Source organism: Pseudomonas sp. WS 5410 (assembly GCF_012985645.1).
GTDB classification, from domain to species: Bacteria; Pseudomonadota; Gammaproteobacteria; order Pseudomonadales; family Pseudomonadaceae; genus Aquipseudomonas; species Aquipseudomonas shahriarae.
The window spans coordinates 1-57,149 of the sequence record NZ_JAAQWS010000020.1 but is presented as its reverse complement, the minus strand read 5'-3'; the positions used below and the strand labels follow the sequence as shown (position 1 = coordinate 57,149).

Here is a 57,149-nt window from a genome sequence, read left to right as displayed (position 1 = left end):
GCACCTCGCTGTTGTCGCGCTCCTGCAACCAGGCGTACGGGTCCTGGCCTGAATCCTGGCGGGCAATTGGGGCGGCAGCGGCGTGGGTCGATGAAGGCATGGATCACTCTCTGTCTGGGGGTGGGCCGACGGCGTTGCAGCCGTGGCACTCAAAAGCCGTTATCATACGGGCCTGTTTGCCTACCTTGCCATGGACACCATGACCGAGAACGACTATCTGACCGCTTGGGGCCTCTACGCCTTCGCCGCTTTGGGCTGCCTGCTGGTGTGGTTTCGCCTGACCCGCTGGATCTGGCGCTGGCTGCGCGAACCGCTGCGGTTGCTGATGGCGGTGCTGCTGTTGAGCCCGACCATTGTCGACCCGGTCAAGGAGCAATTCGCCCCGGCCGTGGCCATCACCGCCCTGGATCTGTTGCTCAAAGTGGGCAATAACGCCTGGCGGGCGGTGTCCGACTTGCTGATGTACGCCATGATCGCCTTTGGCCTGTACCTGGTCTTTGTGCTGATCCGCTGGCCCATCGAACGTGCCGCCAAGGCCCGGCGTGAGCAGAAAGCCGCGGCTGCGGCAGCGGTTGCGGCCGAGCCTGAGGACGATGAACCCTATGGCCGTGCGCCGGCCCCCGTCAGTGGTATGCGGGTCGAACCGCGTCTTTAACGTTGTTTGCCCAGCATCGAGAGTCCTGGCATGTGTGAATTATTGGGCATGAGTGCCAACGTACCGACCGACATCGTGTTCAGCTTCACCGGGCTGATGCAGCGCGGTGGGCGCACCGGGCCGCACCGCGATGGCTGGGGCATTGCCTTCTACGAGGGCCGTGGCTTGCGGCTGTTCCAGGACCCGGCGGCCAGCAGCGAGTCGGAAGTGGCGCTGCTGGTGCAGCGTTATCCGATCAAGAGTGAAGTGGTGATTGGCCATATCCGCCAGGCCAACGTCGGCAAGGTGAGCCTGTCCAATACCCATCCGTTCGTCCGCGAGTTGTGGGGGCGCAATTGGTGTTTCGCCCATAACGGTCAACTCGCCGACTTCACGCCCCGGGCCACGTTCTACCGCCCGGTGGGCGATACCGACAGCGAAGCAGCCTTCTGCGACCTGCTCAACCGCATCCGTGAGGCGTTTCCCGAGCCCGTGGATATCGAGCAGGTGCTGCCGGACCTGATCGCCGCCTGCGCCGAATACCGCAGCAAGGGCGTGTTCAACTGCCTGCTCAGTGATGGTGATTGGCTGTTTTGCTACTGCTCGACCAAACTGGCGCAGATCACCCGCCGCGCACCCTTTGGCCCGGCACGCCTCAAAGATGTCGACGTGATCGTCGATTTTCAGGCCGAAACCACGCCAAACGATGTGGTGACAGTGATTGCCACCGAACCCTTGACCGAAAACGAGACCTGGACCCGCTACGAACCGGGCCAGTGGAGCCTGTGGCGGCGCGGCGAATGCGTCAGCCAGGGCACAACTGCATAAGGACGTTGATTATGTTGCTCAGCTATCTGCGCCTGGTGTTGTTTGCCATTGGCTTGTTGGTCGGGGTGCAAGTCCCGGGGTTTATCAGCGACTACGCCAAGCGGGTCGAGGCCCATTTGATCGAGGCCCAGACCGGCCTGCGCGGTTTTGAAAGCACTGCGCAGCAGTTCTTCAAAGGCGATTTACAGGCCCTGGTCGCCCATTACCGCGCCAGCGATGACCCGGTATTTCGCAGCGACGCCAACAGCCTCGGCAGTTTGCTCGATCGCCAGGTGGCGTTGGACAAGCAGTTCCAGGCCATGCAGGGACCGTGGTACATCCGCGCCTTGCAGGTGGCGGTGGCCGCCGACCCGGATATCCGCCGGGAAACCTGGAATGGCTACAGCTACCAGATCCTCCTGACCCCCGAGGCCATGGGCTGGGGTTTGGGCGGGGCGATGCTGCTGTCGTTCGGCCTGGAGTGCCTGTTCCGTTTGATTGACTGGGTGGTGCTGGGCGGCAAGCGTCTGCGCCAGAGCCGGCCGATTGAAGAGCGGGACCTCAAAGGCCTCTGAATACGCCACAGATCTCAAGGTTGGAGCCAGCTCCCACCGGGAGGAATGCAGCTTCACGCTCTGGCTCTGCTTTTGATCCGGCTTTTGATCTGGCTTTTGATCTTGATCTTAGGCGCCCCGTTAAACCACGATGGCCGCAGGCAGGTATTGCGCAGTGGGCACCCCGGCAGGGATGCCGGGGTAGCCGCGACACGGCCATGGATGGCTGATCGCGGCGGGCCCACGGAGCAATGCCTGACTGCGGGCATGCCGAGCCTAGGCGAGGCACCGAGTGGTGGGGCAAGAGCCCTTTTGGTTACTTTTGGGGCTCTTTTCCAAAAGTGACCCGCCGTAAGGGCGGAACCAATAGCCGCCGTTACCGCAGCAATGGATATGTACACATACCCAGAGGATAGCTGTGTAGATACCCATGCTGCGATAGCGTCACCGCGATGCAACTGATGTACCGAGGTGCTCGCATCGCAGGCAAGCCAGCTCCCACACAAGCCAGCTCCTACACAAACCAGCTCTCACACAAGCCCGCGCCTGCTAGGTTTAATCGGGTTTCTTCTGGTTGAGCACCATGCGCTCTTCACCCACTTCCTCGGCATACCGCGCCGCTACGCTTTGGCACAGCGCGACGATTTCCTCCACCAACTCCACCCCCACCCGCCACGACACCACCACCTGCAGGTTCGGCAAGCGCTGCGCCATGGGCAGCAATATCAACTCACCCCGCGCCAACTCTTCGCTGACCAGCACCGGCGGCAACGCGCCGATACCGAAGCCGTCGCGCAGCAGGCGGGTGATGGCCGACACCGAGTTCACGCAGTTCATGCGCGGCGCCGCGACGCCATGGGCTTGCATCAGGCTCAGCACATCCTGGTGCGGATGGGAGTTTTTCGAGTAGGTGATGATCCGTTCCTGGGCCAGTTCGGCCAGGGAGGTGTAATCACGGTTGTAGATCGAATGGCTGGCGACGATCCAGCCCATGGGGTGGCTGGCCAGCTCCAGGCTGCGCACCGATTCCTGGCGCAGCAGGTCGGTTTGCAGGATCAGGTCGAGAAAGCCTTTTTGCAGCTGATCGCAGAGGTTCAGCGCGGTATCGGCGACCAGCTCGATTTCCACCAGGGGGAAATGGTTCATCAACTCGGTCACCAAGGGGCTGAGCCAGGTATGAATCACCGTGTCCATCACGCCGATACGGATGCGTCCGACCTTGCTGCTGGTGGTTTCCAGCGACTGCTTGAGCCCCTGCATGGTGATCATCATCTGCTCGGCATACTCGAGCACCTTCACCCCATCCGGGGTCAGGCTCACGCCACGCGAGTCACGCAGGAACAGTTTCACCCCCAACTCGCTTTCCAGCACCGCAATGCGGCTGGAGATCGAGGCCTGGGTGGTGAACAGCTTCTCTGCCGTGAGCCGGAAGCTCTTGAGTCGGGCCACCCAGACGAAGGTTTCGAGGAACTTCAAATTCATGGGATCAACTTTTTCTTATGCATGGATCGGTTTTTATTAGTTGGACGCAACAGGGGCTGCGCGCCAAAAATCGGGCTGTCTCACGATAAGCGTCGTCGGGGCTCAGGACAACATCGTTGCGAGATCTTGGTAAAAGATCCCACACTACAAAAAAATAAAGCCTACAGGAGTCTTCACCGTGAGCCGCCTGCTATTGAACTGCGACATCGGCGAAAGTTTTGGCGCCTGGACCATGGGTCTGGATGCCGAGGTCATGCCATTCATTGATTGCGCCAATATCGCCTGCGGCTTCCACGCCGGCGACCCGAGCATCATGCGCAAGACCGTCGCCCTGGCGTTGCAGCATGGCGTGCAGATCGGTGCGCACCCGGCGTATCAGGACCTGGCAGGTTTTGGCCGGCGCTCCATGGCCTATACACCTCAGGAAATCCAGGACCTGCTGCATTACCAGATCGGTGCCCTCGATGGTATTTGCCGGGCCCAGGGTGGCCGGGTCAGCTACGTCAAACCCCATGGTGCGATGTACAACGACATGATGGCCAAGCCTGCGCAACTGCGTGCAGTGATCCAGGCCGTGGCGGCGTATGACGCCAGCCTGCCCTTGATGCTGATGGCCACCCGTAACAACAGCGCCGCCCAGGCCTTGGGGGATGAATACGGCGTGACCCTGTGGTTCGAAGCTTTCGCCGACCGCGCCTATGACAACGCCGGGCATCTGGTCTCGCGGCAGTTGCCGGGCGCGGTGCATCACGATGCGCAGGTCATTCTCGAGCAGGCCTTGACCATTGCCCGTGGCGAAACCCTGGTTGCCAGCGACGGCAGCCCCTTGCTGCTGCAGGCCAACACTCTCTGCGTGCATGGCGATAACGCCAGCTCGGTGGCGGCGGTGCAGCGTATTCGCCAGGCGTTGACGCCAGCATGAACCCAAGGATTGAAGTGGTAGCCATCGACTGCCTGATGGTGCGCCTGTTTGACGTGATCGCCGAAGACAACATGCCCTGGATGCTCGCTGCCACACGCCGCCTGCGCGAGGGATTTGGCACTGCGCTGGTGGACCTGGTGCCTTCCTACACGACCCTAATGGTGCATTACGACCTGCTGGCGCTGAGTCCGGCACAGGCGCGGGAACTGATCAATCAGGCCCTCACGGGCTTGCAGCCCCAGGCCCAGGGCAGCGGGCAGTGTCATATCTTGCCGGTGTGGTACGACCTCAGCGTCGGCCCTGAGCTGACCTTGCTCGCCCAGCGCAGCGGGCTTGCGGTCAACGAGGTGATTCGCCGCCACAGCCAGCATCAATACCAGGTCTTTGCCCTTGGTTTTGCCCCCGGTTTTGCCTTTATGGGGCTGGTGGAAGAGCAACTCGCGGCGCCGCGTCTGGGCACCCCGCGCAAACGGGTGGCGCCGGGCAGCGTCGGCATCGCCGAGCGCCAGACCGCAGCCTATCCGGTGGAATCCCCGGGTGGCTGGAACCTGATCGGGCGCACCCCGGCCAAATTGTTCGACCGCGAGCGCGACGGCTACAGCCTGATGCAGCCGGGCGACAGTGTGCGTTTCGAAGCCATCGGGCGTGCTGAATTTATCAACCTGGGTGGCGATGACACGCCCTTGGAGGCCCAGGTATGAGCCGCTTGTTGATCGAGGCCAGCACCGCGCTGTGCTTGTTGCAGGATGCCGGGCGTTTTGGTGTGCGGCATCTGGGCGTGACCCAGGGCGGCGCGCTGGATTGGGTGTCGATGTCCTGGGCCAACTGGCTGCTGGGCAATTCGCTGGATGCGCCGGTGGTGGAAATCACCCTGGGCGGTTTTACCGTGCAGGCCGAGGAGCTTTGCGTGCTGGCCCTGGCCGGCGCGGACCTGGGCGCGTACATCGACGAGCGCGCCATCAGCCCAGGCCGCAGTTTCATTCTGCAAAAAGGCCAGCGCTTGCGCTTCACCCAACCCCACCGCGGTGCACGGGCTTACCTGGCGGCGCCAGGCGGGTTTGACGCGCCCAAGGTGCTGGGCAGTTGTGCCAGTGTCGGGCGCGAAGCCCTGGGCGGGCTGGACGGTTTTGGCCGGGCCCTGGCTGAAGGTGGGTCCCTGGTGTATTCCGGTACCGGCAGTGAGTTGCGTGAGTTGCCGGTTGAGCGGTTGCAATCTACCGCGCCCCTGGACGTGATCCTCGGCGCGCAGGTCGGCCAGTTCAGTGGCCAGAGCCTGTTCGATGCCTTCAATACCGAATGGACCCTGGACAGCCGCGCCGACCGCATGGGCATGCGCTTGCTGGGCACGCCGTTGGCGTATCAGGGGCCGTCGCTGATCTCCGAAGGCATCCCGTTGGGTGCGATCCAGGTCCCGCCGGATGGGCAGCCGATTGTATTGCTCAATGATCGCCAGACCATTGGCGGCTACCCGCGATTGGGGGCGTTGACGCCATTGGCGTTGGCGCGCCTGGCCCAGTGTCTGCCGGGGGAGAAGGTGAGGCTGGCGCCGATGATGCAGGAGACGGCGCATCGCGAGCATCTGAGCTATTTGCAGCGATTTACGAATCGCTAAAGGCATCGCAGGCAAGCCAGCTCCCACATTTGGACTGCATTCACAAAGCAAAATATGTGAATGCATGCTGAATGTGGGAGCTGGCTTGCCTGCGATAGCGGCGGTGAATCCACCCCCTACTTGGAGAGAAACCGCATCCCCTCTTCAAGCCCGCGCAAGGTCAACGGATACATCTGGTCCTCAATCAAATCCCGCACGATATTGGTCGACGAGGTATAGCCCCAGGTGTCTTTCGGGTACGGATTAATCCAGATCAGCTTCTTGTACTTCTCCATGAAGCGCTGCATCCACACATACCCCGGCTCTTCGTTCCAGTGCTCCACGCTGCCACCGGCCTGGGTGATTTCGTAGGGGGCCATGGCCGCGTCGCCGATAAAGATCACCTTATAGTCGGCGCCGTACTTGTGCAGCAGGTCCTGGGTCGAGGTGCGCTCGGAAGTGCGGCGCATGTTGTTCTTCCACACCGATTCATAAATGAAGTTGTGGAAGTAGAAGTACTCCAGGTGCTTGAACTCGGTCTTGCAGGCCGAGAACAGCTCTTCGCAAGTCTTGACGTGGGCATCCATCGAACCGCCGATGTCGAACAGCAACAGCAGCTTGACCGTGTTGCGCCGTTCCGGGCGCATCTGGATATTCAGCAGGCCGGCGTCACGGGCGGTGTGGTCGATGGTGCCGTCGATATCCAGCTCTTCGGCTGCACCCTGGCGCGCAAACTTGCGCAGGCGGCGCAGGGCCACCTTGATATTGCGCGTGCCCAGTTCCACCGAGTCATCGAGGTTCTTGTACTCGCGCTGGTCCCAGACCTTGACCGCCTTGCCCTGGCGCTTGCCGGCATCGCCCACGCGAATGCCCTCGGGGTTGAAGCCGCCGGAACCGAACGGGCTGGTGCCGCCAGTACCGATCCACTTGTTGCCGCCGGCGTGGCGCTCCTTCTGTTCCTCCAGGCGTTTCTTGAACTCTTCGATCAGCTTGTCCAGGCCGCCCAGGGATTGAATCTGCGCGCGCTCTTCATCGCTCAGCGAACGCTCGAACTCCTTGCGCAACCAGTCTTCGGGAATCAATGCCTGCAAGTGGTCGTCGAGTTTCTCCAGGCCATTGAAGTAGGCGCCGAACGCCCGGTCGAACTTGTCGAAGTGGCGTTCGTCCTTCACCAGGATCGCCCGGGACAAGTAATAAAACTCGTCCATGTCAGCGAAGGTCACCCGTTGTTTCAGGGCGTTGATCAGGTCCAGCAGCTCACGTACCGAGACCGGCACCTTGGCTGCACGCATTTCATTGAACAGGTTGAGCAGCATGGCAAAAGCCCTTATCGAGTGCCGCGACGGCTCATGAACGCCAGGCGCTCAAGCAGTTGCACATCTTGCTCGTTTTTCACCAGGGCGCCGGCCAGGGGCGGGATGGCCTTGGTTGGATCACGCTCGCGCAGCACCGCCTCGCCGATGTTGTCGGCCATCAGCAGCTTGAGCCAGTCCACTAGCTCGGAGGTGGAGGGCTTTTTCTTCAGGCCGGGGACCTTGCGCACGTCGAAGAACACGTCCAGCGCTTCGCTGACCAGGTCTTTCTTGATGTCGGGGTAATGCACGTCGACGATTTTCTGCAGGGTGGTGCGGTCGGGGAAGGCGATGTAATGGAAGAAGCAGCGACGCAGGAAGGCGTCCGGCAGCTCTTTCTCGTTGTTGGAGGTAATGATGATGATCGGGCGCTTCTTGGCCTTGATGGTCTCGTCGATTTCGTAGACGTAGAACTCCATCTTGTCGAGTTCTTGCAGCAGGTCGTTGGGGAACTCGATATCGGCCTTGTCGATCTCGTCGATCAGCAGGATCACCCGCTCCTCGGACTCGAAAGCCTCCCACAGCTTGCCTTTCTTCAGGTAGTTGCGCACGTCGTGGACCTTGTCCACGCCCAGCTGCGAGTCGCGCAGGCGGCTGACCGCATCGTATTCATACAGGCCCTGGTGTGCCTTGGTGGTGGACTTGATGTGCCAGGTGATCAACCGCGCGCCAAACGATTCGGCCAGCTGTTCGGCAAGCATGGTCTTGCCGGTGCCCGGCTCGCCCTTGACCAGCAGCGGACGCTCCAGCGTGATGGCAGCGTTGACAGCCAGTTTCAGGTCATCGGTGGCAACGTAGGCCTGGGTGCCTTCGAACTTCATTTCTCAATCCTCGAACATGACGCCGGTAGTCAGCATGCCTGCGACTATAGCGCGCAGCCCCGGTGACTGTGAACGCAGACGGGTTATTCAGTCTCTGAATGACCAGTCACGCCAGGGTCACTCCGCACTGGGTTTGGGTTGTTCATAGCGGGCGTTGAACGCCTGGACGAAACCATTGCGCAAAATCTGCAAAAACGCCTGGAACGCGCTGATATCTTGCTGGTGAACGCTGCCGCTGAGTTCCACCCGGGTGGCGAACTGGTTTTTGCTCTGGTTCTTCAGCACGGTTTCGCTGGCACCGACCACGGCTTCCCAGATCGAGCGGAAAATCCCCTTGTCCTGGTTCTCCACGTCCTGTTGCCAGTCAAACACCTCCACATCCCGCAGCAGCGGTTTGATATAGCCGGTCAATTGGGCTTTTTCAGCCTGGGCTTCAATCACCACGTCGCCGGTGCCGGCATTGAAGTCGAACTTGCCGTAGGCCGAGGCGAAGTCGTTCATGCGCTTGAGCTGGATATCACGGGCGCGCAAGCGGAACTCGAAGTCTTCAAAATTGCTCAGCGGGTCGAAGGTCGCGCTGGCTTCCAGCGGCGCATGCCCTAGCAACAAGGCCTTGCCGTCAAAGCGCGCATCGCGCTTGCCTTCGACGTCCACCACGTTGGTCAGGTTGTAGAAGCTGGCATTGACCTGGGTGGCGCCCATATTGACCGGCGGCTTGGAGCTGAAGTTGTGGAAGGCGATCTTGCCGTCGTCGATCCGCACTTCGTTGAGGGTAATGGGCAGCAGCTTGCCCAGTTGGGCGCGCCAATCGGTGCCGCGACCGGTCTGGGACGCCTGTTTGTTGGCGCCGCCGTCGACGAAGTTGAGTTCCGGCTTGACGAATTGCACTTCGGCCACCACCGCGTGGTCGTACCATAAGGAATGCCAACTGACCGACAAGTCGATCACTGGCGCCTTGACGAACGGCACGGGCACCTTGCCATCGACCTTGACGATCTGCAGGCCATTGATCCGGTACGCGCCGCGCCACAGGGCCAGGTCGACATCGGTCACCTGGCCACGGTAGTCGCCCATGTCGGCGAGTTTTTCATTGAGGTAGTTGCGCACCAGGTAGGGCAGGGCGATATCCAGTGCCACCAGCACGACCACCAGCCCGGCGACCGTCCATATTGGCCAACTGTAGCGACGCTTCATAGGTTGTTCCTCCCTGTGTATAGGCGATTGACTACACAGGCAGCGTCAACGTTCCTCGACTGGACGCCTTGGAGTACGAGGCATACCCTTGTTGCCTTCCTGAAAACCGCCTAAAGGACCCCGCCATGAGCCGCATTTTTGCAGACAACGCGCACTCCATCGGTAACACGCCCCTGGTTCAGATCAACCGTATCGCGCCCCGTGGCGTGACCATCCTGGCCAAGATCGAAGGGCGTAACCCTGGGTATTCGGTGAAGTGCCGGATCGGCGCGAACATGATCTGGGACGCGGAAAGCAGCGGCAAACTCAAGCCGGGCATGACCATCGTCGAGCCGACCTCAGGCAACACCGGGATTGGCCTGGCCTTTGTCGCCGCGGCCCGTGGCTACAAATTGTTGCTGACCATGCCCGCGTCCATGAGTATCGAACGGCGCAAGGTGCTCAAGGCCCTGGGTGCCGAACTGGTGCTGACCGAGCCGGCCAAGGGCATGAAAGGCGCCATCGAGAAAGCCAGTGAAATCCTTGCCAGCGACCCGGCGACCTATTTCATGCCGGCCCAGTTCGACAACCCGGCCAACCCGGCCATCCACGAAAAAACCACCGGCCCGGAAATCTGGAACGACACCGATGGCGCGGTGGATGTGCTGGTGGCAGGCGTTGGCACGGGCGGGACCCTCACGGGCATATCGCGCTACATCAAGAACACTGCAGGCAAGCCGATCCTCTCGGTGGCGGTGGAGCCCATCAGCTCGCCGGTGATTACCCAGGCGTTGGCTGGCGAAGAGATCAAGCCCAGCCCCCACAAGATCCAGGGGATTGGCGCGGGTTTTGTGCCGAAGAACCTTGATCTGTCGATGGTGGACCGGGTTGAGCTGGTCAGTGACGACGAATCCAAGGCCATGGCCCTGCGGTTGATGCAGGAGGAAGGCATCCTGTGCGGGATTTCCTGTGGCGCGGCCATGGCGGTGGCGGTGCGTCTGGCCGAAAAACCGGAAATGCAGGGCAAGACCATCGTGGTGATCCTGCCGGACTCCGGTGAGCGCTACCTGTCGAGCATGCTGTTCAGCGATCTGTTCACCGATCAGGAAAACCAGGCCTGAGGTTGCAGGTGTCGGTGTACCGAAATCGGGTTGATCCATATCAGCCCGGTTTTATGCCTCATATGCATAATTGATTGCTCGCCGCGGGCCCCTTAAAACGGATTGTTGGATAACGCGGGTTTTTCCTCCGGCCCGGAGTGTTTATCATGGCCGGCTGCTATGTCTGGTTTCCCGCTGCCGGGAGGCTATTTCCAGGAGTTGCTGCATGACCTTTTCTTTGGCCGCCAAGCTGTCGGTGCTGTTGCTGTTTATCGGCAGTACGCTGTACGTGCATTTGCGCGGCAAGGCACGTTTGCCGGTGCTGCGCCAGTTCGTCAACCATTCGGCCTTGTTCGCCCCTTACAACGCCTTGATGTACATCTTCTCGGCGGTGCCGTCCAAGCCCTACCTGGACCGCAGCAAGTTCCCCGAGCTGGATGTGCTCAAGGACAACTGGGAAGTGATTCGCGACGAGGCCATGCACCTGTTCGACGAAGGCTATATCCGCGCCGCCGAGAAGAACAACGATGCCGGTTTTGGCTCGTTCTTCAAGAAAGGCTGGAAGCGCTTCTACCTCAAGTGGTACGACAAACCGCTGCCGTCGGCCGAGCTGCTGTGCCCGAAAACCGTGGCGCTGGTCAGCAGCATCCCCAACGTCAAGGGCGCCATGTTTGCGCTGTTGCCAGGTGGTAGCCACCTCAACCCCCATCGCGATCCGTTTGCCGGCTCCCTGCGCTATCACTTGGGGTTGTCGACACCCAATTCCGACGACTGCCGCATTTTCGTCGATGGCCAGATCTACGCCTGGCGTGATGGCGAAGACGTGATGTTCGACGAAACCTACGTGCACTGGGTAAAGAACGAAACCGAGAAGACCCGGGTGATTCTGTTCTGTGATATCGAGCGACCACTGAGCAACCGGCTGATGACCCGCATCAACCGTTGGGTCAGTGCCCAGCTGGGCCGTGCAACCGCGCCACAGAACCTGGATGACGAGCGCGTGGGCGGGATCAACCAGGCCTATGCCTGGAGCAAGAGCTTCAGCGATCGCTTCAGTGGGGTGGTCAAGCAGTGGAAGCGCAAGCATCCCAAAGCCTATCGCATCATGCGGCCGGTGTTGGCGGCGGTGGTGGTTGTGGCGTTGGTGTATTGGTTATTTGGCTGATGGGTTCAAAAAAACCGCTCGTATGAGCGGTTTTTTTATACGTTCTCCCATGCAGCCTCCACAATTGATCATTAATTGAACATGTTTTCGAAGCTATTCGTTCTCTACCGCTATCACAAGCCTGCCCGGTGAATCGAAGTCAAAGCCCAGGTTTTGATAGAGGGGAGATGCGTCGATGCAGTAGCAAGGCGTAAGGCTTTGGATCGGTAGAGCTGGTATCGCAAGGCGCCGCGTGTTTTTGGCATTGGCGGTCATGAGTCGAAAGTCTCCTTAAGTGGAGTGCGTTGGTTTTTCCCAAGGCTAGAGGTGGCTTCTCAACGTGTCCTTACTGGCCTTTTGGCAAAGCCATTGCAAAGCGTGTCGCCGGCTGGTTATAGTCGGCGCCAGGTGTTTCGCAGCACCTTTCATCCCTTCAAAAAAGATCAGCCCATGCCTGCATCCCCACGCATAGCGGTAGTCGATTCAGCGGTCAACGCTGCGGTCGTGCCGTGCGGGAATCAGCAGCCTGTGCAGATCAGTCATTACCCCCTACCTGTCAGTAGCACGCCGGTGTACGCAGTCGTATCACCGCCGGGCGTTGGCGTTTCGGGCTGATCAGCAAACTGCTGTTCCCCGTTGCCCGCCTGTACCGAACCTACTGAATTTCAGCCTTGGCTGAGTTGGCTTTTTGCCTGACTACAGGTGTTCTTATGTCTGTTATTTCGAAACAATCCGTGGCCGCGGCGGCCTCGACGAGCCTGTTTGTCCTGCTGTGGAGCAGCGGGGCGATTTTCTCCAAGTTGGGCCTGGCCCATGCGTCACCCTTTGCCTTCCTGTTGATTCGCTTTGCCATTGCCCTGGCGGGCCTGGTGCTGCTGGTGCCGATCCTCAAGCTGCAGTTGCCGCGCGCGGGCAAACCGCTGTGGTATGCGGCGGCCACCGGGCTGGTGCTACTGGGGGCCTATCAGATTTTTTATCTGCTGGCCCTGGACCTGAAGGTCACCCCCGGCGTGATGGCGACCATCATGGGTGTGCAACCGATCCTCACCGTGGTGCTGATGGAGCGCCAGCGTTCATGGCGCCGGATGTGCGGCCTGGCGTTGGGCCTGGCGGGCCTGATCATGGTGGTGTACCAGGGCATCGGTCTGGCCGGCATGTCCCTGGCCGGCATGCTGTTTGGTTTGCTGGCGCTGGCGAGCATGACCCTGGGCTCGATCATGCAAAAGCGCATCACCGATAACCCATTGGGCACCTTGCCGGTGCAGTACCTGGCGGGCTTGTTGTTGTGCGCAGTGTTCGTGCCGTTCCAGCCCTTTGCTTTCGAGCACAACAGCGGCTTCTACCTGCCGGTGCTGTGGATGGGGCTGGTGGTGTCTGTGTTGGCGACGCTGCTGCTATACCGCCTGATTGCACGGGGTAACCTGGTGAATGTCACCAGCCTGTTCTACCTGGTGCCGGCAGTCACTGCGGTGATGGACTACCTGATCTTCGGCAATCGGCTGGCAGTGCTGAGCGTGCTGGGGATGGGTTTGATCATCATTGGGTTGGTATTCGTCTTCCGTAAAGCGTGATACCCCTGTGTAGGAGCCGAAAGCCGGCTCCTACACAGCTTTGATCAATTTCCCCGGCCGCAGCACCAGCCACAATGCCCCCGCGATCAACATCCCGCCGTACAGGTGCGCCATGGACAATGGCTCATCCAGCAGCAACGCCCCCCACAACACGCCGAATGGCGGAATCATGAAGGTGACCGTCATCGACTTCACTGGCCCGATGGAGGTCAGCAAACGGAAGTACAAGATGTAGGCGAACGCCGTACACAGCAGCCCCAGGCCCAGCAACGACAACCACACACTCCAGCCGCCCCAGCTGGCCGGCGGATGGCTGATGGCGTTCCAGCCAAACCAGGGTAAGAGAAACAATGTGGCGCCGAGCATGCTGCCCAGTGCTGAAAGACGGCTGTCCAGGCCACCCTGTTGATCCAGCCAGCGGCGCGCCAGGAAGCCGGCGAAGCCGTAGCAGGTGGTGGCCAACAGGCAGGCGAGGGCGCCCATCAGCAGTTCCAGGTCAAATGCCACCGGCCCGGCCCGCGTCAGGATGCCTACGCCGAACAGCCCCAGGCACACCCCGGCGATCTTCGAGGGGGTCAGCCGTTCATGGAAAAACAGCCCGCCAATCAACACCCCCATCAACGGCGTCGTCGCATTGAAAATCGCCGAATAACCCGCCGGCAAGACCTGGGCCGCCACCGAATACATGGTGGCGGGGATCCCCGAGTTGATCACCCCCAGCAACAGCACGGTCTTGAACTTGCCCTGGAAGTCCCAGCGCACCCGCAGTAGGGCCAGGATCACCAGCAGGCCGGCGGCGGCTATCGAAACGCGGAAAAACGCCGTGGGCAGCGTACCGATTTCCGGTGCGATGATTCGCATGAACAAAAAGCTCGCGCCCCAGATGGCGGCCAGTACCAGCAGGTACAGGGTGTCGACAGGTCTCACGGACAACTCCTTCTTAACCAGGGCGAGAGTGTTGCCCAGGGGCCTGCCTGACACAATCTTTTACGTATCCACTGCACAATAAAGCGCGTCACCCAGCCCCTGAGGTGCACGGCCAGGGTTTGACGCCCCTCTATCCGGGACACAGCTCCCAGCAAAAATTGTACTTCTCCTGGCTGCGGACACTGGCTAATCTCAGGTCTTCCGAATGCCCGCAGAGGTCTCCGACATGCCGCAGCAAACGTCTGCCATCGACACCGCGCAGTCCATCGCCCAGATGATCCTCGATGGCTTCGACGATTACCGCGAACACTTTCGCCAGATCACCGACGGCGCCCGTGAGCGTTTTGAAAAGGCCCAGTGGCAAGAGGCGCAAACTGCCTCGGCGGCGCGGATCAACCTGTATGAAGAGAAGGTCGGCGAAGTCACCACGCGTTTGCGGGCCACCTTCGACGAGGGCGCGCTGCTGGATATCCAGTCCTGGCCCCTGGTCAAGAGTGCCTATATCAGCCTGATCGACCTGCGGTTTGACGATGAGCTGTCCGAGACCTGGTACAACTCGATCTTTTGCGGGCTGTTCAGTCACGACCTGATCAGCGACGGCTGCATGTTCATCCATACCACCCGCCCGAGCCTGCGCCGCGCCCGTGCTGCGCAAACCCGTACCTACAAGCCCCAGGGCCAACTGGCGGGCATGCTCGAGCAGATCTTCAGCGACTACCGCTTCAGCGAGCCCTACGCCGACCTGCCCGCCGACCTGCAGCGCCTTGAAGCACAACTGCGCGAGAACCTGCCGGACTGGGTGTGCAAGGATCCGGACCTCAACGTCGAGCTGTTTTCCTCGGTGCTCTATCGCAACAAGGGCGCGTACCTGGTGGGCCGCCTCTACACCCGCGATGAACAGTGGCCGCTGGTGATTCCGCTGCTGCACCGCGAAGGGCAGGGTATCCGCATCGACGCGCTGATCACCGATGAAGCCGATGTGTCGATCATCTTCTCGTTCACCCGCTCCTATTTCATGGTGGATGTGCCGGTGCCGGCGGAATTCATCGGCTTTCTCAAACGCATCCTGCCGGGCAAGCACATCGCCGAGCTGTACACCTCCATCGGCTTCTACAAACACGGCAAGTCGGAGTTCTACCGGGCGCTGATCAACCACCTGGCCAGCACCGATGACCAGTTCATCATGGCCCCGGGCGTGCGCGGGATGGTCATGAGCGTGTTCACCCTGCCGGGTTTCAACACGGTGTTCAAAATCATCAAGGACCGTTTCTCACCATCGAAAAACGTCAACCGCGCCACGGTGATCGAGAAGTACCGCCTGGTAAAAAGTGTCGACCGGGTCGGGCGCATGGCCGATACCCAGGAGTTTGCCGACTTCCGTTTCCCCTTGAGCAAATTCGAGCCTGAATGCCTGGCCGAATTGCTGGAAGTGGCTGCCGGCACAGTCGAGGTGGAAGGCGACACGGTACTGATTCGCCACTGCTGGACCGAGCGGCGCATGACTCCGCTCAACCTCTACCTGGAGAACGCCAACGAGGCCCAGGTGCGCGAAGCCCTCGAAGACTACGGCCTGGCCATCAAGCAATTGGCGGCGGCGAATATTTTTCCCGGCGACATGCTGCTGAAAAACTTTGGCGTCACCCGTCATGGTCGCGTGGTGTTCTACGACTACGACGAGATCTGCTTCCTCACCGAAGCCAACTTCCGCCATATCCCGGCACCGCGTACCCCGGAAGATGAAATGGCCTCCGAGCCCTGGTACTCCATCGGCCCGCTGGACGTGTTCCCCGAAGAGTTCCCGCCATTTCTGTTTGCCGATGCCGGGCAACGGCGCTTGTTCGATGAGCTGCACGGCGAGTTGTACAACGCCGACTACTGGAAAGGCCTGCAGGAGGCGATTAGGGCGGGGAAGGTGATTGATGTGTTCCCGTATCGGCGCAAGGGCCTGGATAACGAATAGGGGCTAAACCCTGTGGGAGCTGTCGAGCCCCGGCGAGGCTGCGATAGCGCTGGGCCTGGCAGCATTGATGTTGGCCGTGCCGCCGTCATCGCAGCCTCGCCGGGGCTCGACAGCTCCCACGCGTGATTTACGCGGCCTTTAACGTTGTGTGCGCTTTTCTGCCACAATTGCCGGCCGTGCATAAATAGACGACCTTCAAAGTACCTGATGACTGACCAAGCGCCCGCTATCGACCAACTCCTGAAAAACCTCGATCACGCCATGCTCGCCGACCGCCACCGCTTGCGTCGGCAGTTGCTTGAGCTGCGCAAGAAACCCGATGAGGAGAAGCTGGCGCAGTGGGTGGCGCGCATGCAGGCGTCCTGTGCCCAGGTCACGGCGCGGGCGGCCAGCGTGCCGCAGGTCCGCTATGACGACAGCCTGCCCATCGCCGCCAAGCGCGACGAGATCAAGGCGGCGTTGCTCAAGCATCAGGTGCTGATCATCGCGGGCGAGACCGGTTCGGGTAAAACCACGCAGTTGCCGAAGATCTGCCTGGAAATCGGTCGCGGCCAGTACGGTTTGATCGGCCATACCCAGCCTCGGCGGATCGCCGCGCGCAGTGTGGCGAGCCGGGTTGCGGAAGAGTTGGCCACACCGCTGGGGGCGCTGGTGGGCTATCAGGTGCGGTTCGAGGACCAGAGCGACGCCAACACCCTGATCAAGCTGATGACCGACGGCATCCTGCTGGCCGAAACCCAGAACGACCGATACCTCGAGCGCTACGACACAATCATCGTCGACGAAGCCCACGAGCGCAGCCTGAACATCGACTTCCTGCTTGGTTACCTGAAGACCCTGCTGCCACGCCGCCCGGACCTGAAAGTCATCATCACCTCGGCGACCATCGACCTGGAGCGCTTTTCCAAGCACTTCGACGATGCGCCGATTGTCGAGGTCTCCGGGCGCACGTTCCCGGTGGAAACCTGGTATCGCCCGCTGACCCTGGAGCAGGACGAGGAAGGCAACCGCGTCGAAGACGACTTGACCGTGGACCAGGCAATCCTCGCCACCCTCGATGAAATCGCCGCCTTTGAACGCAGCGAGCGCAAGAGCCCAGGCGATGTGCTGGTGTTCCTGCCCGGTGAGCGCGAGATCCGCGATGCCGCCGATATGCTGCGCAAGGCCCAGCTCAAGCACACGGAAATCCTGCCGTTGTACGCGCGCCTGTCGCCGGCCGAGCAGCAGCGCATTTTCCAGTCCCATCCGGGGCGGCGCGTGGTGCTGGCAACCAACGTCGCGGAAACCTCGCTGACCGTGCCGGGCATCCGCTATGTGATCGACAGCGGCACCGCGCGCATCAGCCGCTACAGCTACCGGGCCAAGGTCCAGCGCCTGCCGATCGAGGCGATTTCCCAGGCCAGCGCCAACCAGCGCAAGGGCCGCTGCGGTCGGGTCGAGCCGGGCATTTGTGTGCGCCTGTTCAGCGAAGAAGACTTTATCGGGCGCCCGGAATTTACCGACCCGGAGATCCTGCGCACTAACCTGGCGGCGGTGATCCTGCAGATGCTGCACCTGCGCCTGGGTGAAATCACCGACTTCCCGTTTATCGAGCCGCCGGATGGCAAGGCCATCAGCGATGGCTTCAACCTGCTGCAGGAACTCTCGGCGGTGGACCGTAACAGCCAGCTGACACCCCTGGGCCGGCAACTGGCGCGCCTGCCGGTGGACCCGCGCATGGGCCGCATGCTGTTGGAAGCGGCCAAGCTCGGCAGTTTGCAGGAAGTGCTGATCGTCGCCAGTGCCATGTCGATCCAGGACCCGCGCGAGCGCCCGCCGGAGCGCCAACAAGCGGCCGACCAGGCCCACGCGCAGTGGAAGGATCCCGATTCGGACTTCGCCGGGCTGGTCAATCTGTGGCGCGGCTTTGAAGAGCAGCGCCAGGAACTGACCGCCAGCCCGCTGCGCAACTGGTGCCGCAAGAACTTCCTCAATTACCTGCGCCTGCGTGAGTGGCGTGACTCCCATCGCCAGTTGAGCCTGATCTGCCGTGATATGCAGTTGACGGTCAACAAGGAACCGGCGGACTTCGCGAAACTGCACAAGGCGGTGCTGTCCGGCCTGTTGAGCCAGATCGGCCAGAAAACCGAAGACGGCGACTACCTCGGCGCCCGCCAGCGGCGTTTCTGGATTCATCCGTCATCGGGCATCGGCAAGAAGCGCCCGCAATGGTTGATGACCGCCGAACTGGTGGAAACCACCAAGCTGTATGCGCGCATGGTGGCCAAGATTGATGCCGACTGGATCGAGCCATTGGCCGGGCACCTGATCAAGAAAAACCACTTCGAACCCCACTGGGAGAAGAAGCGCGGCCAGGTCGTGGCCTTTGAACAGATCACCCTGTTCGGCCTGATAGTGGTGGGGCGCCGGCCCGTGCATTACGGGCCGGTGGACCCTGTGGTGTCCCGCGAGCTGTTTATCCGCGAAGGCCTGGTGCGTGGCGAGATCCAGTCCCGGGCCAAGTGCCTGACTGCCAATCAACAGCTGCTGGAGCAATTGGACGAACTGGAAGCCAAGGCCCGGCGCCGCGATATCCTGGCTGACGAAGAAACCCTGTACGCCTTCTACGACGCGCGCCTGCCGGCAGAGATCCACCAGACGGCGACCTTCGACAGTTGGTACAAGATCACCAGCCAGAAAGACCCGCAACTGCTGATCATGCGCGAAGAAGACGTGCTGGCCCGCGAAGCCAGTGAAGTCACCGCCGCCCATTACCCTGACACCTTGCACCTGGGCGACCTGGCCCTGGCCTTGAGTTATCACTTTGAACCCAACCACCCGCGCGACGGTGTGACCTTGCGCGTGCCCGCACCGCTGTTGCCGGCCTTGCCCGCCGAGCGCCTGGAGTGGCTGGTGCCCGGGCTGATCGAAGCCAAGTGCATTGCCCTGGTGCGCAACCTGCCCAAGGCCTTGCGCAAGAACTTCGTGCCGGTGCCGGACTTCGTCAAGGCCGCGCTGCAACGGATCGAATTTGCCCAGGGCTCGCTGCCCCAGGCGCTGGGGCGTGAGCTGTTGCGCATGACCGGCGCGCGGGTCAGCGACGAAGCCTGGAGCGAAGCCGCGCAGCAGGTGGAAAACCACCTGAAGATGAACATGGAAGTGGTCGATGCCCAGGGCAAGTTCCTCGGTGAGGGCCGCGACCTGGCAGCGCTGACTGCGCGGTTTGTCGAAGCCAGCCAGGCCGCCCTGGCAGTGCCGCAAACTGCCAAAAGCCAGCAGCCGGTGGAGGCCAAGGTCTTCGCGGCGGTTGCCGAGACTACCCAGCAGAAGATTGCGGGCCTGTCGATGACGGTGTATCCGGCGCTGGTAGAAGAAAACGGCACGGTCAAGGAAGGACGTTTCTCCACGGCCGCCGAAGCCGAGTTCCAGCATCGCCGCGCCTTGCAGCGCTTGTTGATGCAGCAATTGGCCGAACCGGCAAAATTCCTGCGCGGCAAGCTGCCGGGCCTTACCGAGCTGGGGCTGATGTACCGCGAGCTGGGACGTATCGACGCCCTGGTGGAAGACATTTTGCTGGCCAGCCTCGACACCTGCGTGCTGGAAGGCGAGGCCAGCCTGCCCCGGGATGGCGCGGGCCTGGCAGCCCTGGCCGAGCGCAAGCGTGGTAGCTGGACCGAGCACGCTGAACGCCTGGCGCGCCTGACCCTGGAAGTATTGAAGCTGTGGCATGGCCTGCAAAAACGTTTCAAGGGCAAGATCGACCTGGCCCAGGCCGTGGCACTCAACGATATCAAGCAGCAACTAAGCAACCTGGTGTACCCGGGCTTTGTGCGCGAAACCCCGGCGCAGTGGTTCAAGGAACTGCCGCGCTATCTCAAGGCCATCGAGCTACGCCTGGAAAAACTGCCCAGCCAAGTGCAGAAGGACCGGGTCTGGAGCAGCGAGTTGAGTGGCCTGTGGAGCCAGTACCAGACGCGCCTGAACAAGCACACCCAGGAAGGCAAGCGCGATCCGCAGCTGGCGCTTTACCGCTGGTGGCTGGAGGAATACCGGGTGTCGTTGTTTGCCCAGCAGTTGGGCACCAAGGCACCGATTTCCGATAAGCGCTTGAGCAAACAGTGGAGCCAGGTCGAACCTTGACCTGTAGTGCCGGGGGCGGGTGTGCGCGTGACAGGCGCCAAACCCCCCGGTTTATGGCAAACTTCGCCGCTATAAATGCCGGGATCGTCTAGATTGGCTGTATCAGCCTCGACGCGCCGGGACAAAGCGTTTCCCCGTTTGATGTCCGCGCGGCGGACTAGAGCGACTTACGGTTTGGTACGAAGGTACCAATCCCTTCTGCCTGAACAGATTTAGAGGAACGACCGTGCATAACGTCGTCATCAGCGGCACAGGCCTGTACACCCCGGCCAACAGCATCTCCAACGAAGAGCTGGTGCAGTCTTTCAATGCTTACGTTCAACAGTTCAATGTCGACAACGCCGTGGCCATCGAGCAGGGCGACGTTCAGGCGTTGACCGAATCCAGCGCCGCCTTTATCGAAAAGGCTTCGGGTATCAAGAGCCGTTTTGTCATGGACAAGGACGGCATCCTCGACCCCAAGCGCATGACCCCCCGCCTGCCGGAGCGCTCCAACGACGAGTGGTCGATCCTCTGCCAGATGGCCGTGGGCGCCGCCGAGCAAGCCCTGCAGCGTGCCGGCAAGACCGCCGCCGATATCGACGGGGTGATCGTCGCCTGCTCCAACCTGCAACGCGCCTATCCAGCCATTGCCATCGAAGTCCAGGAAGCCCTGGGCATCCAGGGTTTTGGTTTTGACATGAACGTGGCGTGTTCTTCGGCGACTTTCGGTATCCAGAACGCCTGCAACAGCATCCAGCTGGGCCAGGCCCGGGCGATCCTGATGGTCAACCCGGAGATCTGCACCGGCCACCTGAACTTCCGTGACCGTGACAGCCACTTCATCTTTGGCGACGCGGCGACTGCGGTGATTCTGGAGCGTGCCGACCTGGCGACGTCCGAGCACCAGTTCGACGTGGTGAGCACCAAGTTGCTGACCAAGTTTTCCAATACCATTCGCAACAATTTCGGCTTCCTCAACCGCGCGGCGGAAGAGGGGATTGGTGCACCAGACAAACTTTTCGTGCAAGAAGGCCGCAAAGTCTTCCGTGATGTCTGCCCGATGGTTGCCGAATTGATCGGCCAGCACCTGACGGAAAACCAGTTGAGCGTTACCGATGTGAAACGCTTCTGGCTGCACCAGGCCAACCTGAGCATGAACCATCTGATCGTCAAGAAGCTGCTGGGCCGTGAAGCCGAGATCGAAGAAGCGCCGGTGATTCTCGATACCTACGCCAACACCAGTTCGGCAGGTTCGGTGATTGCGTTCCACACCTACCAGGACGACCTGCCCAAGGGCGCGCTGGCGGTACTCAGCTCGTTTGGCGCCGGGTATTCGATTGGCAGCGTGATCCTGCGCAAGCGCTAAGAACCAGGCAATTGCGGTCACGTCTTGCACAATGAGGTTTTGAATGGCAGCAGCCGACGACGCGCACCTGCTTGAACGCCTGCTCAAGGGTGAGCAGCAGGCCTACAAGGAGTTGGTCACCACCTACCAGAGTGCGATGCGTGCAGTGGCCTACGCCATCGTTGGCCAGCGCCATGCCGACGAGGTGGTGCAGGACGCCTGGCTCTCGGTGGTGCGCAGCCTTGCCCGGTTTGAGGGGCGTTCCAGCCTCAAGACCTGGCTGCTGACCATCACCGCCAACTCGGCCAAGGGGCGCTACAAGCAGAACCGTCGCGAGGTGTTGCTGGACGACCTGCCGTCGCCCCACGGCACCATCGGCGATGAGCGCTTTGCCGCCGGCGATGAGCATTGGCTGATCGCGCCCTTTGCCTGGCACCAGGACACTCCCGAGGCGCTGCTCACCGAAAACGAGCTGCGTGAGTGTCTGGAGCACACCTTACTGAGCCTTTCCGAGCTGCAAAGCAGCGTGCTGCTGTTGCGCGAGCGCCAGGGGCTGGAGCTGGAGGAGATTTGTAATCTTCTGCAGATCTCGCTCTCCAATGTGCGTGTACTGCTGCACCGGGCGCGGCTTAAAGTCTTCGCTACGGTGGAGCATTTCGAGGAAACCGGCGAATGTTGACCTGCAAAGAACAAGTGGCGCGCTCCAGCGATTTTCTCGATGGGCAACTGACCTTTCGTGAGCGCCTGTTGATGCGCCATCACTTGATGTTTTGTGCCAATTGCCGGCGCTTCATTCGCCAGATGCGCCTGATGCAGGCCACCTTGCGCCTCCTGCCCGAACCGCCGGTGAGCGATGCCGAGGCGTTGGCTGAACGCCTGGCTTCGGAGCGTAAACGCAACTCCTGACCCCAGAGCTGTCTGCACTTCCCAAGGCCTGCGACGTCATTGTCGTGGGCTTTTTTACGTCGTTGAAAAGCCTTTCGGTGAAAAACATTGCAGGTTTGTAAGTTTTTTTCACCTTTTTTTCACCTGGCATTTCTCGTACTTTTTCTGCTCAAACCCACGCCGGCCGTAGCGTTGCGCTTATTCCCGGTGGTTGTAAGAAAGTTCCCCTGTAATAAAATATTTATCTTGCGGCAACTTGTCTGAAATATCCCCTCGCCAAGATCCCCTCCCAACACCAGCGGGCCAGAACCCGTGTGTTTTCCAACGCAAAAGACCACCAATTAGGGGAATTCTTCGATGATCCGTAAGCACTTCGCCGGTTTCGCGGCCAGCGCCCTGGCCCTGGCCGTTACCGCCCAGGCTTTCGCTGGTACTGTCACTACTGACGGCGCCGATATCGTTGTCAAAACCAAGGGCGGCCTTGAGGTTGCTACCACCGACCAGAACTTCAGCTTCAAGCTGGGTGGTCGCTTGCAAGCCGATTACGGCACATTTGACGGCTTTTACACCAAGAACGGTGACTCGGGCGACGCTGCTTACTTCCGTCGCGCCTTCCTGGAACTGGGTGGCACCGTCTACAAGGATTTCAAATACCAGCTCAACTACGACTTCTCCCACAACTCGGGTAACTCCGACGACGGTTACTTCGACGAAGCGTCCATGTCCTATGTGGGCTTCAAGCCGGTGACCATCCGCGTCGGTCGCTTTGACCCGGATTTCGGTCTGGAAAAAGCCACCAGCTCCAAGTGGATCACCGCCATGGAGCGTAACTCGGCTTACGAGGTTGCAGACTGGGTCAACACCCACGAAAACGGCATGGGCATCCAAGTCAGCGGCACTGCGGCTGATATGTTCTACGGTTCCGCCAGCCTGGCTTCCAAGGACATCAACGACGAAGACGGCAAGGGCGTGAAGCAATTCAACGGCCGTATCGTGTTGGCACCGATGAACAAAGGCGGCAACGTCCTGCACTTCGGCTTGAACCTGGCGGCACGTGACCTGAACGACGCCGCCTTCGACTCGCGGATCCGTCCGCGTCTCGGCGCCCGTGGCGTGGCGACTACCGGTGGTAACGATGCCGGCTCCAACGGCAACCGCGCGACCTTCGGCGGTGGTGTGGGCCTGAACGCCAGCAACCTGACGGCGGTTGGCGCCTACGATACCGACACGGTATTCGGGGGTGAATTTGCCTTCGCCAGCGGTCCATTCTCGGTGCAGGCTGAAGCCCTGAGCCGCAAGATGAAAGCTGACAGCAATGCCTACCAGGACGTGAAAACCAGCGGTTTCTACGGCCAACTGGCCTACACCCTGACCGGCGAATCCCGTGCCTACAAGCTCGACGGCGGCAAGTTCGACGCCATCAAGCCAGAGAACAAGCAGTACGGCGCCTGGGAAGTGTTCTACCGCTACGACAACATCAAGGTTGACGACAAAAACATCGTCGTCAGCAGCGCTACCCGCGAAACCGGCGATGCCAAGGCCAACGTCAACACCCTGGGTGTGAACTGGTACGCCAACGAAGCGGTCAAGCTGTCCCTGAACTACAGCAAGGTCAGCACCGACAAGATCACCAACGCCAATGGCGATGACAGCGGTGATTCCATCGTCGGTCGTGTGCAGTACGTGTTCTAAGCAACGGTCATACCGCTCCAACGCGCTCTTTCTTCATCCGTTAAAGCGCGATCCTCTTTTTTACCCCGCCGATTGGCGGGGTTTTTTTTTGCTGCCCGCGCGGGCGGCGGGTTCTGTCAGAATGGCCTGAATATCGTAAGCGAGCGTTTACCGTCGGGGAATGGCATGCCGTTGAAACGTTTGAATAGCCTGTCCGAAGTATCGCCTGATGAATGGAACGCGTTGGTCCCCGAGGATCAGCCGTTTCTGCGCCATGCCTTCCTCAGTGCGCTGGAAGACAGTGCCAGCCTTGGCCGGCATTCTGGCTGGCAGCCGGAGCACTTGCTGCATTACGAGGGAGAGCGGCTGGTGGCGGCGCTGCCCAGCTACCGCAAATGGCACTCTTATGGCGAATACGTGTTCGACCATGGCTGGGCTGACGCTTGCGCACGCGCGGGCATCGAGTACTACCCCAAACTGCTGACAGCAGTGCCTTTCAGCCCGGTCAGCGGGCCGCGCTTGCTGGTGGCCAATGGTGCGGACGGCCTGGAGTTGCTCCAGAGCCTGCCTGGTTACCTGGAAATCGAAGGCCTTTCCAGTGCCCATATCAACTTCACCGATGCCCTGGCCGATGCTGCCCTGGGCCAGCAACCCGGTTGGCTTGCGCGTCTGGGTTGCCAGTTCCACTGGCAGAACCGCAGTTATCGCGACTTCCAGGACTTCCTTGACGCCCTGAGTTCGCGCAAACGCAAACAGATGCGCAAGGAGCGCGAACAGGTCGCGGGGCAGGGCATCGAGTTCGAGTGGCTGCAAGGTCATGAGCTGAGCGAGGCCCAGTGGGATTTTGTCTACGCCTGCTACGCCAACACCTACGCCGTGCGCCGGCAGTCGCCGTACCTGACTCGCGCGTTTTTCAGCCTGCTGGCCGAACGCATGCCGCAGGCGATACGGGTGGTGCTGGCCAAGCAAGGGGCGCGGCCGGTGGCCATGGCGTTCAGCCTGGTCGGCGGCGACAGCCTATATGGCCGCTATTGGGGCTGCCTGGGCGAATTTGACCGGCTGCATTTCGAGACCTGCTTCTATCAAGGCATGGACTACGCGATCGCCAATGGCCTGCAGCGTTTCGACGCCGGGGCCCAGGGCGAGCACAAGTTGATTCGTGGGTTTGAGCCGGTGATTACCCATTCCTGGCACTACTTGCGCCATCCAGGCTTGAAAACCGCTGTGGCGGATTTCCTGGAACGCGAGCGGGTGGGGATTCTGGCGTATGCCGAGGAGGCGCGTTTGGCGTTGCCTTATCGACAGGTGTAGGAGCCAGCTTGCCGGCGATGACGGTGTGTCTGCCCATGATGTGCTGGCAGGGAGTCCGTTATCGCCGGCAAGCCAGCGTCTACAAGGTGCGTCGCAGTTGGATCAGGCCTTTTCTTCCTTGCCCAACCAACGGTAGGTGATGCCACCGATCACCGCGCCAAGGATCGGCGCCAGCCAGAACAGCCACAGTTGCTGGATTGCCCACCCGCCGACAATCAGCGCAGGGCCGGTGCTGCGGGCCGGGTTGACCGAGGTGTTGGTGACCGGAATGGAGATCAGGTGGATCAGCGTCAGCCCCAGGCCAATGGCGATTGGCGCCAGGCCAGCAGGCGCACGACGGTCGGTGGCGCCGAGGATGATCAGCACGAACATCGCGGTCATCACCAGTTCAGTGACAAACCCCGCCGCCATTGAATAGCCGCCCGGCGAATGTTCACCGTAACCATTGGATGCCAGCCCCGCCGCCAGTTCGAAACCCGGTTTGCCGCTGGCAATGAAGTACAGCAAGGCCGCTGCCACCACGCCGCCAATGACTTGCGCGACGATATACGCAGGCATCTCCTTGGCCGCAAACCTGCCGCCGACCACCAAGCCCACGGTGACCGCCGGGTTGAGGTGACAGCCGCTGATATGGCCAATGGCAAATGCCATGGTCAACACGGTAAGCCCGAAGGCCAGCGATACACCCAACAGGCCGATTCCGACATCCGGGAAGGCTGCGGCCAGAACGGCACTCCCGCAGCCACCCAACACCAGCCAAAACGTACCCAACCCTTCCGTAACGGAACGTCTGAACAGAGACATGAACGCGTCCTTCTAAATCAACGGGTGTGATGCTTCCCTGCAGTCTGATGTCAGGGCCCTCCTGGACCCTGATTGCAGTACAGCAGGATTGTGATACACGGCCAGCAAGATAGAAAAAACTGTCAGAATTGTTCGGAATTGATAGCGCCGTTAGTAGTCCGAAATCAGTCGATACCTACGAAACCTCCGGTCTGGTGCTGCCACAATCGCGAGTACAGGCCGCCATGTGCCAGCAACTGGGCATGGCTGCCACTCTCGGCGATCTGGCCTTTTTCCAGGACCACCAACCTGTCCATTCGGGCAATCGTGGACAGGCGGTGAGCGATGGCGATCACCGTCTTGCCTTGCATCAGGGTTTCCAGGCTTTCCTGGATGGCCGCTTCCACTTCCGAGTCCAGGGCCGAGGTCGCTTCGTCCATGATCAGGATCGGTGCGTCCTTGAGCAGGACCCGGGCGATAGCGATGCGCTGGCGTTGCCCGCCGGAGAGTTTCACCCCGCGCTCACCGACGTGGGCATCCAGGCCAATCCGGCCCTCGGCGTCCGACAGCAGCGGGATAAATTCGTCGGCGCGGGCCTTGCGGATCGCGTCCCAGAGCTCTTGGTCAGTGGCATCGGGCTTGCCATACAGCAAGTTGTCGCGGATCGAGCGGTGCAGCAGCGAGGTGTCCTGGGTAATCATGCCGATGCGTTCGCGCAGGCTTTCCTGGGCCACTTCGGCAATGTTCTGGCCGTCGATCAGGATGCGTCCGCCTTGCAGGTCGTAGAGGCGCAGCAGCAGGTTGACCAGGGTCGATTTGCCGGCACCGGACGGGCCAATCAGGCCGATCTTCTCCCCCGGTTTGATGACCAGGTTCAGGCCACCGATGATGCCGCTGCTCTTGCCATAGTGGAAGTCGACCTGTTCGAAGCGCACTTCGCCGTGGGGCACGCTCAGGCGCGGGGCGTTTTCGCGGTCGATCACCGCCAGCGGTTGGGCGATGGTTTTCAGGCCGTCCTGGACCATGCCGATGTTCTCGAAAATGCCGTTGACCACCCACATGATCCAGCCGGACATGTTGACGATGCGGATCACCAGGCCGGTGGCCAGGGCAATGGCACCGACCGAGATCAGCGACTGCGTCCACAGCCACAGGGCCAGGCCGGTGGTGGTGACGATCAGCAGGCCGTTCATGGTGGTGATGACCACGTCCATGCTGGTGACCACGCGGCTGGCCAGCTGGGTTTTTTCGGTCTGCTCGATGATCGCTTCCTTGGCGTACTCCTGTTCGGACTGGGTGTGGGCGAACAGCTTCAAGGTGGTGATATTGGTGTAGCCATCAACGATGCGGCCCATCAATTTGGAGCGCGCCTCGGACGAGATGACCGAGCGTTCCTTGACCCGTGGCACGAAGTAGCGCAGCGCCAGGCTGTAGGCGATGATCCAGGTGACCAGCGGGATCATCAGGCGCCAGTCGGCTTCGGCGAACAGCACCAGGGAGCTGATGGCGTAGATTGCTACGTGCCAGATGGCATCGACGGCGGCCACGGCCGAGTCGCGCAGCGAGTTGCCGGTCTGCATGATGCGCTGGGCAATACGCCCGGCGAAATCGTTCTGGAAGAAGTTCAGGCTCTGTTTGAGTACATAGCTGTGGTTCTGCCAGCGGATCAGGCTGGTCATGCCGGGGCTGATGGTCTGGTGCACCAGCAAATCGTGCAGGGCACCGAAGATCGGGCGCAGCAGCAGGGCGACCACGGCCATCCAGATCAATTCGGTGGCGTGGATCTGGAAAAAGTTGGCCGGCGGCGTGCCTTGGGCCAGGTCGATGATGCGGCTCAGGTAGCTGAACAGCGCCACTTCAATCAGCGCGCCGATCAGGCCCACCACCAACAGCGCGGCAAAACACGGCCACACCTGGCGCAGGTAATAGAGGTAGAAGGGTAGGACTTTATCCGGAGGTGCCGCGCTGGGAGCGTCGCGGAAGATGTCGATCAGTTGTTCAAAACGACGATAGAGCATTAGGTCTGACGCCCGCCGGGCGGGCTCTCCTTGTTAAAGACGCGCGCAGCTTTGTGGGCAGCGCGCGCAACTCCCTGTGAACCTTAGTCGATGCGCTTGGCCGACTTGATCAGGACAGGGTCGATAGGCACGTTTTGCATGCCTTGTTTGGTAGTGGTTTGCGAGTTGACGATGATATCGACCACGTCCATGCCCTTGACCACTTTGGCGAACACCGCGTAGCCCGCATCGCGGCCTGGGTCGAGGAAGGCGTTGTCGGCCACGTTGATAAAGAACTGGCTGGTGGCCGAGTTCGGATTGCTGGTGCGGGCCATGGACAAGGTGCCGCGCACGTTATGCAAGCCGTTGCTGGCTTCGTTCTTGATCGGCGCTTCAGTAGGCTTTTGCGACATCTGCTGGGTGAACCCGCCACCTTGCACCATAAAACCCGGGATCACCCGATGAAAAATGGTGTTGGTGTAGAAGCCCTTGTCGACGTAGGACAGGAAGTTCTCGGTACTGATCGGCGCCTTGACCGGATCCAGTTCGATTTCGATGTCGCCATTGGTGGTGGAGATCAATACGTGTGGTGCCTTGGCCGGCGTGGCCGCCATCAGGTTGGCAGCAAACAGAACAGAACCGGCAAAAACGGCGATTTTTTTCAGCATGGGTCAGTGATCCTGGGAAGTGGTTTCGACTGTCTTGAGAAAATCGAGCAGGGTTGTGTTGAAGGTTTCGGGTTGGTCCAGCGGTGTCGCGTGACGCGAATCCTCGATCACCACCAACCGCGCATCAGGCAGCAGTTTTACATAGATTTCTTTTTGCGCCACTGGGGTGTAGTCGTGGTCGGCGCTGATGACCAGGGTTGGACAGGCGATTCTGTAAAGTCGTTCCTGTACGCCCCAGCCCACAATGGCATTGAAGCTGGCGAGGTAAGCACGTTTGTCGTTTCTTGCCCAGCGTTCGCGCATTTTGCGCCGCAGGTCGGCCTGTGCGGGTTTGGGGAACAACCGGTCGCCCAGCGCCTTGCCGATGGTATTCAAGCTGAGCACGCGGGCCAGGCCCCAGCGCTTGGCCCATTGCCAATAATCATTGGCGCTGCGCACCTTGACCTCGGGCGCGCTGTTGACGATACACAGGCTCTTGAGCAACTGCGGTTGGTCGACCGCCAGTTGAAAGGCGATCATCCCGCCCATCGACAGGCCGGCCACATGGGCAGCGGGCAGTTGCAGGTGTTCGATCAACGCCACCAGGTCTGCGGTAAAGCCGGCGATGCTGTAGCGCTCCCGGGGTTTGTCGGAGCGTCCGTGACCGCGCACATCCAGCAGCACCAGGCGGTAATGCCGGGACAACACGGGGATTTGCAGTTCCCAATCCTGGCAACTGGAGCCCAGGCCGTGGATCAGGATCAGTGGCACGCCGTGGCCATATTCCTCGTAATGCAGGGTGCAACCTTCATGTTCGAAATAGGCCATGGGTGAACTCCGTGTCAGGCTTGCCGGGGAGCGGCAAAGGGTGCGTCCAGCGGTGCAGTGTCGAAGGTGCGCAGCAGCTCGACCAGAATCTGCGTGGCCGGGCCCAGGGGCTTGTCCTTGTTCGAGTACAGGTAGAACGTGGGGTGGCGGCTGCCGCCTTGCTCCAGGGGCAGTTGCTTGAGCAGGCCTTCCTTGAGCTCACGCTCGATCATGTGCCGGGGCAGCCAGGCAAACCCCAGGCCGCTGCCGACGAAGGCGGCGGCGGTGGCCAGGCTGCCCACGGTCCAGCGCTGCTCGGCGCCGAGCCAGCCGACGTCCCGCGGTTGCTGGCGACCGGAGTCGCGGATCACCACCTGCATCTGGCTTTCCAGGTCCTGGAAGCTCAGTTCGCGGTTGAGCCGGTGCAGCGGGTGTTCAGGGTGGGCCACGGCGACAAATTCCACGTCGCTCATTTCCGTGCCCAGGTAGCCGGGAATGCTGAAGCCGCTAATTGCCAGGTCGGCCACGCCTTCAATCAGCAGCTCCTCGACACCCGACAGCACTTCTTCGCGCAGGCGCACGCGGCAGCCCCGGCTTTGCGGCATAAAGGCGGTGAGGGCGCGCACCAGGCGGGCGTTGGGGTAGGCGGCATCGACCACCAGGCGTACTTCGGCCTCCCAGCCTTGTTCCATATGATGGGCCAGGTCTTCCAACTGGCTGGCGTTTTTGACCAGTTGCCGGGAGCGGCGCAACAGCACCTCGCCGGCCTCGGTGAGCACGGCCTTGCGCCCGTCGATGCGCAACAGAGGCACGCCCAACTGGTCTTGCATGCGGGCCACGGTGTAGCTCACCGAGGATTGCGAGCGGTGCAGCACTTCGGCTGCCTGGGCGAAGCCGCCATGGTCAACCACGGCTTGCAACGTGCGCCATTGATCAAGGGTCACGCGGGGCGCTTTCAAGATGAGCTCCTCTTGTCCTAAGCTGGCGGTCCTTATTGGAGACTGCCGAATGAGAAAATTCTGTTGTGTATTGCTGGCACTGTTGCCGTTGAGCGCGTTCGCCTATCCGATCGACGTGTCAAAGTCGATCAAGGGGGTCAGCATCGACTACAACGCTTCCGATGTTGACGGTGATATCAGCTCCATCCAGCTCAGTAACTACGGCAGCAATGACGCTGCGTGTACGGTCGCGTTTACCAATGGCCCGGAGCCAGCGCGGGTGCGCAAGGTCACGGTCCCTGCCGGGAAAAGCACCAACACTACGGTCAAGTTCAGCCGCGCGATTATCAAGATGCGGATCAAACTGACCTGCGAACCCAAATAATTCGCTGCGGGGCCTTGGCCATGCCCCGCTTATAAACAACTTTATAGATGGGTTATAGCAGTTTTTTGCGCTTTTTTATCGAATGGGCTCTGTTTAACCTTCACTCCATCGACTTACAGCAATTACCGATGGAGCTTACAAAGCCATGTCTAACGTTCTGATCATCGAAAGCAGCGCCCGCCAGCAGGATTCTATTTCCCGCCAACTGACCCAACAGTTCATCAGCCAATGGCAGGCGGCCCATCCGGCCGATCAGATCACCGTGCGCGACCTAGCCGTCAACCCAGTGCCGCACCTGGACGCCAACCTGTTGGGCGGCTGGATGAAGCCGGCCGAGCAGCGCAGCGTGGATGAGCAGGCGTCCCTGGAGCGCTCCAACCACCTGACCGACGAACTGCTGGCCGCCGATGTGCTGGTGATGGCCGCGCCGATGTACAACTTCGCCATCCCCAGCACCCTCAAGGCCTGGCTTGACCATGTGTTGCGGGCCGGCGTGACCTTCAAGTACACCGCCACCGGTCCCCAGGGCCTGTTGACCGGCAAGCGCGCGTTTGTGCTGACCGCCCGTGGTGGCATCCACACCGGCGCGAGCAGCGATCATCAGGAACCGTATCTGCGCCAGGTCATGGGTTTTATCGGGATCCATGATGTGACCTTTATCCACGCCGAAGGGGTGAACCTGGGTGGCGACTTCCAGGAAAAGGGCTTGAACCACGCCAAGGCCCTGCTGGCACAGGTTGCCTGACGCGTTAATCGCCAGATAATCGCACGGTGTTTTTATAGCTCCACGCAACCCTTCAAGTACGCGTATCGAACCTCCCTTTGCACTTGTTGCTCCTGAGTGCTCCTGCCCGACTGCCGCTTTAGCGAGGTCGGGTTTTTTTTGCGCCGAGTTTCGCCCCGCCGTGAAAGACGCTAATGTCGCGCCCATTCGAATATGAGGCGCACATGGGCTACTTACTGATTGTCACGCTGATCCAGGCGTTTTCCTTCAGCCTGATCGGCGAATACCTGGCGGGTCATGTCGACAGCTATTTCGCCGTGCTGGTGCGCGTGCTGCTGGCCGGGCTGGTGTTTATCCCCCTGACCCGCTGGCGCTCGGTGGAGCCTGCGTTCATGCGCGGCATGCTGCTGATCGGCGCGTTGCAGTTCGGCGTGACGTACGTGTGTCTGTATTTGAGCTTCCGCGTGTTGACGGTGCCGGAGGTGTTGCTGTTCACCATCCTCACGCCGTTGCATGTGACCTTGATCGAAGACGCGTTGAACCGGCGCTTCAACCCCTGGGCGCTGATTGCCGCGCTGGTGGCGGTGGCGGGGGCGGCGGTGATCCGCTTTGACCAGATCAACCCGGACTTCTTCATGGGCTTTTTGTTGCTGCAACTGGCCAACTTCACCTACGCCGCCGGGCAGGTGCTGTACCGGCGCCTGGTGGCACGACACCCGAGCGACCTGCCGCACTACCGGCGCTTTGGCTATTTCTACCTGGGGGCATTGGCCGTGGTGTTGCCGGCGTTCCTGCTGTTCGGCAAGGCCAACTTCCTGCCTGAAGCACCGTTGCAGTGGGGTGTGTTGCTGTTTCTGGGCCTGGTCAGCACTGCGTTGGGTCTGTACTGGTGGAACAAGGGCGCCTGCCTGGTCAACGGCGGCACCCTGGCGGTGATGAACAACCTGCATGTGCCGGTGGGGCTGCTGCTCAATCTGCTGATCTGGAACCAGCATGAGCCGCTGGGGCGCCTGTTCCTGGGCGGGGCGGTGATTGTGGCGGCGGTGTGGATCAGCCGGTTGGGCATTCGCCCGGCGCCGCTCAGCCGGCAATGATCGTTCCCAAAGGTGGGAGCGGGCTTGCCCGCGATAGCGGACGATCAGTAACAGATGTGTTGACTGACCCACCGTTATCGCGGGCAAGCCCGCTCCCACAGGGGCGCTGCTTTGCGCCTGGTTAGAGCGTAGCCTTCTCCGGCACCGGCAAATGACTGGCACCCAACACCGCCGGCAGCACTCCGGCCCGCAGGTCATTACCGCTCGGCTGCTGATACAGGCTCAAGCCAAACTCCGGCAGCACCGCCAGTAAGTAGTCAAAAATATCCCCCTGGATCCGCTCGTAATCCGCCCACGCCGTGGTGCGGGTAAAGCAGTAGATTTCCAGGGGCACACCCTGGGAGGTGGTCTGCATCTGGCGCACCATGCAGGTCATGTTCGGTTGGATATCCGGATGGCTCTTCAGATAAGCCAGGGCATAGGCGCGGAAGGTGCCCAGGTTGGTCATGCGCCGGCGGTTGGCCGACAACTGCGCGCTGTGGCCCTGGGCTTCGTTCCAGGCCTTCAATTCTGCCTGTTTGCGGCTGATGTAGTCGGTCAGCAGGTGGACCTGGGTCATCCGCACTTCTTCATCATCACGCAGAAAACGCACGCCGGCCGCGTCGATAAACAGGCTGCGCTTGATCCGCCGCCCGCCCGAGGCCTGCATGCCGCGCCAGTTCTTGAACGATTCGGACATCAGGCGCCAGGTGGGGATCGAGACGATGGTCTTGTCGAAGTTCTGCACCTTGACCGTATGCAAGGTGATGTCCACCACATCGCCATCGGCGCCGACCTGGGGCATTTCGATCCAGTCGCCGACCCGCAGCATGTCGTTGCTGGTCAATTGCACACTGGCGACAAATGACAGCAGCGTGTCCTTGTAGACCAACAGGATCACCGCCGACATCGCACCCAGCCCTGACAGCAGCAACAGCGGCGAGCGGTCGATCAAGGTTGCAACGATGATGATCGCGCCAAACACGAACAGCACCATTTTCGCCAGTTGCACATAGCCCTTGATCGAGCGCGTGCGGGCATGTTCGGTGCGTGCGTAGATATCCAGCAGGGCGTTGAGCAGGGCGCTCATGGCCAATACCTGGAACAGAATGGTGAACGCCAGCGCCACGTTGCCGATAAACAGCGTGCTGGTCTTGCTCAATTCCGGCACCAGGTGCAGGCCGAACTGGATCACCAGCGACGGCGTCATCTGGGCCAGGCGGTGGAAGACTTTGTTATGGCGCAGGTCATTGAGCCAATGCAGGGCAGGTTGGCGGCCGAGCAACTTGACCGCATGCAGGATCAGGTAGCGTGCCACCCGTCCGACCAGCAGGGCCACCACCAGCAGCACCAGCAAAGCCAGGCTTGAATGCAGTAGCGGATGTTGGTCCAGGGCACCCCAGAGGTCTTGGACGTTGAGCCAGAGCTGTTTGATATCCATGGTTTAACGCGATTCTTCTGTAAGACATGACGGGGCGATTAGAGCATTTAAGTGCTGCAAAGTTGTGCAGGCAGACAAATCACCTGACAAAAAACCATCTGTTTGGCCCACTTCGCGTAAAGAAACTCGGCCTGAGCGCCCGAAACCGTTACCCTATGCAGCTGATTTTTTGTATTTCTTCGAGGTAGCACCCGTGTTTTCCCAATTCGCCCTGCACGAACGCCTGCTCAAAGCCGTGGCCGAGCTTAAATTTGTCGAGCCTACGCCTGTGCAAGCAGCGGCCATCCCGCTCGCGCTCGAAGGGCGTGACCTGCGGGTGACGGCTCAAACCGGGAGTGGCAAGACCGCCGCTTTCGTCCTGCCGATCCTCAACCGTCTGATCGGCCCGGCCAAGATCCGCGTCAGCATCAAGACCCTGATCCTGCTGCCTACCCGTGAGCTGGCCCAGCAGACCTTGAAGGAAGTGGAACGCTTCTCGCAGTTCACCTTCATCAAGTCCGGCCTGATCACCGGGGGCGAAGACTTCAAGGTCCAGGCCGCCATGCTGCGCAAGGTCCCGGATATCCTGATCGGTACCCCTGGGCGGATGATCGAGCAACTGAACGCCGGCAACCTGGACCTCAAGGAAGTCGAAGTGCTGGTGCTGGACGAAGCCGACCGCATGCTCGACATGGGCTTTGCCGACGACGTGCAGCGCCTCGTCGAAGAGTGCGTCAACCGCCAGCAGACCATGCTGTTCTCCGCCACCACCGGCGGCTCGACCCTGCGCGAGATGGTCGCCAAGGTCCTGAACAACCCTGAGCACCTGCAGGTCAATAACGTCAGCGACCTGAACTCCACCACCCGCCAGCAGATCGTCACCGCTGACCACAATGTGCATAAAGAGCAGATTCTCAACTGGCTGCTGGCCAACGAGACTTATCAGAAAGCCATCGTGTTCACCAACACCCGTGCCATGGCCGACCGGATCTACGGGCGCCTGGTGGCGCAGGAGTACAAGGCGTTTGTGTTGCACGGTGAGAAGGACCAGAAGGACCGCAAGCTGGCGATCGACCGCCTCAAGCAGGGCGGCGTGAAGATTCTGGTAGCCACCGACGTCGCCGCCCGCGGCCTGGACGTGGAAGGCCTGGACATGGTGATCAACTTCGATATGCCGCGCAGCGGCGACGAATATGTGCACCGTATCGGCCGTACCGGGCGTGCCGGCAACGATGGCCTGGCCATCTCGCTGATCTGCCATGGCGACTGGAACCTGATGTCGAGCATCGAGCGCTACCTCAAGCAGTCGTTCGAGCGCCGCACCATCAAGGAAGTCAAAGGCACCTACACCGGGCCGAAGAAGGTCAAGGCTTCGGGCAAGGCCGTGGGCGTGAAGAAGAAAAAGGTCGACGCCAAGGGCGACAAGAAGAAAACCGGCGCCAAGTCGCCGACCAAGCGCAAGATCGCCAACCGGCCGAAGACCGACAACCTGTCGTTGGTCAGCAAGGACGGCATGGCGCCGCTCAAGCGCCGCAAGCCAGAAGCACCGGCTGCCGAGTAATACGCCAGCGCACTAAAAAACCGGACAATGTCCGGTTTTTTTATGCTCTCAGTTTTTCGCCTTGGCCGCCGCTTCCTTCAACTCCTTGAGTCGCGCCTCGATCAACTGGCACTTGTCGGGAAATTTCGCACTTTCGGTGTCCAGGTCCATCTGCTGCAGCTCGTCGTTGATTTCCTTGGCCTTGGTCGGGTTCTGCTGGGTGAGGGTGCTGACTTCCTTGGCCAGTTGTTCGCGTTTTTCCGTGGCTTCTTCCGGGGTACAGGCCCAGGCGGGCAGGGCGCTCAACAGGGCGGCGGCGACAGCCAGTTGCATCAGGGTTTTCATGGGGTAGACCTCCTTGGCGGTGATACCCGGTTGAGAGGGCTGGCCTGTGAAAAGTTCAGTGCAATCACGCCTGTCTACCCGGCTGAACGCCCGCAGCCGCCACAGGTCACAACTTTTGAAGGCACCCAGTCGGTGTGCCTGCAGGAGGATTCAGGATGAGCACTTACAATTGGGATCTGATCGAACGTCTGTTGCATGAAGTACAGAACGGCGAGGGCAGCTTTGCCCCGCGCAAATATGCCGAACAGGAAGCGGCCGATAAGGCCACGGCCGGCGAGTTCACTGGCGATCTGGATGCGTTGAAAAAGACCGCCGCCGATTACGAAGCGCTGTTGTTCAAGCGCGGCTTTATCGAGTCCCGGCCTGAAGACGAGGGCGGCAACGGCGAGAATTTCATTTTGACGCCCTTGGGCGCGCAGCTGCTGGCATTGATCGACAGCGCCATCCCGGGTAACGATCACCCGCGCCAAGTGCTCGACGAGCAGGCCGACGCGCTGGACCCGGCGACGTTCGAGATGGTGGCGGCCAAGGCGCAAATCGCCTGAACCGGCTGCAACTGTCAAATCGGTAATCTTGTACAGCCCCGGGCAACCGGGTGTGCTGGCGGGCATCTGTCTATCGGCCAGGCCGCAGTCAATATCACCGGTAGAGTGCGCACCGAGCTGACCATCCTGGGCGTGCGCCTGTGGTTCTGAGGGAGGTGTAGACGTCTAGGCCGCGCTGCCCTTGAGGCACTTGAGTGCCTGGAAATCGCTGCGCACCTTAGCGATTCTCTGCACCAGCTTCTGGCGTTGTTGCACCGTGCTTTCGGCCATCACGTCCACCAGCAGGCTGCGGGCTGCGGCTTCGGTCTGGGCATAGGCCTGGCGATAGTCCGCGGTCCACAGGCTTTCACGGTCCACCAGCAACTGCTCCATCTTGCGTGGGAAGTCGCTGCTGGCCCGTTGATTGACTGCGGCGATGAACTGCGCCTGCCAATGGGCGCGGTTGCCGATCCATTGCTGGTTCTGCGCGCCGAGGGCAGTGGACCAGGCCAGCACACGCTCTTGCTGGCTGGCGCTCAGTGGGCCTAGCCAGGCATCCAGGCGCTTGCTCATGCGCTCGCTACGCTCCTTGATCTGTCGCTCCAGGGGCGGCTTGAGGTATTCGTCCTGGCGTTTGCCCAGGTCCTTGGTCAGCGCGGCATCCATCTCGCGCACTTGCTGCTCATCCAGCCCGCGCAGCAACTCGATGGCTGATGGGGTGATTTGCCGGGCGACGTCGGCGATTGCTTGCTTGGCTTCAAGGGCGTGGGCTTGCAGGGCGGCGTCACTGACCTGGTGGCTGTCGACCATCTGCTGCAGGCGGTCGAGCCAGTCCAGGTAGCCAGGTAATTGGGTGGTGCAGTGCCAGGCCAGGTGTTCCTTGAGCGTGTCGTTGAACCAGCTTTTCTGCCCGGCGTTCATGTCCAGGTAGTCGTTGAGGGTCCAGGGGATGATCACGTCGAGATTGCGATAGGCCAGGCCCACGCGGTTGCAGCCGGCAAGCAGGACACTCAGGACCAGTAAAGCAGCCAGGATTCTTAACCGACGCAGCATGGGCGAGTCCTTGCGCAGACCAGGGATGTTCATCTGAACCCGCCGGGGGCGTGACAGTTCAGCCCATCAATAAAACGACCGCTCGGCCTTTAGGGTCAACAGGCCATCACATTGCGAATTGTGTCCGGAGTAGGCCGAGCAGTCGCTGCCGTTGAGGTTGGAGTCGCTGTAGATCAGGTCCAGGTCCATGCCCATCCACGGTCGGGAAAATTTCACCGACCAGTCGCTGAAACTGCGGATAGAGCCGCCCTCCACCGAGGCCGGGGCGCCCAACTGATGAGTGGTGTACTTCATGCTCACGCCAATGCCAAACGGCTGGGTGCCGCCCAGGTCGGCAAACAGGGTGCTGTCGCGACGGTCGGGGTCATTGCCCAGTGACACGCCAAACCGATTGCCCAGCAGGTTCAGGCCGCCGTAGAACTCCTGGCTGTCGAGGGGGCTCAGCTTGGGGTAGCTGTAGTGAATCATCCCCAGTTCATAGCCCAGGGTCTGGTCGAACGGGCGCTTGAAGCCCATGTAGGAATCGACTTCCAGTTTGCTCGCGGGCGACAGGCCCATGCTCGGAGAGAACTGGCCGAAGTACAGGCCGCTGGCGTGGCTCAGGTCGAGGCCGCCGTGAAACGAGTTGCTGCCCGGTGTGGTGGGTTTGACCAGGCCCTGGGCCATGCTGCGGCCGGGCGTGGTGCCCAGTTTCAAGTCGAAGTCGCCCAGTTCACGCTGGAAAACCTGCGCTTCGGCGAGGGGGCTGGCAAGCAGGGCGCTGACCAGAAAAATACAGGGTTTGAGCACGCTTCACTCCATGAAAAGCGAGGAGCAGTAACGGGAGAAATCGGGCAAATGCCCGTTCTAGACGTGTGCAAGCATACCGGCGAAAGTCAGGTATTGAGACCCGTTCGTCGATTGGCGTGGTTGAATGTGTGTCGGGGGGATGTTGCTGGCTCTAGTCCTAGCGCCTTGATAGGCAAGGCGCTTAGGGACCAGGTGGGCTGCGTAGGCGGCTTGCGCGCTTACTTCTTACCCAGGGTGATCTGCTTGGACGGGCCGAATGTCTGGCCGCTCACGCCCTTGGCGATCTGCTGGATTTCGCCACCGGACTTGAGGAACGCGGCGATTTGGTTGTTGATCGATTCGCTGGTTTCAACGGCGGGAGCTGGCTTTGCTTTGCTGTTGGATGCTTTTACGCGCATGGCGGCCACTAACCTGTAGAAAATTAACTTGGCCAGGCATCGTACATGAAATGCTTGACAATTGCTTGGTAAATATCTCCCAGGAATAAGCTGCGCTATTATAGAAGCCCGAAGTTGGTCTTTGGTCGAAGGCCCTAACTCGCTGTTTTAAATAGAAACCGTGGGTAAAAATAGCACCTGGCCATTGCTGCACGGCGGCAGCTTGACCTGACGAGCGGGGCAATTGTCGGCAAGTGCCCGGCAAACCCGCGATTTTTCAGGGTTGCGCGCCTGGACACGGGACCGCCGCCTTCAACTCGGGTAGAATGCCGCCCACGCAATGAGGGTATTGGAAATGGCTTTAGTCGGGCGCTACAACAGTTTGCAAGTGGTTAAACACACTAACTTTGGTTTGTATCTGGACGGTGAACAAGAGGGCGAAATCCTCTTGCCCAATCGTTATATTCCCAAAGATATTCCCAGTGAAGATGAAGACTGGCTTAACGTTTTTATTTATCTGGACAGCGATGACAAACTTATCGCGACCACTGAAAAACCAAAAGTGCAGGTGGGCGAGTTCGCCAGCCTGAAAGTGGTTGAAGTCAACAGCATCGGGGTGTTCCTCGACTGGGGCCTGCCCAAGGACCTGCTGCTGCCGTATTCCGAAGAAAAACGCCAGCTGACCGCCGGTGAATACTGTGTGGTGCACGTCTACCTCGACAAACACACCAAGCGCATCACCGCCACCGCGCGCCTGGACCGTTACCTGGACAAGACGCCGGCCAACTACACCGTGGGCCAGGAAGTCGACTTGCTGGTTGCCGAAGCCACTGATATGGGCTTCAAGGCAATCATCAATAACAAGCACTGGGGCCTGATCCACAAGAACGAAGTGTTCAAGTTCCTGCGTCCGGGCAAGGAAGAGAAGGGCTTCATCAAGGAAATCCGCGCCGACGGCAATATCAGCCTGAGCCTGCAGCCGGTCGGCGAGCAAGCGGCGTCCAGCCTGAACTCGAAGATCCTCGCCAAGTTGCGTGAAAACAACGGCAGCCTGCCGGTCAGCGACAAGAGTGACCCGACCGTGATCAGCAACTTGTTTGGCGTGAGCAAGGGCAACTTCAAGAAGGCCATTGGTGCGCTGTACAAGCAGGGGCAGATCGTAATTCACGCTGATCGTATTGAACTAAGCTGATTGCAACCTGCTCTTGTGTAGGCGTCGCTATCGCCGGTCAGCCGGCTCCTGCAGTGGGTCATCGCCATGAGCAAAAAAGTCGTGTTTGCTTACCTCGGTACGTTGTTGGCTTTTTTAGTGCTCGATGGCCTCTGGCTTGGGGTATTGATGGGGCCGACCTACAAGGGCCTGCTCGGGCCGCTGATGCTTGAGCAACCGCGATTGCTCCCGGCGGCGCTGTTCTACTGCCTTTATGTGTTCGGCTGCGTGGCCTTTGTAGTGTTGCCGGCGCTGGCCAGTGGCGGCTGGCAACGGGCTGCCCGCCTCGGTGCCTTGCTTGGGTTGGTCGCCTATGGCACCTACGACCTGAGCAACTGGGCGACCTTGCAAGGCTGGTCTGCGGGGCTGGCAGTGATGGACATGGCGTGGGGCACCTTTCTCACCGCTGCCTGCTGCTCGCTGGGATACTGGGCGGCGCGGCGCGTCAGCGGCTGACCGGCGCCCGGCAATCAACCTTTACCTGGGCGGGGCGTAGCAGTAGCGCTCCGGCCAGTATCAAGCCGCTGCCGGCTAACGTCAGTGCCGGCTGCAAGCCGCCGCTAAAATGGTTGCTCAACGACGCCAGCAGCGGGCCACTTAACTGGCCCAGGGCAAAACATGCCGTCAGCAGGCCGGTGCTCCGTTGCGCGCCGTGGGGCGCAACTTCCCGCGAACGTTGCATCACCAATTGCATGCAGGCCAGAAATGGCAGCCCACAGAGCAAGACACCCAGCACCAATCCCACGCCATTGCCCCACAGACAGGCGAAGACGCCAATCGCTTGCATCCACAGGGTTGCCATCAACCAGTAGCGTGTGGTGTCGGGGTTGGGCTTGCGCAGACTGACCAGCAACACGCCCAGGGCCGCCGCCAAGCCAAAGCATGGCCAGAACAGGTCTGCCTGCCAGGCGCCCTTGAACTGCGCGCTGGCCATTTGCGACAGGAAGGTGGCCGGAATGATGTAGCCCAGGCCATACAGCAGGTAAATCCAGCCCAGATGCGCGATGCTGCCGTTGCGCCCGGCAGGGGCGCTGCTTTGCGGCGCCCCCCTGTCCGGCTTGGGCAGGAACGGCAGGATCACCAGCAACATGCCCAGGGCGACCACGCCGTACACCAGCCACAGCGTTGCCGAATCCTCGCCCAACAGGTTGGAGGCCAGTGCCAACAATCCCGTCAGCAGGATCCCCAGTCCAGGCCCGGCAAACACCAGTGCCCCCAGCCGCGGGCGCCCTGCGGCAATCGCCAGCGGCTGGCTCAGGCCGGTAATCATCACCAGCACCCAGGCGCTGGCCACACCCGTGCCGAAGCGCAGCAACAGGTGCGACCAGAAGCCGTTGGCCCAGAACGACGCCAGGGTCAGCAGCACACACAACCACAACCCGCCGAGCAACCGTCCGCGTATGTGGTGATTACTGCGCGCGAACATCGAGTCCACGGCCCCCACGAAATAGCCCAGGTAGTTGGCCGCGGCAATCAGCCCGGCGGCGGTCAGGTCGATTTGCCTTTCGCTGAGCAAGTGCGGCATCTGCGGGGTGAGAGCAAAGCGGCCAATGCCCATGGCCATCATCAGGGCGATAAAACTGGCGAGTAAACGAATCAGGGGAGACATGGGCCAAATTCCAGGAAGAAGCGATGACCTCAGGCTAAGGTGGATTAGTGTTCAGTAAAAATGAATAATGCTGAGTAACTTGTTCAGTTTAGGAGAAAGGTCGTGGAGTTCAGCCAACTGCGTATTTTCCAGGCCGTGGCCGAAGAGGGCTCCATCACCCGTGCTGCAGAGCGTCTGCACCGGGTGCCATCGAACCTCTCGACCCGCCTCAAGCAAATGGAAGAGCAACTGGGCGTCGAGCTGTTCGTGCGCGAGCGCCAGCGCCTGCAACTGTCGCCTGCCGGCAAGGTGCTGCTCGACTACAGCACGCGCCTTTTGGCCCTGCATGATGAAGCGCACGGTGCCGTGCAGGGTGGCCAACCGGCCGGGGATTTTGTGCTGGGCAGCATGTACAGCACCGCTGCGATCCATTTGCCGAAACTGCTGGCGCAATATCACAAGGCTTACCCCATGGTGAACCTGCAAGTGCAGTCGGCGCCCAGCGGTGAACTGCTCGAAGGCCTGATCACCGGGCGCCTGGATGCGGCGCTGGTGGATGGCCCGTTGACCCTGGCGACCCTGGACGGCGTACCGCTGTGTGAGGAGCGCCTGCTGCTGATCTGCGAGGCGGACCACCCACCGGTACGCGGCCCGCAGGATGTGGCCGGGCGCGCGGTGTTCACCTTCCGACGCAGTTGTTCCTATCGGGCGCGCCTGGAGGCGTGGTTTTCCCACGACCGTGTGGCCATGGGCCGCGCCATCGAGATCGAGTCCTATCAAGGCATGCTTGCATGTGTGATTGCCGGTTCCGGGGTTGCATTGATGTCCGAGTCGATGCTCGACAGCCTGCCCGGCAAGGACAGCGTGTCGATCCACCCCCTGGCCGAGCCATTTGCCCATGCCACCACCTGGCTGATGTGGCGCAAAGGCATGCTCGGGGCTAATCTCAATGCATGGATTGACCTGCAGCAAGAGGGCAAGACGCGGCCTGTACAAGAGTCCCGGGCGATTGCCTGACCGCCCCGTCAGGATTTGTATCAATTCAGTAATGGTTCGTTGCGGTTTCAGGCAAGCATTACGTGGGACTTAGTACTACTATCTGTAGGAAGCAGCCACAGAATTCCAGCTGCTCGGCACTACCCTCAAAGGGGGCACCATGAAAGAAAAACTGCAAAACTGGCTGCACGACCTCGGCGTCGCACTCGGCTTGATCGAGCCACCGCTGCAACCGGTGCCAATCCGCACCGATGACGAACAGCGCCGCCCGCGTCGCAGGTAAGTCCGGAAAAGCGCTCAGACATTGGTGTTTGGGCGCGATCACTTGTCACACTGTCCCTGAAGCACAGTAGATTGGGCGTGCGGTTGTATGCGATTGCTTTGTACCAGTCGAAGTCCGGACTCCTAAATTAAGTTGCGCTCACCTTGTCTGACCCTGGAAGTATTCTGGTCGGACGTTTCTTTTTGTCTGCTCCCTCGACCACTTCCGTGTTTGGACGCTTTATATTCCTGCTCTCTTCAAGGAAGGAAGACAGGGCTATGTCGTGTGTTAACAGTGATGGAATGCTGGTTTCCGCCAAGGTGATACTGCGTCGGTTTTACGCGATTGAGCATGGGGATCTGGACGGTATACATGCTTTAGTTGTCCACCAGACGGATGCACCTACTGCGCAACATACGTTCAACGGCTACCTTGCAAAAGGCAGTGGTGCGCACTTTCTGATTGATAAAAATGGCTTTGTTTACCAGACGGCCAGCTTGAAAAAGCGCTGCTACCACGTTGGAAAGCTCATACGCTCGAAGTGTCTGGCGATTGATAAAAAATCGTGTGACAGCGCCCAGATGGCCCGTATTCAAGCGTTATCGTGGACTGCGCAGATCAAGGCGTTGGACGCACATGAGCGAGCAAAAAGCTATCCTGTGAACTCCGACTCTATTGGCATCGAATTGGTGGGCAAACACTTGGATACCTCGCGGTATGAGTCCGTTACCCCCTTGCAGAACCAATCCCTTCAATGGCTCGTCAACGAGTTATATGTTCATTTCAACCTGTCCTCGGGTGATGTCTACAGGCACCCGCAGATATCCTATAAAAACCCGGGTGAAGCCAGTAGTGCGGTGTGGGAATGATGCCGATCAAAGCATGGCCGATAGGCGCATTACTCGTTCTTGCGGGATGTACGGATCGGCACACGCCCGACCTTGAAGGCATTGTTGTCTCCAGCTTCCAATCCCAAGAACCTGAGAGTTGCCGGCCTTCTGATGTGCCCCTTGATCCAAACCGTGTGCAGGCGTTTTTCCAGCGCGCCTCGAAGATTGATAGCCGCACCCTGCATGACCGTTACGAGTGGGCCCCTTGTTATCTGGAGGGCAACCTGAAGTACAACGGGCATATCTGCACATGGCAGGTTAGGGCGGGAGCTACTGGGGTCATCTGGTGTTCGGCGAAAGAGCAGTACTTTGCCTGTGACGAATGTGGTGATCTGTTTGAAAGACCTGAACAGTAAATAAGAGGGTGGGTGCGACAACCGACATCGCACCCGCTCAAGTCTGCTTCAATCAGGCTGCATCGGCCGCCGCCACCTCTGGCCGACGCGACAGCAGACTCACCAGCACAAAACTCACCACACTCACGCCCAGGCTGTAATAGATCGGCGTGTTTGCCTCCAAGCCATCCTTGACCATAAACACCAGTGACGTGACAAACCCCAATGCCATGGCGCTGATCGCACCCGCCGTCGTAGCGCGTTTCCAGTAAATCGCCCCGATCAATGGGATCAGCATGCCGCCGACCAGCAGGTTATAGGCCAGGGTCAGTGCGCTGATCACGTCGGTGACTATCAAGGCGATACCCAGCACGGCCATCCCAGTCAGCAGGGTGAACAAGCGGTTGATGTTCAGGCTCGACTGCTTGCCGCCGCGCAGGCGCGGCAGCAGGTCTTCGGTCAGCACGGTGGACGCGGCGAGCAGGCCGGCGCTGGCGGTGGACATCATCGCCGCCAGGGCCGCCGCGATCACCAGGCCGCGCAGGCCATCGGGCAACGACAGTTTGACGATGGCGGCGAAGGCGTTGTTGACGTTGTCCAGGTCCGGGATCAGCACATGGGCGGCCATGCCGATCAGGGCGCAGGCCAGGCCGTAGAGGATGCAGTAGAAGCCGGCGAAGGTTCCTGCGTACTGGGCGACTTTTGCGTCACGGGCGGTGAACACCCGTTGCCAGATGTCCTGGCCGATCAGGATGCCGAAAAAGTAGATCATGAAGTAGGTGATGATGGTGTCCCAGCCGATGCTGGTGAAGCTGAAACTGGCCGCCGGCAGTTTGGCCACCAGTTCATCCCAGCCGCCTACGCGGTACAGGCAGATCGGCAGCAGGATAAACATCAGGCCGACGGTCTTGATCACAAACTGCACGATATCGGTTAGCGTCAGCGACCACATGCCGCCAATGGTCGAATACACCAGCACCACGCCACCACCCAGCAGGATGGCGGCCCAGAACGGCAGGTCAAACATCACTTGCAATACGGTGCCGATCCCCAGGATCGAGGTCACCGCCAGCATCAGCGCATAGGCCAGCATGATCAGCCCGCTGGCCTGGCGGGCCGTGGGGTTGTAGCGCTGCTCCAGGACCTGGGTCACGGTGAAGATTTTCAGCTTGAGCAAGGGTTTTGCGAGAAACAGGTTCAGCGCAATGATCCCCGTGCCCAGCGCCGCGCAGAGCCAGAACCCGGAAATACCATGCACATAACCCAGGCGCACGCTGCCCACTGTGGACGCGCCGCCCAGCACCGTTGCGGCCATGGTGCCCATGTACAGGGTCGGCCCCAGGTTGCGCCCGGCGACTAGATAGTCTTCATGGGTCTTGGCCCGGCGCATGCCGAAATAGCCGAGCACGAGCATGCCGGCGGCGTAGATAAGTACGACGAATAGATCCAGAGCCATGGTGGCGCCTCTCCAGTTATTGTTTTTATGGACTAATCAGGTGACGCGCTACATCAACGGTGCGTGACTCCAGGCAGCACGCAGAGCATTTCGTACAGCAGGTTGGCGCCCAGCAACGAGGTGTTGCCGGTGGTGTCGTAGGGCGGCGAAACCTCCACCAGATCACAACCAATCAGGTCCAGGCCCTGGCAGCCCCGGATGATCTCGATCGCCTGTATGGTGGTCAGCCCGCCGATTTCCGGGGTGCCGGTGCCGGGCGCCCAGGCCGGGTCGATGCCGTCGATGTCGAAACTCAGGTACACCGGGCCGCCGCCGACCTTTTCCCGGACTTCGGCCATCAACGGCGCGAGGGAGTGGTGCCAGCATTCTTCGGCCTGGACCACGCGGAACCCCTGTTTGCGGCTCCAATTGAAGTCTTCGGCGGTATAGCCCTGGGCGCGCAGGCCGATTTGCACCACACGGTCGCAATCGAGCAGGCCCTCTTCGACGGCCCGGCGGAAGGTGGTGCCGTGGGCGATTTTCTCGCCGAACATATGGTCGTTGACGTCGGCGTGGGCATCGATATGCACCAGCCCGACCTTGCCGTGTTTCTTGTGGATCGCCCGCAGGATCGGCAGGGTGATGGTGTGGTCGCCGCCCAGGGTCAGCGGGATTACGTTATGGCCGAGGATCTCATCGTAGGCTTCTTCGATAATGCGCACGGCGTCCAGCAGGTTGAAGGTGTTGATCGCCACGTCGCCGATGTCGGCCACCGACAGCGAGTCGAACGGCGCAGCGCCGGTGGCCATGTTGTAGGGGCGGATCATCACCGACTCAGCGCGGATTTCACGCGGCCCGAAGCGGGTGCCGGCGCGCAGCGAGGTGCCGATATCCAGGGGCACGCCGACAAAGGCCGCATCCAGGCCGGCGGCGGTTTGCAGGTGGGGCAGGCGCATCATGGTAGCGATGCCGGCAAAGCGCGGCATTTCGTTGCCGCCCAGTGGTTGGTGAAAGATCTTGTCCACGGCAGTGCCTCATCGTTGTTGTGGTTATCAGAGGCCGATTCTGCGAAATGCCCGGCAACGGAAGAATCGCTGTGGGGAAATACTTAGTTCAGATTTTTCTAAACTAATGCCTGGGGTAGACTCCACCGGTTTGCGAAACCTGTTCCCTGTCCGCCGACTTTTTGCCTGGAGCGTCCATGGCCAATGCCTTGCCCGACCTGAAATTGCTGCGCATCTTCGTCAGCGTCGTGCGCCACCAGGGGTTTGCCAATGCCCAGCATGAGCTCAACCTGTCGACGTCGGCCATCAGCACCTATATGAGCCAACTGGAAGGCGCGTTGGGCCTGGTGCTGTGCCATCGCGGGCGTGGCGGGTTCAGCCTGACCAGCAAGGGCGAGTTGTTTCACCAGGAAACCTTGCGCCTGCTGGGCGAACTGGAGGGCTTCGAGCAATACGCGGCGGCGCTCAAGGGCGAACTGCGCGGCACGCTCAAACTGGGTGTGCTCGACTCCACGGTCAGCGACAAGGCCCTGCCATTTGCCGAAGTCATCGGCGCCTACAGCCTTGAGCACCCGGCGGTGCATCTGCACTTATCGGTGATGAGCCCCTACGAGCTGCAACTGGGGGTGCAGGACAATCGCCTGGACCTGGCCATCGGCGCCTTCTCCAACCGCATGAGCGGCTTGGTCTACATGCCGCTGTACCGCGAGCAGCACTGGCTCTATTGCAGTTCGCGGCATCCGCTGTTCAGCGAGCGACGCATTCCGGAGCAGGTGATTACCCAGCAACGCATGGTCGGGCGCGGTTACTGGAGCCAGGCGGAACTGGCGCGCCATGGCTTCAAACACAGCGCCGCCACTGTAGAAAGTATGGAGGCGCAGTTGATCCTGGTGTTGTCCGGCGCCTACATCGGCTACTTGCCCGAGCACTACGCCCAGGCCTGGGCCGACAAGGGCGACTTGCGGGTGCTGTTGCCGGCGACTTTTGGCTACCAGGCGCCGTTTTCGCTGATCATGCGCCGCGGGCGCAGCCGCGAACCGTTGATCCAGACCTTTCGCGATTTACTCAAAGCACAGCTCAATCAGGCCTGAATATGTCCAGACCCCAATGCCCCCGCTGCCTGCGGCCGACCACCCACTGCCTGTGCGCGCTGATCCCGAGCCTGCACAGCCGTACCCGGGTGTTGCTGTTGCAGCATCCCAGCGAGGTCAACCATGCGCTCAACACCGCGCGCCTCGCCGCGTTGGGCCTGGTGAATACGCAGTTGGTAGTGGGCGAAGTATTTGAAGACTTGCAGACCTTGCTCAACCCTCCGGGCTATCAGGCACGGCTGCTGTTTCCTGGCGAAGAGGCGCAGTCGCTGCAGACCTATGGCCCATCCGATGAGCCGTTGCTGCTGGTGGTGCCCGACGGTACCTGGCGCAAGGCGCGCAAGTTGCTGCACCTCAACCCGCTGCTGGCGGCGTTGCCACGGGTGACGCTGGCGGCGGGCGCAGTGTCCCGTTACCGGTTGCGCAAGGCACCGGGGCCAGGGGCGTTGTCGACGGTGGAGGCAATTGCGCAGGCGTTGCAGGTGCTGGAGGCGCCGCAGTCATTTGATCCGTTGTTGCGGCCGTTTGAGGCGTTGATCGACGGGCAGATTGCAGCGATGGGGGAGGAGGTGTTTCAGCGCAATCATGGGGGTGATTAGCCGGTTCACCCAGGTCCAGCTCCCCCATTGACCGCGCCGCTCAAGACATACGCGGTCGATGTAGGAGCTGGCTTGCCGGCGATGGCGCCTGCCCAAACACCGCTAACGCTCGCGCATCGCCTCCGTGCGTGCCTTCAACACCGGCTTGAGCAAGTAATCCAGCACGCTTTTCTCCCCGGTAATAATGTCCACCGTTGCCACCATCCCCGGGATGATCAGCAACGGTTTTTTATCCCCGCCCAGATGGTTCTTATCGGTGCGCACCTGGATCAGGTAGAAGCTGTTGCCCTTGTCGTCGGTAATCGTATCGGCGCCGATCAGTTCCAGTTTCGCCGCCAGCCCGCCGTAGATCGTGTAGTCATAGGCACTGAACTTGACCATCGCCTTCTGCCCCGGATGCAAGAACGCCACGTCCTGGGGCCGTACTTTGGCCTCGATCAGCAGGTTGTCTTCCAGCGGGACGATTTCCACCATGTCGCTGCCCGGCTGGACGACACCGCCGATGGTGTTGACCTTCAATTGCTTGATCACCCCATGCACCGGCGAGACCACGGTGGTGCGGCTGACGCGGTCATCGATGGCGATGCTGGTGGCGGTGATTTTTGACAGGTCGGTGCGTTTTTCGTTGAGTTCCTTGGCCGCTTCCGAGCGGAAGGTCTGTACCGATTCGTCGATCTTGCTCTTGATCTCATTGATCGCCGATTCCGCCCGGGGGATTGCCAGGGTGGTGGCGTTCAACGAGCCACGGATCTCCACGGCGCTGCGTTTGAGGCGCAGGATTTCCACCGGTGACACCGCGCCGGTGCCCACCAGAGGGGCCGACATGTTCATCTCTTGTTGCAGCAGCGCCAGGCTGGAGCTGAATTGGCCCTGTTTGGAGCGAAACTCCGCCAGTTCCTGGGTTTTCTGCCGCAACTGTTCACTCAAGGTCCGTTGCTCGCTGCTCAAGCGCCGCTGGCGTTGTTCAAACAGTGAGCGCTCGTCTTCAGCCACTTGCGGAGCCTTGGCGATCACTTCATCGGACAATTTGAACGGCCGCCCCTCGGCCTCGGCCGACAGGCGTTCGACCTGGGCGGTGAGGGCATACCGGTCGACTTCGCTTTCGCCCTTGTTCGAGCGGAACCGCGTGTCGTCCAGTTGCAGCAGTTTGTCGCCCTTGTCCACCATCTGCCCTTCGCGCACGTAGATCTGGGTGACGATGCCGCCTTCCAGGTTCTGGATCACTTGCACCTTGCTCGACGGGATGGCCTTGCCTTCGCCCATGGTCACTTCATCGAGAACGGCAAAGTTGGCCCACAGCAGGGCGCAGATGATCAGGCCGGCGGTCAGCCACACGATAATCCGTGAACGGCGCGGCGAGTCCTGCAGCGCAGCGCCTGCCAGTTCGGGCATGAATTCGCTGTCGGCGGTTTTGCCAAAGCTCTTGAAGTAGCCCGGTGGCGCGGGAGTGGCTGACATGGTGGGCTCCTAGACGGCGGCCGAGCCGACACGGCCCTTGCGCAGTGCATCAATCACACTTTCTTTGGGGCCGTCGGCAACGATGCGGCCGTTGTCCAGCACGATCAAGCGGTCGACCAGGCTGAGCATCGAGGTGCGGTGCGTGACCAACAGCAGTGTCTTGCCCTTGACCCACAGCTCCAGGCGCTGGCGCAGGGTTTCTTCGCTGCTGTTGTCCATGGCGCTGGTGGGTTCGTCCAGCAGCAGGATCGGCGGGTCGAGCAGCAACGCGCGGGCCAGCAACACCGCCTGGCGCTGGCCGCCGGACAGCAGTTGCCCGCGCTCGCCCACCGGCCGGTCGAAGCCTTGTGGGTGCTGGCGGGCCAGTTCGCTGACGCCGGTCAGTTCGGCCACTTCGAGCATCCGCACATCGCTGATATAGCGCGCGCCCAGGGTCAGGTTATCGCGCAGGCTGCCGGCCAACAGCGGCAGGTCATGGGCCACATAGCCCACTTGTTGGCGCAGGTCGGCCACATCCAGCTGGCGCAGGTCGAGGCCATCGAGCAGCAACTGGCCTTCTTCTGGCGCGTAGAAGCCCATCACCAGGCGGCCCAGTGTGCTTTTGCCCGAGCCGCTGCGGCCGATAATGCCCACGCGCTCGCCAGCCTTGAGCTGGAAACTGACCTGGCTCAGGGCCGGGGTGTTCTGCCCGGCATAGCGGAAGGTGACCTGGCTGACTTCCAGGGCGCCACTCAGTTGCGTGCGCTCCAGTGGGCGCTGCTGCGGGTCGCGCTCCTGGGGCAGGGCCATCAGCGCGTCGGTGCTGCGCATGGTCAATTGCGCCTGCTGGTAGCGGGTGATCAACCCGGCGATCTGCCCCAGCGGCGCCAATACCCGGCTGCCGAGCATGTAGGTGGCCACCAGCGCGCCGACACTGAGGCTGCCGGCGATGATGCTGTAGACCCCGGCAACAATGGTCGCCATCCCGGAAAACTGCTGGATGAACAGCGTGCCATTGGTGGCCAGCGCCGAGAGGTTGCGCGCATGGCTGTCGAGGCGGGTGAGGGCGCCGTGGGTGCTTTCCCACTGGTGCTGGCGCTCGCTTTCGGCGCTGCAGGCCTTGAGGGTTTCCAGGCCGCTGAGGGTTTCGATCAACAGCGCCTGGCGTTCGGCGCCCAGGCTCAGGCTTTTTTGCACGGTGTCGCGCAGGCGTACCTGGATCAGCATCGCAAAGCCGATGGTCAGCGGGAACGCACACAAAGGGATGATCACCAGCCAGCCGCCGAGCAGGCCGATCACCACCAGCATCAGCACGGCGAAGGGCAGGTCGATCAGGCTGGTAAGGGTCACCGCGGTGAGGAATTCGCGCAGGCCCTGGAAGTCATGGATGCTCTGGGCAAAACCGCCGATGGTGGCGGGGCGCGCCTTCATCGACATGCCGGTGATGCGCTCGAACAGGGTCGCTGACAAAATCACATCGGTCTTCTTGCCGGCGGTGTCCAGCAGATGGGCGCGCACCACCCGCAGTACCAGCTCGAACGCCGTGCCGATCAGCAGGCCGATCACCAGTACCCACAAGGTCGAGGTGGCCTGGTTCGGCACCACGCGGTCGTAGGTCTGCATCACGAACAGCGGCACCATCAGGCCCAGCAGGTTGATCAGCAAACTGGCGAGAATTGCATCGCTGTACAGCCAGCGCGACAGCTTCAAGGTGTCGCGAAACCACGCCTCGACTCTTGGCACCAGCGGCGCGCGCAGGTCTTCGATTTCGTGCCGTGGCCGGGCAAACAGGGCCTGGCCGCTGTAGGCCGCGCCGAGCTCTTCGCGGCTGACCCACTGTTCGCCGCCTTCGGCTTCGCTGGGCAGGATCAGCGCCTGGCCATCCTCGCCCCAGCGCCGCAACACCGCGCAGCGACCTTCGTTGAGCAGCAACAGCACTGGCAGGTTCAGCGCCGAGATGGCCTTCAAGTCCCGGCGCAATACCCGCGCCTGCAAGCTGGCCCGGGCCGCGGCCCGTGGCAGCAAGTCCAGGCTCAGGCGTTGTTGCGCCAAGGGCAGGCCGGCGCTCAGGCTGCTACGGCTGACGCTGCAGCCGTGCAGCTTGCAGAGGATCAGCAGGCCGTCGAGCAACGGGTCATCAAAGCTCTGGCGCGGGTCGACACCCGGGTTCAGCGGTTCCATCTGGCTCACGGCGATCTGCTCCACGTCGTTGGCTACTTCAGGTCAGGCAGGTGGGCTTCGCTTCTGACTTCCGACTGGGCAATGGCTTCGGCCGGCACCACCACGCGCTCCTTGTTCAGCAACTCGCCCATATTGGCCAGCACGCGGTACATGGAGAACTCTTCGGTGTAGCGCACTTCGGTGTAGCGCCGGTTGGCGTTGTACAGCTCGTTTTCACTGTCCAGCAGGTCCAGCAGGGTGCGTTGGCCCAGGCCGAACTGGTCCTGATAGGCCGCGCGTACGCGCTGGGTGGTTTCGGCATATTCGCGGGCGGTGGGGGTCTGGATGCGGGCGTTGTCCATGGCATGCCAGGCCAGGTTGAGGTTCTCGTTGAGCATGCGCAGGGCGTTGTTGCGGATGTCCATGGCCTGGTTGATCTTGTGCGAGTCCGACGCCAGGCGGGCTTTGTCGCTGCCGCCACGGAACAGGTTGTAGTTCATCACCACACCCACCCGCCATTCGTTGTCGTGGCCCAGGTCGCCCTGCACATTGTTATTGGCGCCCACCGCCGCCTCGGCATCGAAGCGTGGATAGAACGGCGACTTGGCCACCTCGTACTGGCTCTCGGCGGCCATCACATCGGACTGGGCCGACTTCAGATAGGGGTTGTTCTCCAGCATGCTGCGCCGGGCGCCGAGTTGGTCGCTGGGCAGCTCGCCCTTGATCGACGCCGGGCTTTCCAATTCATCCGGCATGCGCCCGACCACGCTATAGAAGTTCGATTCGGCGTCTTGCAGGTCGACCAGTGCGGTCTGGTAGTTGTTGTCTGCCAGGGCCCGGCGGGCGGTGGACTGGTCGCGGTCGGCGGTGCTGCCGATGCCGCGCTCGGTGCGCAGGCCGATCTGGTCGGTGACGCGCAGGTGCGCCTGCAGGTTGTTCTTGGCCAATGTCAGCAGGTCGCGGCGCTTGAGCACTTCCAGGTACACCTCGACGGTGCGCAGGGCCAGGCTCTCGGCGGTGCCACGGGTGTAATAGGCGCGGGAGTTGACCACCGCCCCGGTGCGCTGCACTTCGTTGGAGGTGTTGAAACCGTCGAACAGCATCTGGCGCAGGCGCAGTTCCGACTGGGTGTAGTTGTCGGTCTCGGTGTGGTGATTGCCACCACGGGCGCGGGTGGTGCTGTTGTCGCTGTAGCCACGGCCGTAGGCGGCATTGAGGTCGAGGCTGGGGTAGAAGCCGCCTTTGGCGACTTTTACATCTTCATCGGCCGAAAGCCGGCTGTTACGGCTGGCATTCAGTTCCGGGTGAGTGTCCAGCGTGCTTTGGATCGCTTGGGTCAGTGACATTGCTTGGGTGTTGGTGCAGGCCATGGCGATCAGAATCGCGCTGCAGAGGGGGGTAAAGGCGCGCATGGGTACATCTCCCGGTGTCAGTGTTACTGGTCTGTCGCCATTTATTTGACGAATTTAGAGGGCAAACCGTCTCAGGCTTGTAACAACACAGCTAAGAACATTTGCGGGGGGACCTAAGAAGGATTTCTCATAATGTTTATGTCCAAAAAAACTTATGCGTTCTGCGCGAAGCAAGACATTGTTCAAAGCACAAGCCTTGAGTTATGTGCGCTGTGGCGTGTTTTTCGGCTCGGGGAAAGTTCAATCGCAAGTGCAAGCAGGTGATGGGGTAGCGAAAAAAGGGGCGATTTTTTGTGACGGTTTTCTGTCGCTGCCTCTTTTGAAAGGCTCTCTGTAACGGGGTTGAAGCGCGGGTTGGCGGCTGATTTGAATCAGTTTTGTGCCACTTCCGGCCCCCCCGATCCACTGCACTTGTGCACGTAACCGAGGTGCCGACTACTGGGGTCGGACAGGGAGATAAGCGCATGGCCAAGTTAATCGGTGTTGTCAGCAAGGTGGTTGGGGAAGTCTTTGCCGTGGCAGGAGATGGCAGTCGCCGAAGCCTGATCGAAGGCGACCGACTGTTTGCCGGCGAGCAACTGCAGACCGGTGCGGCCGGTGCAGTCGCGGTGCAACTGACCAACGGCCAGGAGCTGACCCTGGGGCGCGACAGCAGCCTGGGCCTTTCCCCGCAATTGCTGGCTGGCCAGGCGCCGCAGATTCACGCCTCGGAAGACCTCGCACCGAGCCAGGCACAGTTGACCGATGTGCAGCAACTGCAAAAAGCCATCGCCGCCGGTGACGACCCGACCCAGACCGCTGAAGCCACGGCCGCCGGCCAAACCGGCAGCACGGCGGCAGGTGAGCTGGGCGGTGGGCACTCCTTTGTGTTGTTGACCGAAGTCGCCGGGCGGGTGGAGCCGGTCATCGGCTTTCCCACGGCAGGGTTTGGCGGGATCCCTGAGTTTCCGTTGTTCCAGGTCGCCGGCCAGCCCGATACCGGCAACGACCAGCCCGTGGTAGTGCCTCCCGACAACCCGGTGAGCCTGGGTGGGCTGGAGGTCGAGGGCGGCGAGTTGACGCTCAACGAGGCCAATCTTGCACAAGGCTCGGCCAGCAATCCGGCGGCGTTGGTGCAGACCGGTACCTTCAACGTCTCGGCGCCCGATGGCCTGCAAAGCCTGACCGTGGGCGGCATCAGCGTGGTCAGCGGCGGGGTGGCCAGCAGCTTCCCGCAAACTATCACCACCGGGCTGGGCAACACCCTGAGCATCACCGGCTACAACGCAGCCACCGGGGTGATCAGCTACAGCTACACCTTGACCGGCAATGAGGCCCATCCGTCGGGCAACGGCAGCAACAGCCTGAGTGAACAATTCGCGGTGGTCGCCACCGATAGCGATAACGACAGCGCCACCGGCTCGCTGGATATCACCCTCATCGACGACGTGCCCAAGGCGCTGGATGACAGCCATGAGGGCCGCGCTTCGGAAAGCCTGCTGACCCTCAGCGGCAACGTCCTGGATAACGACACCCAAGGTGCCGACCGCGTCGCCAGCGGCCCGATCACCGGCGGCACGTTCAGCGGTCAATACGGCACTCTGGTGCTGGCGGCTGACGGCAGCTACACCTACACGCTGAACACCGCCGACCCTGATTTTGTCGCGCTGCAGGGCGGCGGCAATGGCAGCGAAACCTTCACCTACACCCTGACCGACGCCGACGGCGACAGCAGCACCGCCAACCTGGTGCTGCAAGTGCACAACAATGATGACCCGGTGGTGATTGGCGGCATCAGCGTAAATGGCGCCGACCTGACCCTCTATGAAAAAAACCTGGTGGACGGCAGCAGCCCTGACGCTGGCGCGCTGACCCGCGCCGGCAGCCTGACCGTATCGGCCGTGGACGGCTTGCAGAACCTGTCGGTGGGCGGTATCAGCGTGGTGTCCGGCGGTGTCGCCGCCGGCTTCCCGCAATCCATCGCCACCGGCCTGGGCAATACCCTGACCATCACCGGGTTTGACCCGGCCACCGGGGTGATCAGCTACAGCTATACCCTGACGGGCACCGAGGCGCATCCGTCGGCGGGCGGGTTGAATGACCTGACCGAGAGCTTCAGCGTTATCGCCAACGACACCAACAACAGCACCGCCACCGGCACTCTGCACGTGAGTGTGGTGGACGATGTACCGACCGCTGCCGATGACGGCAATGCGCAAGTGGCCTCCGAAAGCCTGCTGACCCTGAGCGGCACGGTGTTGACCAATGACGCGCAAGGCGCCGATCGGGTCGCGTCCGGGCCGATTACGCCGGGCTCCTTCACGGGGCTTTACGGCACGTTGGAGTTGGCGGCGAATGGCACGTATGTGTACACGCTGAATACCGCCGATAGCGATTTTCTGGCATTGAATGGCGGCGGTAATGGGACTGAAACCTTTACCTATACCCTGACGGATGCCGATGGCGACACCAGCACCGCCAACCTTGTGTTGCAGGTGCATAACAATGACGACCCGGTGGTGTTGACGGGGCTTGAGGTGAATGGCGGGGAGGTTACGGTCTATGAGAAGAACCTGCCGTTGGGCAGTGCTATTGATGGGCCTGCGCTGACCCAATCCGGCACCTTCACGGTGACCGCCTTGGACGGCCTGAAAAACCTGACTGTGGGCGGGATTAGCGTCGTCACCAACGGCGTTGCCGCTACTTTTCCGCAGTCGGAACCTACCGGCTTCGGCAACACCCTGACCATCACTGGCTACAACGCCAGCACGGGGGTGATCAGCTATAGCTACACGCTCAACGGTATCGACAGCCACCCAGCCGGCGCGGGTACCAATAGCATCAGCGAGTCGTTTACGGTGGTCGCCACCGACAGTAACAACAGCAGTGCCAATGGTTCGCTGGACGTCAGTGTGGTCGACGACGTGCCGACTGCAGTTGATGACACCAATACACAAGTGGCCTCGGAAAGTCTGTTGACCTTGAGCGGCAGTGTTTTGGGTAATGACGTACAAGGTGCTGACCGCATAGCGACCGGGCCGGTTACGCCAACTACCATCGTGGGTACCTACGGCACTCTGCAGCTGTTCGCGGATGGCAGCTACACCTACACCCTCGACAAGACTGACCCGCAGTTCATGGCCCTGAATGGCGGCGGCAACGGCACCGAAACCTTCACCTATCAGCTTAACGATCTCGACGGCGACACCAGCACCGCCAACCTGGTGTTGCAGGTGCATAACAACGACGACCCAGTGGTGTTGACCGGCCTGAACGTCAATGGTGGCGAAGTCACCGTCTACGAGAAAAACCTGCCGTTGGGCAGCGCTAACGATGGGCCTGCGCTGACCCAATCCGGCACCTTCACGGTGACGGCCTTGGACGGCCTGAAAAACCTTACTGTGGGCGGCATCAGCGTCGTCACCAACGGCGTCGCCGCGACCTTCCCACAATCGGAACCCACTGGCTTCGGAAACACCCTGACCATCACCGGTTACAACGCCAGCACGGGTGTGATCAGTTACAGCTACACCCTCAACGGCACCGATAGCCACCCAACCGGCGCTGGTACTAACAGCATCAGTGAGTCGTTCGCGGTGGTTGCCACTGACACCAACAACAGCAGCGACAATGGTTCGCTGGACGTCAATGTGGTCGACGATGTGCCAAAAGCCGTCGACGACAATCCCGCAGGTATCGCCTCCGAGAGCCAGCTCATTCTTAGCGGCAGCGTGCTGGGCAATGACGTACAAGGTGCTGACCGCATAGCGACCGGGCCGGTTACGCCAACTACCATCGTGGGTACCTACGGCACCCTGCAACTGTTTGCCGATGGCAGTTATGTCTACACCCTCGACAAGACTGACCCGCAGTTCATGGCCCTGAATGGCGGCGGCAACGGCACCGAAACCTTCACCTATCAGCTTAACGATCTCGACGGCGACACCAGCACCGCCAACCTGGTGTTGCAGGTGCATAACAACGACGACCCAGTGGTG

Annotated in this window: 52 protein-coding genes (1 of these 52 running past the window's edge); 30 read left to right on the top strand and 22 right to left on the bottom strand. The window is 61.0% G+C overall.

Going from position 1 to position 57,149, the window contains the following annotated elements; genetic code table 11:
• Positions 1–100, bottom strand: the start of a protein-coding gene (locus HBO24_RS24135) for a S9 family peptidase (RefSeq protein WP_057958811.1). Its footprint begins 1,955 nt before the window's first position; 100 of the gene's 2,055 nt are visible here — the first part of the coding sequence; it begins with the start codon at positions 98–100; its stop codon lies beyond the left edge, outside the window.
• Between the two features lie 90 nt (positions 101–190).
• Here HBO24_RS24135 and HBO24_RS24130 point away from each other — a divergent pair, with 90 nt between their 5' ends.
• Genes HBO24_RS24130 through HBO24_RS24120 form a run of 3 tightly spaced genes read left to right on the top strand, consistent with a single transcriptional unit; the run spans position 191 to position 2,016 of the window.
• Positions 191–655 (top strand): MFS transporter, encoded by a 465-nt coding sequence (locus HBO24_RS24130; RefSeq protein WP_225923868.1) that lies wholly within the window; start codon positions 191–193, stop codon positions 653–655.
• Between the two features lie 30 nt (positions 656–685).
• Entirely contained in the window at positions 686–1,462 is a 777-nt protein-coding gene (locus HBO24_RS24125) for a class II glutamine amidotransferase (RefSeq protein WP_057441274.1), read from the top strand.
• An 11-nt stretch (positions 1,463–1,473) separates the two neighbouring features.
• On the top strand, positions 1,474–2,016 hold the full coding sequence (locus HBO24_RS24120) for a DUF2937 family protein (protein WP_170060466.1): 543 nt from the start codon (positions 1,474–1,476) through the stop codon (positions 2,014–2,016).
• 534 nt (positions 2,017–2,550) lie between these two features.
• Here the strand turns inward: HBO24_RS24120 and HBO24_RS24115 are convergent.
• Complete coding sequence (locus tag HBO24_RS24115) at positions 2,551–3,477, bottom strand: LysR family transcriptional regulator (RefSeq protein WP_169960399.1); 927 nt, start codon at positions 3,475–3,477, stop codon at positions 2,551–2,553.
• 178 nt (positions 3,478–3,655) lie between these two features.
• Between HBO24_RS24115 and HBO24_RS24110 the strand changes: the two genes are divergently transcribed.
• Genes HBO24_RS24110 through HBO24_RS24100 form a run of 3 tightly spaced genes read left to right on the top strand, consistent with a single transcriptional unit; the run spans position 3,656 to position 6,011 of the window.
• Positions 3,656–4,399 carry a 5-oxoprolinase subunit PxpA gene (locus HBO24_RS24110; protein WP_170060465.1) on the top strand — a complete coding sequence of 248 codons (744 nt, stop codon included), beginning with the start codon at positions 3,656–3,658 and terminating at the stop codon, positions 4,397–4,399.
• Complete coding sequence (locus HBO24_RS24105; RefSeq protein ID WP_170060464.1) at positions 4,396–5,100, top strand: allophanate hydrolase subunit 1; 705 nt, start codon at positions 4,396–4,398, stop codon at positions 5,098–5,100. The genes HBO24_RS24110 and HBO24_RS24105 overlap by 4 nt, the downstream gene beginning before the upstream one ends.
• Positions 5,097–6,011 (top strand): biotin-dependent carboxyltransferase family protein, encoded by a 915-nt coding sequence (locus tag HBO24_RS24100; RefSeq protein WP_170060463.1) that lies wholly within the window; start codon positions 5,097–5,099, stop codon positions 6,009–6,011. The genes HBO24_RS24105 and HBO24_RS24100 overlap by 4 nt, the downstream gene beginning before the upstream one ends.
• Positions 6,012–6,127: 116 nt before the next feature.
• On the opposite strand, the gene HBO24_RS24095 is transcribed toward HBO24_RS24100, so the two are convergent.
• From HBO24_RS24095 to HBO24_RS24085, 3 genes are all read right to left on the bottom strand, one after another.
• Positions 6,128–7,306 carry a VWA domain-containing protein gene (locus HBO24_RS24095; protein ID WP_057441266.1) on the bottom strand — a complete coding sequence of 393 codons (1,179 nt, stop codon included), beginning with the start codon at positions 7,304–7,306 and terminating at the stop codon, positions 6,128–6,130.
• Between the two features lie 11 nt (positions 7,307–7,317).
• Entirely contained in the window at positions 7,318–8,163 is an 846-nt protein-coding gene (locus HBO24_RS24090) for a MoxR family ATPase (protein WP_029292347.1), read from the bottom strand.
• 117 nt (positions 8,164–8,280) lie between these two features.
• On the bottom strand, positions 8,281–9,357 hold the full coding sequence (locus HBO24_RS24085; RefSeq protein ID WP_057958818.1) for a DUF748 domain-containing protein: 1,077 nt from the start codon (positions 9,355–9,357) through the stop codon (positions 8,281–8,283).
• Between the two features lie 125 nt (positions 9,358–9,482).
• On the opposite strand from HBO24_RS24085, the gene cysK reads away from it, so the two are divergent.
• The 3 genes from cysK to HBO24_RS24070 all read left to right on the top strand — a co-directional run bounded on the left by cysK (position 9,483) and on the right by HBO24_RS24070 (position 13,151).
• Positions 9,483–10,457: a cysteine synthase A gene (cysK, locus tag HBO24_RS24080; protein WP_115127621.1), complete on the top strand. Its 975-nt coding sequence runs from the start codon at positions 9,483–9,485 to the stop codon at positions 10,455–10,457.
• Between the two features lie 205 nt (positions 10,458–10,662).
• Complete coding sequence (locus HBO24_RS24075; RefSeq protein WP_057441260.1) at positions 10,663–11,601, top strand: aspartyl/asparaginyl beta-hydroxylase domain-containing protein; 939 nt, start codon at positions 10,663–10,665, stop codon at positions 11,599–11,601.
• A 689-nt stretch (positions 11,602–12,290) separates the two neighbouring features.
• Positions 12,291–13,151: a DMT family transporter gene (locus HBO24_RS24070; protein ID WP_170060462.1), complete on the top strand. Its 861-nt coding sequence runs from the start codon at positions 12,291–12,293 to the stop codon at positions 13,149–13,151.
• 30 nt (positions 13,152–13,181) lie between these two features.
• Here the strand turns inward: HBO24_RS24070 and HBO24_RS24065 are convergent, their stop codons facing one another.
• Positions 13,182–14,078 carry a DMT family transporter gene (locus HBO24_RS24065; RefSeq protein ID WP_170045789.1) on the bottom strand — a complete coding sequence of 299 codons (897 nt, stop codon included), beginning with the start codon at positions 14,076–14,078 and terminating at the stop codon, positions 13,182–13,184.
• Positions 14,079–14,304: 226 nt separating this feature from the next.
• Here HBO24_RS24065 and aceK point away from each other — a divergent pair, with 226 nt between their 5' ends.
• From aceK to HBO24_RS24030, 7 genes are all read left to right on the top strand, one after another.
• On the top strand, positions 14,305–16,038 hold the full coding sequence (gene aceK / locus HBO24_RS24060) for a bifunctional isocitrate dehydrogenase kinase/phosphatase (RefSeq protein ID WP_057441325.1): 1,734 nt from the start codon (positions 14,305–14,307) through the stop codon (positions 16,036–16,038).
• A gap of 207 nt (positions 16,039–16,245) precedes the next feature.
• Positions 16,246–20,157 carry an ATP-dependent RNA helicase HrpA gene (gene hrpA, locus HBO24_RS24055; protein ID WP_170060461.1) on the top strand — a complete coding sequence of 1,304 codons (3,912 nt, stop codon included), beginning with the start codon at positions 16,246–16,248 and terminating at the stop codon, positions 20,155–20,157.
• Between the two features lie 226 nt (positions 20,158–20,383).
• On the top strand, positions 20,384–21,505 hold the full coding sequence (locus HBO24_RS24050; protein WP_115127622.1) for a beta-ketoacyl-ACP synthase III: 1,122 nt from the start codon (positions 20,384–20,386) through the stop codon (positions 21,503–21,505).
• A gap of 43 nt (positions 21,506–21,548) precedes the next feature.
• Entirely contained in the window at positions 21,549–22,163 is a 615-nt protein-coding gene (locus HBO24_RS24045) for an RNA polymerase sigma factor (protein WP_057441254.1), read from the top strand.
• On the top strand, positions 22,157–22,390 hold the full coding sequence (locus HBO24_RS24040; protein ID WP_057441249.1) for a zf-HC2 domain-containing protein: 234 nt from the start codon (positions 22,157–22,159) through the stop codon (positions 22,388–22,390). The genes HBO24_RS24045 and HBO24_RS24040 overlap by 7 nt, the downstream gene beginning before the upstream one ends.
• Before the next feature lie 336 nt (positions 22,391–22,726).
• The gene (locus tag HBO24_RS24035; RefSeq protein WP_057441247.1) at positions 22,727–24,061 is read left to right on the top strand and encodes an OprO/OprP family phosphate-selective porin; all 1,335 of its coding nucleotides are present in this window, start codon (positions 22,727–22,729) and stop codon (positions 24,059–24,061) included.
• A gap of 165 nt (positions 24,062–24,226) precedes the next feature.
• On the top strand, positions 24,227–25,351 hold the full coding sequence (locus HBO24_RS24030; RefSeq protein WP_170060460.1) for a GNAT family N-acetyltransferase: 1,125 nt from the start codon (positions 24,227–24,229) through the stop codon (positions 25,349–25,351).
• A gap of 102 nt (positions 25,352–25,453) precedes the next feature.
• Here the strand turns inward: HBO24_RS24030 and aqpZ are convergent, their stop codons facing one another.
• The 5 genes from aqpZ to HBO24_RS24005 all read right to left on the bottom strand — a co-directional run bounded on the left by aqpZ (position 25,454) and on the right by HBO24_RS24005 (position 30,544).
• A complete protein-coding gene (aqpZ, locus tag HBO24_RS24025) occupies positions 25,454–26,155 on the bottom strand; it encodes an aquaporin Z (protein WP_057441240.1) in 702 nt (233 codons plus the stop codon).
• Positions 26,156–26,319: 164 nt separating this feature from the next.
• Positions 26,320–28,152, bottom strand: coding sequence for an ABC transporter ATP-binding protein (locus tag HBO24_RS24020; RefSeq protein WP_057441238.1), 1,833 nt, complete (start codon positions 28,150–28,152; stop codon positions 26,320–26,322).
• Between the two features lie 83 nt (positions 28,153–28,235).
• Positions 28,236–28,799 (bottom strand): peptidylprolyl isomerase, encoded by a 564-nt coding sequence (locus tag HBO24_RS24015; RefSeq protein ID WP_057441236.1) that lies wholly within the window; start codon positions 28,797–28,799, stop codon positions 28,236–28,238.
• A 3-nt stretch (positions 28,800–28,802) separates the two neighbouring features.
• Positions 28,803–29,606 (bottom strand): alpha/beta hydrolase, encoded by an 804-nt coding sequence (locus HBO24_RS24010; protein ID WP_170060459.1) that lies wholly within the window; start codon positions 29,604–29,606, stop codon positions 28,803–28,805.
• A gap of 14 nt (positions 29,607–29,620) precedes the next feature.
• Positions 29,621–30,544: a LysR family transcriptional regulator gene (locus HBO24_RS24005; protein ID WP_057441231.1), complete on the bottom strand. Its 924-nt coding sequence runs from the start codon at positions 30,542–30,544 to the stop codon at positions 29,621–29,623.
• 49 nt (positions 30,545–30,593) lie between these two features.
• Between HBO24_RS24005 and HBO24_RS24000 the strand changes: the two genes are divergently transcribed.
• The 3 genes from HBO24_RS24000 (at position 30,594) to HBO24_RS23990 (ending at position 32,726) form a co-directional block, all read left to right on the top strand.
• Positions 30,594–30,908: a hypothetical protein gene (locus tag HBO24_RS24000; protein ID WP_057441229.1), complete on the top strand. Its 315-nt coding sequence runs from the start codon at positions 30,594–30,596 to the stop codon at positions 30,906–30,908.
• Between the two features lie 145 nt (positions 30,909–31,053).
• Positions 31,054–31,653, top strand: coding sequence for an FMN-dependent NADH-azoreductase (locus HBO24_RS23995; RefSeq protein WP_057444346.1), 600 nt, complete (start codon positions 31,054–31,056; stop codon positions 31,651–31,653).
• 203 nt (positions 31,654–31,856) lie between these two features.
• Positions 31,857–32,726 carry a carboxylate/amino acid/amine transporter gene (locus HBO24_RS23990; protein ID WP_057441227.1) on the top strand — a complete coding sequence of 290 codons (870 nt, stop codon included), beginning with the start codon at positions 31,857–31,859 and terminating at the stop codon, positions 32,724–32,726.
• A 121-nt stretch (positions 32,727–32,847) separates the two neighbouring features.
• Here the strand turns inward: HBO24_RS23990 and HBO24_RS23985 are convergent, their stop codons facing one another.
• Positions 32,848–34,146 (bottom strand): mechanosensitive ion channel family protein, encoded by a 1,299-nt coding sequence (locus HBO24_RS23985; protein WP_057958828.1) that lies wholly within the window; start codon positions 34,144–34,146, stop codon positions 32,848–32,850.
• A gap of 193 nt (positions 34,147–34,339) precedes the next feature.
• Here HBO24_RS23985 and HBO24_RS23980 point away from each other — a divergent pair, with 193 nt between their 5' ends.
• Positions 34,340–35,686 carry a DEAD/DEAH box helicase gene (locus HBO24_RS23980; protein ID WP_057441220.1) on the top strand — a complete coding sequence of 449 codons (1,347 nt, stop codon included), beginning with the start codon at positions 34,340–34,342 and terminating at the stop codon, positions 35,684–35,686.
• A gap of 48 nt (positions 35,687–35,734) precedes the next feature.
• Here the strand turns inward: HBO24_RS23980 and HBO24_RS23975 are convergent, their stop codons facing one another.
• The gene (locus HBO24_RS23975; protein ID WP_057441219.1) at positions 35,735–36,010 is read right to left on the bottom strand and encodes a hypothetical protein; all 276 of its coding nucleotides are present in this window, start codon (positions 36,008–36,010) and stop codon (positions 35,735–35,737) included.
• Positions 36,011–36,165: 155 nt separating this feature from the next.
• On the opposite strand from HBO24_RS23975, the gene HBO24_RS23970 reads away from it, so the two are divergent.
• Positions 36,166–36,555: a hypothetical protein gene (locus HBO24_RS23970; protein ID WP_057441218.1), complete on the top strand. Its 390-nt coding sequence runs from the start codon at positions 36,166–36,168 to the stop codon at positions 36,553–36,555.
• A gap of 165 nt (positions 36,556–36,720) precedes the next feature.
• Here the strand turns inward: HBO24_RS23970 and HBO24_RS23965 are convergent, their stop codons facing one another.
• From HBO24_RS23965 to HBO24_RS23955, 3 genes are all read right to left on the bottom strand, one after another.
• The gene (locus HBO24_RS23965) at positions 36,721–37,587 is read right to left on the bottom strand and encodes a DUF6279 family lipoprotein (protein ID WP_170060475.1); all 867 of its coding nucleotides are present in this window, start codon (positions 37,585–37,587) and stop codon (positions 36,721–36,723) included.
• A gap of 66 nt (positions 37,588–37,653) precedes the next feature.
• Positions 37,654–38,376 (bottom strand): TorF family putative porin, encoded by a 723-nt coding sequence (locus tag HBO24_RS23960; RefSeq protein WP_057958836.1) that lies wholly within the window; start codon positions 38,374–38,376, stop codon positions 37,654–37,656.
• 218 nt (positions 38,377–38,594) lie between these two features.
• Positions 38,595–38,774: a hypothetical protein gene (locus HBO24_RS23955; protein WP_007946007.1), complete on the bottom strand. Its 180-nt coding sequence runs from the start codon at positions 38,772–38,774 to the stop codon at positions 38,595–38,597.
• A gap of 334 nt (positions 38,775–39,108) precedes the next feature.
• Here HBO24_RS23955 and HBO24_RS23950 point away from each other — a divergent pair, with 334 nt between their 5' ends.
• Together HBO24_RS23950 and HBO24_RS23945 are read left to right on the top strand one after the other, a co-directional pair.
• The gene (locus HBO24_RS23950) at positions 39,109–39,945 is read left to right on the top strand and encodes a S1-like domain-containing RNA-binding protein (RefSeq protein ID WP_029292380.1); all 837 of its coding nucleotides are present in this window, start codon (positions 39,109–39,111) and stop codon (positions 39,943–39,945) included.
• Positions 39,946–40,011: 66 nt separating this feature from the next.
• On the top strand, positions 40,012–40,419 hold the full coding sequence (locus HBO24_RS23945; protein WP_120732179.1) for a DUF2177 family protein: 408 nt from the start codon (positions 40,012–40,014) through the stop codon (positions 40,417–40,419).
• Here the strand turns inward: HBO24_RS23945 and HBO24_RS23940 are convergent.
• Positions 40,409–41,572, bottom strand: a complete 1,164-nt coding sequence (locus HBO24_RS23940; protein WP_170060458.1) for a YbfB/YjiJ family MFS transporter — start codon at positions 41,570–41,572, stop codon at positions 40,409–40,411. The genes HBO24_RS23945 and HBO24_RS23940 overlap by 11 nt on opposite strands.
• 102 nt (positions 41,573–41,674) lie before the next feature.
• Here HBO24_RS23940 and HBO24_RS23935 point away from each other — a divergent pair, with 102 nt between their 5' ends.
• From HBO24_RS23935 to HBO24_RS23925, 4 genes are all read left to right on the top strand, one after another.
• The gene (locus HBO24_RS23935; protein WP_057441212.1) at positions 41,675–42,568 is read left to right on the top strand and encodes a LysR family transcriptional regulator; all 894 of its coding nucleotides are present in this window, start codon (positions 41,675–41,677) and stop codon (positions 42,566–42,568) included.
• A 139-nt stretch (positions 42,569–42,707) separates the two neighbouring features.
• Positions 42,708–42,830 (top strand): PA1414 family protein, encoded by a 123-nt coding sequence (locus HBO24_RS29715; protein ID WP_003210728.1) that lies wholly within the window; start codon positions 42,708–42,710, stop codon positions 42,828–42,830.
• A 257-nt stretch (positions 42,831–43,087) separates the two neighbouring features.
• Positions 43,088–43,678 (top strand): N-acetylmuramoyl-L-alanine amidase, encoded by a 591-nt coding sequence (locus HBO24_RS23930; RefSeq protein ID WP_170045808.1) that lies wholly within the window; start codon positions 43,088–43,090, stop codon positions 43,676–43,678.
• Complete coding sequence (locus tag HBO24_RS23925; RefSeq protein ID WP_178112939.1) at positions 43,675–44,055, top strand: hypothetical protein; 381 nt, start codon at positions 43,675–43,677, stop codon at positions 44,053–44,055. Before HBO24_RS23930 ends, HBO24_RS23925 begins: the two co-directional genes overlap by 4 nt.
• 52 nt (positions 44,056–44,107) lie before the next feature.
• Here the strand turns inward: HBO24_RS23925 and HBO24_RS23920 are convergent, their stop codons facing one another.
• Both HBO24_RS23920 and speB read right to left on the bottom strand, forming a co-directional pair.
• Positions 44,108–45,490, bottom strand: a complete 1,383-nt coding sequence (locus HBO24_RS23920) for a sodium:solute symporter (RefSeq protein WP_170045799.1) — start codon at positions 45,488–45,490, stop codon at positions 44,108–44,110.
• 53 nt (positions 45,491–45,543) lie between these two features.
• Positions 45,544–46,494: an agmatinase gene (gene speB / locus HBO24_RS23915; protein ID WP_120732183.1), complete on the bottom strand. Its 951-nt coding sequence runs from the start codon at positions 46,492–46,494 to the stop codon at positions 45,544–45,546.
• A gap of 176 nt (positions 46,495–46,670) precedes the next feature.
• Here speB and HBO24_RS23910 point away from each other — a divergent pair, with 176 nt between their 5' ends.
• Positions 46,671–47,564 (top strand): LysR family transcriptional regulator, encoded by an 894-nt coding sequence (locus tag HBO24_RS23910; RefSeq protein ID WP_057441205.1) that lies wholly within the window; start codon positions 46,671–46,673, stop codon positions 47,562–47,564.
• A gap of 2 nt (positions 47,565–47,566) precedes the next feature.
• The gene (locus tag HBO24_RS23905) at positions 47,567–48,163 is read left to right on the top strand and encodes a DTW domain-containing protein (protein ID WP_170045801.1); all 597 of its coding nucleotides are present in this window, start codon (positions 47,567–47,569) and stop codon (positions 48,161–48,163) included.
• Positions 48,164–48,265: 102 nt separating this feature from the next.
• On the opposite strand, the gene HBO24_RS23900 is transcribed toward HBO24_RS23905, so the two are convergent.
• Genes HBO24_RS23900 through HBO24_RS23890 form a run of 3 tightly spaced genes read right to left on the bottom strand, consistent with a single transcriptional unit; the run spans position 48,266 to position 53,172 of the window.
• Positions 48,266–49,621, bottom strand: coding sequence for an HlyD family type I secretion periplasmic adaptor subunit (locus tag HBO24_RS23900; RefSeq protein ID WP_170060457.1), 1,356 nt, complete (start codon positions 49,619–49,621; stop codon positions 48,266–48,268).
• Between the two features lie 9 nt (positions 49,622–49,630).
• Complete coding sequence (locus HBO24_RS23895) at positions 49,631–51,790, bottom strand: type I secretion system permease/ATPase (RefSeq protein WP_170045804.1); 2,160 nt, start codon at positions 51,788–51,790, stop codon at positions 49,631–49,633.
• Between the two features lie 23 nt (positions 51,791–51,813).
• Positions 51,814–53,172 carry a TolC family outer membrane protein gene (locus HBO24_RS23890; RefSeq protein ID WP_115127631.1) on the bottom strand — a complete coding sequence of 453 codons (1,359 nt, stop codon included), beginning with the start codon at positions 53,170–53,172 and terminating at the stop codon, positions 51,814–51,816.
• 464 nt (positions 53,173–53,636) lie between these two features.
• On the opposite strand from HBO24_RS23890, the gene HBO24_RS23885 reads away from it, so the two are divergent.
• Positions 53,637–57,149: retention module-containing protein (locus HBO24_RS23885; protein WP_170060456.1), on the top strand; the 3,513-nt coding region annotated here is incomplete at its 3' end.

Coding starts and splice junctions, on each gene's coding strand:
- HBO24_RS24010 (WP_170060459.1), bottom strand. CDS start 29,606: ATGGCCTATTTCGAACATGAAGGTTGCACCCTGCATTACGAGGAATAT.
- HBO24_RS24100 (WP_170060463.1), top strand. CDS start 5,097: ATGAGCCGCTTGTTGATCGAGGCCAGCACCGCGCTGTGCTTGTTGCAG.
- HBO24_RS24035 (WP_057441247.1), top strand. CDS start 22,727: ATGATCCGTAAGCACTTCGCCGGTTTCGCGGCCAGCGCCCTGGCCCTG.
- HBO24_RS24030 (WP_170060460.1), top strand. CDS start 24,227: ATGCCGTTGAAACGTTTGAATAGCCTGTCCGAAGTATCGCCTGATGAA.
- HBO24_RS23890 (WP_115127631.1), bottom strand. CDS start 53,172: ATGCGCGCCTTTACCCCCCTCTGCAGCGCGATTCTGATCGCCATGGCC.
- HBO24_RS24125 (WP_057441274.1), top strand. CDS start 686: ATGTGTGAATTATTGGGCATGAGTGCCAACGTACCGACCGACATCGTG.
- HBO24_RS24045 (WP_057441254.1), top strand. CDS start 21,549: ATGGCAGCAGCCGACGACGCGCACCTGCTTGAACGCCTGCTCAAGGGT.
- HBO24_RS23900 (WP_170060457.1), bottom strand. CDS start 49,621: ATGTCAGCCACTCCCGCGCCACCGGGCTACTTCAAGAGCTTTGGCAAA.
- HBO24_RS23940 (WP_170060458.1), bottom strand. CDS start 41,572: ATGTCTCCCCTGATTCGTTTACTCGCCAGTTTTATCGCCCTGATGATG.
- hrpA (WP_170060461.1), top strand. CDS start 16,246: ATGACTGACCAAGCGCCCGCTATCGACCAACTCCTGAAAAACCTCGAT.
- HBO24_RS23910 (WP_057441205.1), top strand. CDS start 46,671: ATGGCCAATGCCTTGCCCGACCTGAAATTGCTGCGCATCTTCGTCAGC.
- HBO24_RS24015 (WP_057441236.1), bottom strand. CDS start 28,799: ATGCTGAAAAAAATCGCCGTTTTTGCCGGTTCTGTTCTGTTTGCTGCC.
- HBO24_RS24075 (WP_057441260.1), top strand. CDS start 10,663: ATGACCTTTTCTTTGGCCGCCAAGCTGTCGGTGCTGTTGCTGTTTATC.
- HBO24_RS24095 (WP_057441266.1), bottom strand. CDS start 7,306: ATGCTGCTCAACCTGTTCAATGAAATGCGTGCAGCCAAGGTGCCGGTC.
- HBO24_RS24130 (WP_225923868.1), top strand. CDS start 191: ATGGACACCATGACCGAGAACGACTATCTGACCGCTTGGGGCCTCTAC.
- HBO24_RS23920 (WP_170045799.1), bottom strand. CDS start 45,490: ATGGCTCTGGATCTATTCGTCGTACTTATCTACGCCGCCGGCATGCTC.
- cysK (WP_115127621.1), top strand. CDS start 9,483: ATGAGCCGCATTTTTGCAGACAACGCGCACTCCATCGGTAACACGCCC.
- HBO24_RS24000 (WP_057441229.1), top strand. CDS start 30,594: ATGAGAAAATTCTGTTGTGTATTGCTGGCACTGTTGCCGTTGAGCGCG.
- HBO24_RS24090 (WP_029292347.1), bottom strand. CDS start 8,163: ATGAAGTTCGAAGGCACCCAGGCCTACGTTGCCACCGATGACCTGAAA.
- HBO24_RS24020 (WP_057441238.1), bottom strand. CDS start 28,152: ATGCTCTATCGTCGTTTTGAACAACTGATCGACATCTTCCGCGACGCT.
- HBO24_RS23965 (WP_170060475.1), bottom strand. CDS start 37,587: ATGCTGCGTCGGTTAAGAATCCTGGCTGCTTTACTGGTCCTGAGTGTC.
- HBO24_RS29715 (WP_003210728.1), top strand. CDS start 42,708: ATGAAAGAAAAACTGCAAAACTGGCTGCACGACCTCGGCGTCGCACTC.
- HBO24_RS23990 (WP_057441227.1), top strand. CDS start 31,857: ATGGGCTACTTACTGATTGTCACGCTGATCCAGGCGTTTTCCTTCAGC.
- HBO24_RS24040 (WP_057441249.1), top strand. CDS start 22,157: ATGTTGACCTGCAAAGAACAAGTGGCGCGCTCCAGCGATTTTCTCGAT.
- HBO24_RS23975 (WP_057441219.1), bottom strand. CDS start 36,010: ATGAAAACCCTGATGCAACTGGCTGTCGCCGCCGCCCTGTTGAGCGCC.
- HBO24_RS24115 (WP_169960399.1), bottom strand. CDS start 3,477: ATGAATTTGAAGTTCCTCGAAACCTTCGTCTGGGTGGCCCGACTCAAG.
- aqpZ (WP_057441240.1), bottom strand. CDS start 26,155: ATGTCTCTGTTCAGACGTTCCGTTACGGAAGGGTTGGGTACGTTTTGG.
- HBO24_RS24105 (WP_170060464.1), top strand. CDS start 4,396: ATGAACCCAAGGATTGAAGTGGTAGCCATCGACTGCCTGATGGTGCGC.
- HBO24_RS23985 (WP_057958828.1), bottom strand. CDS start 34,146: ATGGATATCAAACAGCTCTGGCTCAACGTCCAAGACCTCTGGGGTGCC.
- HBO24_RS24120 (WP_170060466.1), top strand. CDS start 1,474: ATGTTGCTCAGCTATCTGCGCCTGGTGTTGTTTGCCATTGGCTTGTTG.
- HBO24_RS24085 (WP_057958818.1), bottom strand. CDS start 9,357: ATGAAGCGTCGCTACAGTTGGCCAATATGGACGGTCGCCGGGCTGGTG.
- HBO24_RS23995 (WP_057444346.1), top strand. CDS start 31,054: ATGTCTAACGTTCTGATCATCGAAAGCAGCGCCCGCCAGCAGGATTCT.
- HBO24_RS23955 (WP_007946007.1), bottom strand. CDS start 38,774: ATGCGCGTAAAAGCATCCAACAGCAAAGCAAAGCCAGCTCCCGCCGTT.
- HBO24_RS23930 (WP_170045808.1), top strand. CDS start 43,088: ATGTCGTGTGTTAACAGTGATGGAATGCTGGTTTCCGCCAAGGTGATA.
- HBO24_RS23925 (WP_178112939.1), top strand. CDS start 43,675: ATGATGCCGATCAAAGCATGGCCGATAGGCGCATTACTCGTTCTTGCG.
- HBO24_RS23945 (WP_120732179.1), top strand. CDS start 40,012: ATGAGCAAAAAAGTCGTGTTTGCTTACCTCGGTACGTTGTTGGCTTTT.
- HBO24_RS23970 (WP_057441218.1), top strand. CDS start 36,166: ATGAGCACTTACAATTGGGATCTGATCGAACGTCTGTTGCATGAAGTA.
- HBO24_RS24070 (WP_170060462.1), top strand. CDS start 12,291: ATGTCTGTTATTTCGAAACAATCCGTGGCCGCGGCGGCCTCGACGAGC.
- HBO24_RS23950 (WP_029292380.1), top strand. CDS start 39,109: ATGGCTTTAGTCGGGCGCTACAACAGTTTGCAAGTGGTTAAACACACT.
- aceK (WP_057441325.1), top strand. CDS start 14,305: ATGCCGCAGCAAACGTCTGCCATCGACACCGCGCAGTCCATCGCCCAG.
- HBO24_RS23905 (WP_170045801.1), top strand. CDS start 47,567: ATGTCCAGACCCCAATGCCCCCGCTGCCTGCGGCCGACCACCCACTGC.